This is a genomic window from Streptomyces sp. NPDC047869, from assembly GCF_040704065.1.
Classification (GTDB): domain Bacteria; phylum Actinomycetota; class Actinomycetes; order Streptomycetales; family Streptomycetaceae; genus Streptomyces.
This window is the reverse complement of the sequence record NZ_JBEYRK010000045.1, coordinates 1-52,061: the sequence shown is the minus strand read 5'-3', so window position 1 is coordinate 52,061 and position 52,061 is coordinate 1. Positions and strand designations below refer to the sequence as shown.

At 71.5% G+C, this 52,061-nt stretch carries 43 protein-coding genes, 1 tRNA gene, 1 rRNA gene and 1 pseudogene; 17 read left to right on the top strand and 29 right to left on the bottom strand.

Annotated features, from left to right (window positions below; all coding sequences use genetic code 11):
* Positions 1-91: 91 nt before the first annotated feature.
* Together AB0924_RS36170 and miaA are read right to left on the bottom strand one after the other, a co-directional pair.
* Positions 92-616, bottom strand: a complete 525-nt coding sequence (locus AB0924_RS36170; RefSeq protein WP_358936751.1) for a hypothetical protein — start codon at positions 614-616, stop codon at positions 92-94.
* Between the two features lie 108 nt (positions 617-724).
* The gene (miaA, locus tag AB0924_RS36165) at positions 725-1,663 is read right to left on the bottom strand and encodes a tRNA (adenosine(37)-N6)-dimethylallyltransferase MiaA (RefSeq protein WP_366913717.1); all 939 of its coding nucleotides are present in this window, start codon (positions 1,661-1,663) and stop codon (positions 725-727) included.
* 179 nt (positions 1,664-1,842) lie between these two features.
* On the opposite strand from miaA, the gene AB0924_RS36160 reads away from it, so the two are divergent.
* Together AB0924_RS36160 and AB0924_RS36155 are read left to right on the top strand one after the other, a co-directional pair.
* On the top strand, positions 1,843-2,151 hold the full coding sequence (locus AB0924_RS36160) for a hypothetical protein (RefSeq protein WP_358936732.1): 309 nt from the start codon (positions 1,843-1,845) through the stop codon (positions 2,149-2,151).
* A gap of 25 nt (positions 2,152-2,176) precedes the next feature.
* Positions 2,177-2,449 carry an antitoxin gene (locus AB0924_RS36155; RefSeq protein WP_358936734.1) on the top strand — a complete coding sequence of 91 codons (273 nt, stop codon included), beginning with the start codon at positions 2,177-2,179 and terminating at the stop codon, positions 2,447-2,449.
* 79 nt (positions 2,450-2,528) lie between these two features.
* Here the strand turns inward: AB0924_RS36155 and AB0924_RS36150 are convergent, their stop codons facing one another.
* Entirely contained in the window at positions 2,529-3,242 is a 714-nt protein-coding gene (locus AB0924_RS36150; protein WP_358936736.1) for a class III extradiol dioxygenase subunit B-like domain-containing protein, read from the bottom strand.
* Between the two features lie 123 nt (positions 3,243-3,365).
* The gene (miaB, locus tag AB0924_RS36145; RefSeq protein ID WP_358936738.1) at positions 3,366-4,892 is read right to left on the bottom strand and encodes a tRNA (N6-isopentenyl adenosine(37)-C2)-methylthiotransferase MiaB; all 1,527 of its coding nucleotides are present in this window, start codon (positions 4,890-4,892) and stop codon (positions 3,366-3,368) included.
* Between the two features lie 1,160 nt (positions 4,893-6,052).
* Between miaB and AB0924_RS36140 the strand changes: the two are divergent.
* Positions 6,053-6,124: pseudogene (locus AB0924_RS36140) on the top strand (hypothetical protein); the annotation flags it as partial.
* Positions 6,125-6,151: 27 nt separating this feature from the next.
* Positions 6,152-6,283: a WD40 repeat domain-containing protein gene (locus AB0924_RS36135; RefSeq protein ID WP_366913718.1), complete on the top strand. Its 132-nt coding sequence runs from the start codon at positions 6,152-6,154 to the stop codon at positions 6,281-6,283.
* A gap of 97 nt (positions 6,284-6,380) precedes the next feature.
* Here the strand turns inward: AB0924_RS36135 and AB0924_RS36130 are convergent, their stop codons facing one another.
* Complete coding sequence (locus AB0924_RS36130; RefSeq protein WP_366913715.1) at positions 6,381-7,130, bottom strand: PP2C family serine/threonine-protein phosphatase; 750 nt, start codon at positions 7,128-7,130, stop codon at positions 6,381-6,383.
* Positions 7,131-7,322: 192 nt separating this feature from the next.
* Complete coding sequence (locus tag AB0924_RS36125; RefSeq protein WP_366913714.1) at positions 7,323-7,730, bottom strand: MazG nucleotide pyrophosphohydrolase domain-containing protein; 408 nt, start codon at positions 7,728-7,730, stop codon at positions 7,323-7,325.
* 108 nt (positions 7,731-7,838) lie between these two features.
* On the opposite strand from AB0924_RS36125, the gene AB0924_RS36120 reads away from it, so the two are divergent.
* The gene (locus AB0924_RS36120) at positions 7,839-8,837 is read left to right on the top strand and encodes a TAXI family TRAP transporter solute-binding subunit (RefSeq protein ID WP_366913713.1); all 999 of its coding nucleotides are present in this window, start codon (positions 7,839-7,841) and stop codon (positions 8,835-8,837) included.
* 46 nt (positions 8,838-8,883) lie between these two features.
* Here AB0924_RS36120 and AB0924_RS36115 read toward each other — a convergent pair whose 3' ends face one another.
* Entirely contained in the window at positions 8,884-10,290 is a 1,407-nt protein-coding gene (locus AB0924_RS36115; protein WP_358939141.1) for a HAMP domain-containing sensor histidine kinase, read from the bottom strand.
* A 9-nt stretch (positions 10,291-10,299) separates the two neighbouring features.
* On the bottom strand, positions 10,300-10,986 hold the full coding sequence (locus tag AB0924_RS36110) for a response regulator transcription factor (RefSeq protein ID WP_366913712.1): 687 nt from the start codon (positions 10,984-10,986) through the stop codon (positions 10,300-10,302).
* 296 nt (positions 10,987-11,282) lie between these two features.
* Here AB0924_RS36110 and AB0924_RS36105 point away from each other — a divergent pair, with 296 nt between their 5' ends.
* The 8 genes from AB0924_RS36105 (at position 11,283) to AB0924_RS36070 (ending at position 17,667) form a co-directional block, all read left to right on the top strand.
* Positions 11,283-12,059, top strand: coding sequence for an amino acid ABC transporter ATP-binding protein (locus AB0924_RS36105; protein ID WP_358939145.1), 777 nt, complete (start codon positions 11,283-11,285; stop codon positions 12,057-12,059).
* 85 nt (positions 12,060-12,144) lie between these two features.
* Positions 12,145-12,981, top strand: coding sequence for a glutamate ABC transporter substrate-binding protein (locus AB0924_RS36100; protein ID WP_358939147.1), 837 nt, complete (start codon positions 12,145-12,147; stop codon positions 12,979-12,981).
* A gap of 75 nt (positions 12,982-13,056) precedes the next feature.
* Positions 13,057-13,722, top strand: coding sequence for an amino acid ABC transporter permease (locus tag AB0924_RS36095; protein WP_358939149.1), 666 nt, complete (start codon positions 13,057-13,059; stop codon positions 13,720-13,722).
* Complete coding sequence (locus tag AB0924_RS36090; RefSeq protein ID WP_358939151.1) at positions 13,719-14,642, top strand: amino acid ABC transporter permease; 924 nt, start codon at positions 13,719-13,721, stop codon at positions 14,640-14,642. The genes AB0924_RS36095 and AB0924_RS36090 overlap by 4 nt, the downstream gene beginning before the upstream one ends.
* 178 nt (positions 14,643-14,820) lie before the next feature.
* Positions 14,821-16,425, top strand: a complete 1,605-nt coding sequence (locus AB0924_RS36085; RefSeq protein ID WP_366913710.1) for an FAD-dependent monooxygenase — start codon at positions 14,821-14,823, stop codon at positions 16,423-16,425.
* Between the two features lie 116 nt (positions 16,426-16,541).
* Positions 16,542-16,589: a hypothetical protein gene (locus AB0924_RS36080; protein ID WP_309506048.1), complete on the top strand. Its 48-nt coding sequence runs from the start codon at positions 16,542-16,544 to the stop codon at positions 16,587-16,589.
* Positions 16,590-16,660: 71 nt separating this feature from the next.
* Entirely contained in the window at positions 16,661-17,257 is a 597-nt protein-coding gene (locus AB0924_RS36075) for a cysteine dioxygenase (RefSeq protein ID WP_366913709.1), read from the top strand.
* Positions 17,254-17,667, top strand: a complete 414-nt coding sequence (locus AB0924_RS36070; protein ID WP_358939156.1) for a rhodanese-like domain-containing protein — start codon at positions 17,254-17,256, stop codon at positions 17,665-17,667. The genes AB0924_RS36075 and AB0924_RS36070 overlap by 4 nt, the downstream gene beginning before the upstream one ends.
* 80 nt (positions 17,668-17,747) lie before the next feature.
* On the opposite strand, the gene AB0924_RS36065 is transcribed toward AB0924_RS36070, so the two are convergent.
* The 5 genes from AB0924_RS36065 to AB0924_RS36045 form a co-directional block, all read right to left on the bottom strand.
* Positions 17,748-20,108: an FtsX-like permease family protein gene (locus AB0924_RS36065; protein WP_366913708.1), complete on the bottom strand. Its 2,361-nt coding sequence runs from the start codon at positions 20,106-20,108 to the stop codon at positions 17,748-17,750.
* A gap of 70 nt (positions 20,109-20,178) precedes the next feature.
* Positions 20,179-21,024: a recombination regulator RecX gene (recX, locus tag AB0924_RS36060; RefSeq protein WP_366913707.1), complete on the bottom strand. Its 846-nt coding sequence runs from the start codon at positions 21,022-21,024 to the stop codon at positions 20,179-20,181.
* 3 nt (positions 21,025-21,027) lie between these two features.
* Complete coding sequence (gene recA, locus AB0924_RS36055; RefSeq protein WP_358939165.1) at positions 21,028-22,149, bottom strand: recombinase RecA; 1,122 nt, start codon at positions 22,147-22,149, stop codon at positions 21,028-21,030.
* 233 nt (positions 22,150-22,382) lie between these two features.
* Entirely contained in the window at positions 22,383-23,636 is a 1,254-nt protein-coding gene (locus AB0924_RS36050) for an AI-2E family transporter (protein WP_366913706.1), read from the bottom strand.
* A gap of 59 nt (positions 23,637-23,695) precedes the next feature.
* On the bottom strand, positions 23,696-23,890 hold the full coding sequence (locus AB0924_RS36045; protein ID WP_351669671.1) for a DUF3046 domain-containing protein: 195 nt from the start codon (positions 23,888-23,890) through the stop codon (positions 23,696-23,698).
* Positions 23,891-23,970: 80 nt separating this feature from the next.
* Here AB0924_RS36045 and AB0924_RS36040 point away from each other — a divergent pair, with 80 nt between their 5' ends.
* Complete coding sequence (locus tag AB0924_RS36040; RefSeq protein ID WP_366913705.1) at positions 23,971-24,915, top strand: hypothetical protein; 945 nt, start codon at positions 23,971-23,973, stop codon at positions 24,913-24,915.
* A 7-nt stretch (positions 24,916-24,922) separates the two neighbouring features.
* Here AB0924_RS36040 and AB0924_RS36035 read toward each other — a convergent pair whose 3' ends face one another.
* From AB0924_RS36035 to AB0924_RS36025, 3 genes are read right to left on the bottom strand one after another with little or no spacing between them, the layout of a single operon-like run.
* Positions 24,923-25,231, bottom strand: coding sequence for an AzlD domain-containing protein (locus AB0924_RS36035; RefSeq protein WP_358939172.1), 309 nt, complete (start codon positions 25,229-25,231; stop codon positions 24,923-24,925).
* On the bottom strand, positions 25,228-25,956 hold the full coding sequence (locus tag AB0924_RS36030) for an AzlC family ABC transporter permease (protein WP_358939206.1): 729 nt from the start codon (positions 25,954-25,956) through the stop codon (positions 25,228-25,230). The genes AB0924_RS36035 and AB0924_RS36030 overlap by 4 nt, the downstream gene beginning before the upstream one ends.
* Before the next feature lie 50 nt (positions 25,957-26,006).
* Positions 26,007-26,846 (bottom strand): AraC family transcriptional regulator, encoded by an 840-nt coding sequence (locus tag AB0924_RS36025; RefSeq protein ID WP_366913704.1) that lies wholly within the window; start codon positions 26,844-26,846, stop codon positions 26,007-26,009.
* 114 nt (positions 26,847-26,960) lie between these two features.
* Between AB0924_RS36025 and AB0924_RS36020 the strand changes: the two genes are divergently transcribed.
* Together AB0924_RS36020 and AB0924_RS36015 are read left to right on the top strand one after the other, a co-directional pair.
* On the top strand, positions 26,961-31,979 hold the full coding sequence (locus AB0924_RS36020; protein WP_366913703.1) for an ATP-dependent helicase: 5,019 nt from the start codon (positions 26,961-26,963) through the stop codon (positions 31,977-31,979).
* A gap of 64 nt (positions 31,980-32,043) precedes the next feature.
* Positions 32,044-32,895 (top strand): DNA-formamidopyrimidine glycosylase family protein, encoded by an 852-nt coding sequence (locus tag AB0924_RS36015; RefSeq protein ID WP_358939179.1) that lies wholly within the window; start codon positions 32,044-32,046, stop codon positions 32,893-32,895.
* A gap of 32 nt (positions 32,896-32,927) precedes the next feature.
* Here the strand turns inward: AB0924_RS36015 and AB0924_RS36010 are convergent, their stop codons facing one another.
* The 10 genes from AB0924_RS36010 to AB0924_RS35965 form a co-directional block, all read right to left on the bottom strand.
* A complete protein-coding gene (locus AB0924_RS36010) occupies positions 32,928-33,260 on the bottom strand; it encodes a hypothetical protein (protein WP_358939181.1) in 333 nt (110 codons plus the stop codon).
* Between the two features lie 122 nt (positions 33,261-33,382).
* Positions 33,383-33,853 (bottom strand): DNA starvation/stationary phase protection protein, encoded by a 471-nt coding sequence (locus AB0924_RS36005; RefSeq protein ID WP_358939183.1) that lies wholly within the window; start codon positions 33,851-33,853, stop codon positions 33,383-33,385.
* Between the two features lie 194 nt (positions 33,854-34,047).
* A complete protein-coding gene (locus tag AB0924_RS36000) occupies positions 34,048-34,422 on the bottom strand; it encodes a helix-turn-helix transcriptional regulator (RefSeq protein WP_358939185.1) in 375 nt (124 codons plus the stop codon).
* A 109-nt stretch (positions 34,423-34,531) separates the two neighbouring features.
* A complete protein-coding gene (locus AB0924_RS35995; protein ID WP_366913702.1) occupies positions 34,532-35,077 on the bottom strand; it encodes a CinA family protein in 546 nt (181 codons plus the stop codon).
* The gene (pgsA, locus tag AB0924_RS35990) at positions 35,074-35,853 is read right to left on the bottom strand and encodes a CDP-diacylglycerol--glycerol-3-phosphate 3-phosphatidyltransferase (RefSeq protein ID WP_358939189.1); all 780 of its coding nucleotides are present in this window, start codon (positions 35,851-35,853) and stop codon (positions 35,074-35,076) included. The genes AB0924_RS35995 and pgsA overlap by 4 nt, the downstream gene beginning before the upstream one ends.
* Positions 35,850-37,322, bottom strand: a complete 1,473-nt coding sequence (gene rimO / locus AB0924_RS35985; RefSeq protein WP_358939191.1) for a 30S ribosomal protein S12 methylthiotransferase RimO — start codon at positions 37,320-37,322, stop codon at positions 35,850-35,852. Before rimO ends, pgsA begins: the two co-directional genes overlap by 4 nt.
* Positions 37,323-37,413: 91 nt before the next feature.
* Positions 37,414-38,256 (bottom strand): RodZ domain-containing protein, encoded by an 843-nt coding sequence (locus AB0924_RS35980; protein ID WP_358939193.1) that lies wholly within the window; start codon positions 38,254-38,256, stop codon positions 37,414-37,416.
* A gap of 279 nt (positions 38,257-38,535) precedes the next feature.
* The gene (locus AB0924_RS35975; protein ID WP_366913701.1) at positions 38,536-41,274 is read right to left on the bottom strand and encodes a DNA translocase FtsK; all 2,739 of its coding nucleotides are present in this window, start codon (positions 41,272-41,274) and stop codon (positions 38,536-38,538) included.
* 124 nt (positions 41,275-41,398) lie between these two features.
* Entirely contained in the window at positions 41,399-42,079 is a 681-nt protein-coding gene (locus AB0924_RS35970; protein WP_358939197.1) for a response regulator, read from the bottom strand.
* A gap of 285 nt (positions 42,080-42,364) precedes the next feature.
* On the bottom strand, positions 42,365-47,824 hold the full coding sequence (locus AB0924_RS35965) for a HAMP domain-containing protein (RefSeq protein ID WP_366913700.1): 5,460 nt from the start codon (positions 47,822-47,824) through the stop codon (positions 42,365-42,367).
* Between the two features lie 412 nt (positions 47,825-48,236).
* On the opposite strand from AB0924_RS35965, the gene AB0924_RS35960 reads away from it, so the two are divergent.
* Positions 48,237-50,996: a SpoIIE family protein phosphatase gene (locus tag AB0924_RS35960; protein WP_366913699.1), complete on the top strand. Its 2,760-nt coding sequence runs from the start codon at positions 48,237-48,239 to the stop codon at positions 50,994-50,996.
* 38 nt (positions 50,997-51,034) lie between these two features.
* Here AB0924_RS35960 and AB0924_RS35955 read toward each other — a convergent pair.
* The 3 genes from AB0924_RS35955 to rrf all read right to left on the bottom strand — a co-directional run.
* Positions 51,035-51,107: transfer RNA gene (locus AB0924_RS35955), tRNA-Thr, on the bottom strand.
* 84 nt (positions 51,108-51,191) lie between these two features.
* Entirely contained in the window at positions 51,192-51,854 is a 663-nt protein-coding gene (locus tag AB0924_RS35950; RefSeq protein ID WP_358939208.1) for a DegT/DnrJ/EryC1/StrS family aminotransferase, read from the bottom strand.
* Positions 51,855-51,968: 114 nt separating this feature from the next.
* Positions 51,969-52,061: ribosomal RNA gene (rrf, locus tag AB0924_RS35945) — 5S ribosomal RNA — on the bottom strand; the annotation flags it as partial.

Sequence of the window (52,061 nt, the reverse complement as noted above, 5' to 3'; positions counted from 1 at the left end):
CACCGCCCCCAGCCACCTCGCAACTGGCAAACGCCCGAATCTGAAACGGAAGGCGACTCACGAGGCGAGACCAGAACTCAAGACCGGGACACTAGCGCAGCCGGGCCACGCGCCAGACGGCGAGGACGGCCACGAGGGCCACCAGGAGCACGTAGGCGAGGACGACCCGCCAGTCGGGGCGGCGTCCGGAGCCCCGTGCCGGCAGGCCCGGCCAGGTGTAGCCCACCCGGCGGGCGGCCATCATGCCCCAGCCCGCGGCGCAGGAGCAGATCAGCAGGCCCAGCATGGCGATGACCGCGCCGCTGTCGCCGAAGTCGAAGGCGAGCGGGAAGGCGAACATCAGGGAGCCGCCCGCGGCCAGGGCCACGATCGGCGCGAGCTGCCAGATGCGCAGCCGCCGCTGCGGACGCAGCTCGACCTCGACCTCCGGACCGCTCGCGTACATCTCCTCGGGCGCCGGGCCGTCGGCGGTGACGCCGCCCTCGGTGTCGTCGGGGCCGTCGTCCGTGAGTCGCTCCGCGTCGTCGGTCAGACGATCCTCGCCCTGTTCCGGTTCACCGGGGTCGGTCGTGATCTGCTCGGCACTTCGTGCGGTGTCGCGAGGGCCGGCCTCCATCGCCACGCGCCCTCCCAACTAGGACTCCACTTGGTCGATCGAAGCTCGATGATGGCACGGCGTCACAGGCCGCGTTGACCGGCGGCGCATCCCGATGCCATCACGTGATCAGGCTGTAACCGGTCGTTCGACCACAGCCAGGGCCAGCCGCGGGAGTTCCCCGCGGTCCGCCGCCGCACCGCTCAGCCAGTGCACCCGCGGATCGCGCCGGAACCAGGAGTCCTGGCGGCGCGCGAAGCGTTTGGTGGCGCGTACGGTCTCGGCCCGCGCCTCCGCTTCGGTGCATTCCCCGGCGAGCGCGGCGAGCACCTGCTGGTAGCCGAGCGCGCGCGAGGCCGTACGGCCCTCGCGCAGCCCCCGCGCCTCCAGCGCGCGCACCTCGTCCACCAGCCCCGCCTCCCACATCCGGTCGACCCGGGCCGCGATGCGCTCGTCGAGCTCGGGACGGGCGACGTCCACGCCGATCTGCACGGTGTCGTAGACGGAGTCGTGGCCGGGAAGGTTCGCGGTGAAGGGCTGCCCGGTGAGCTCGATCACCTCCAGGGCGCGGACGATGCGGCGGCCGTTGCCGGGCAGGATGGCGCGGGCCGCGGCGGGGTCGGCGGCGGCCAGGCGGGCGTGCAGCGCGCCGGAGCCGCGCAGCGCCAGCTCCTCCTCCAGGCGGGCCCGGATCACGGGGTCGGTGCCGGGGAACTCGAGGTTGTCGACCGCCCCGCGTACATACAACCCGGAGCCGCCGACCAGGATCGGCCAGCGGCCCTCGGCGAGCAGCGCGTCGATCCGCGCGCGGGCGAGTTTCTGGTACTCGGCGACCGAGGCGGCGGCTGTCACGTCCCAGATGTCCAGCAGATGGTGCGGGACACCGGCCCGTTCCTCGGGCGTCAGTTTGGCGGTGCCGATGTCCATCCCTCGGTACAGCTGCATGGAGTCGGCGTTGACGACCTCGCCGCCGAGTCGCTGGGCCAGGAACACGCCGAGATCGGACTTTCCGGCCGCTGTGGGGCCGACGACGGCGATGACGCGGGGGGCGGGGGCTGCGCTGCTCACCGCACCAGTCTCGCAAACCTCACGGCCGCGCCTCGAACGAGTTACGTGACGGCGCGCATGCCGGTTCGTTGCACCGGGATACCGCCCGCTCGGTCTTTGGAGGCGGTGAGCCGGGTGGCGCAAACGGACGCACCGCTTGACGCGGGATTTCGCCCGCACGAGTAACGTATGGAGTGGTTATGGGCGTTTTTGCACGGCTTCTCGGCAGGTCGAAGGCGAAGCGGGAGGCGTCGGCCGCCGAGGTCCCGGGTGACGACGCGCCGGAGAACGCCTCGGCGCCGGAGGCGGTCGAGGGCGCGGCGCCGGCGGAGGCGCCGGGCTCGTCCGAGGACGGGCACGAGGGCGTGGCGGCCGGGGCGGACGGCTCGGGAACCCGCGCCTCCGACGGCGCCGAGGGTGCCGAGGGTGCCGAAAGCGCGGAGATCCCCAAGCAGCAGTCCGCGGACGAGGCCGCCGACAGCGAGGCCGGGGAGGGCGCCCGCAGGTGACCGTCCCCGTCAGGGAAGGTGGAGCATGGGTCTTTTGGAGAACATGAAGGCCAGGCTGGGTCCGGCCAAGGACAAGGTGTCGGATCTGGCGAGCCGGCACGGGGACCGGGTGCAGCACGGCATCGACAAGGCCGCGCGTGCCGTGGACGAGCGGACCAAGGGCAAGTACTCCGACCGGATCCACGCCGGCACGGGCAGGGCGAAGGAGGCGATGGACCGCCTCGCGCACAAGGAGGAGCCGCACGTCAGCGGTGCGAAGCCCCCGGCCCGGCCGGAGGGCCCGCCGCCCACCTCCTGAACGGCACACGACTCGCCGGACGGCCGCGGAGCACCATGCCTCCCGGCCGTCCGCCGTTTCGCGCGGCCCGCTCGGGGGTCTACGACCAGGTGGCGACCAGGTATCCCACTCCGTAGGGCGCGTCCTCGTACAGCAGCGTGCCCTCCAGGCCCGCGCCCTCCGCCGCGCCCGCGAGAACCTGCCAGGGCGCGCGTCCGGAGGCCTTCAGTTCGTACGCCAGTCCGGGGTCCAGCGCCTGGAGCGCCGCCACGTCCGCCGCGCCCAGAGCGCGTGCCACCGCCGCGTCGAAGGGGGCCGCCCGCTCGTCGAGGTAGCCCGGCGCCTTGAGGGTGCGGCAGGCGCTCGCGTCTCCCATCACCAGCATCGCGACCCGCCCGGCCCGGGCACCCAGCTCCCTGCCGGTCTCCACGCACCGCCCGGGTTCGAGCGGTTCCCCGACGCCGAGCCCCTCGATCGGGGCGTCCGCCCAGCCGGTGCGCTCCAGCAGCCAGGCCGCGACGGCCAGCGACGGCGGCAGCTCACGCTCGCCGGCGGCGTCCGTGGCGGGGCCGAGCCGTACGGCGACGTCGACACCGAAGCCGCGGAAGGATCCGCGGGCACCCTGCGGGTGCCGTCCGCGCCCGCTGCGCTCGGCGGGCCCGACGACCACGAGCGTGTCGGGGCGGGCGGCGGCCAGCACGCCGAGCGCGTCGGCGCACGCCACGCGCGCGGGGTCCAGTTCCGGTGCGGCACCCGCGGCCACCTCGGGCACGAGCAGCGGTGGGCAGGGGCAGACAGCAGCGGCGACAAGCATGAGCGGCAGGGTAACGCCGTACGCAGACGGAGCGTTACCTCACGCCGAGCTCCGCGCCGAGGCGCGGACCGGCCCCGGGCCGGGACCCGGGTCGAACCGCCCGCCGGCCGGCGCCCCGGCCGCTCAGTCGCAGCCGCAGCCGCTCGCGACGGCGGGCAGCGGCGCCGGAACGCCGATCTTCGGCAGGCCGAGCAGCACGCCCGCCGGCTTGGCGGCCTCGGCGGCGTTGCGCTTCTCCCAGGCGTCGCCCGCGCGCGTGCGGCGCACGCCGAGGACGGGGCCCTCGGCGAGGAGGTGGTGCGGGGCGGCGTAGGTCACCTCGACCGTGACCACGTCACCGGGGCGCACCTCCTGCTCCGGCTTGGTGAAGTGGACCAGGCGGTTGTCGGGGGCGCGGCCGGAGAGCCGGTGGGTGGCGCCGTCCTTGCGACCCTCGCCCTCGGCCACCATCAGCTCGAGCGTGCGGCCGACCTGCTTCTTGTTCTCCTCCCAGGAGATCTCCTCCTGGAGGGCGACCAGCCGCTCGTAGCGGGCCTGGACGACCTCCTTGGGGATCTGGTCCTCCATGGTCGCGGCCGGGGTGCCGGGCCGCTTGGAGTACTGGAAGGTGAAGGCCTGCGCGAACCGCGCCTCGCGGACGACGTGCAGGGTCTGCTCGAAGTCCTCCTCGGTCTCGCCGGGGAAGCCCACGATGATGTCGGTGGTGATCGCCGCGTGCGGGATGGCGGCGCGGACCTTCTCGATGATCCCGAGGTAGCGCTCCTGCCTGTACGAGCGGCGCATCGCCTTCAGCACGGTGTCCGAGCCGGACTGCAGCGGCATGTGGAGCTGCGGCATGGCGTTCGGCGTCTCGGCCATGGCGGCGATGACGTCGTCGGTGAAGTCGCGCGGGTGCGGGGACGTGAACCGCACCCGCTCCAGGCCCTCGATGCTCCCGCAGGCGCGCAGCAGCTTGCTGAAGGCCTCGCGGTCGCCGATGTCGGAGCCGTAGGCGTTGACGTTCTGGCCCAGCAGGGTGATCTCGGAGACGCCCTCGCCGACCAGAGCCTCGATCTCGGCGAGGATGTCGCCGGTGCGGCGGTCCTTCTCCTTGCCGCGCAGCGCCGGGACGATGCAGAAGGTGCAGGTGTTGTTGCAGCCGACGGAGATCGACACCCAGGCCGCGTACGCGCTCTCGCGCCGGGTCGGCAGCGTGGAGGGGAAGGCCTCCAGCGACTCGGCGATCTCGACCTGCGCCTCTTCCTGGACGCGGGCGCGCTCCAGCAGGACGGGCAGCTTGCCGATGTTGTGCGTACCGAAGACGACGTCCACCCAGGGCGCCTTCTTCACGATGGTGTCGCGGTCCTTCTGTGCCAGGCAGCCGCCGACCGCGATCTGCATGCCGGGCCGGGACGCCTTGCGCGGCGCGAGCCGGCCGAGGTTGCCGTACAGCCGGTTGTCGGCGTTCTCACGCACCGCGCACGTGTTGAACACGACGACGTCGGCGTCCCCGTCGGATCCCTCGGGGGCGCGTACGTACCCGGCGTCCTCCAGCAGCCCGGCCAGTCGCTCCGAGTCATGGACGTTCATCTGGCATCCGTACGTGCGGATCTCGTAACTCTTGGGTGCGGGCACGTCCACTGCGGGGCTCCGGTCGCTGCTGCTGGTCATGGGTCAAGGGTAGGCGGTTCCTGGGAGCTCATTTCCCTCGCTTTCCAGAGTGGGTGCGCCGCACTGGCACTCCCGGGATACTCGGCCGCCTGGCTGATGGTGCGGTGATCCGCCCGTGAACTCCGTGGACGGGGCCTCTAGGGTCTCGCGCAGGCTCTGACAGCCGCCGGGACCACGGACGAGCGGCTGCTCGAGGCCATGCGCACGACGCCCGGGGGCGGGATTCTTCCCGGCCAATTTGGTCCGCGACGCGAACGCCCAGCACGCTGCTGTCGTGTCACCGTCACCCCCTTTCGCAAGGGCATGCGGCCATGTGATTCCCCAGGTGACCTGAGCCGTGGTCCACCGCTTGTGACGGCCTTCCGCCGACGGCTTGATCGAGTCGGCACGCTGCGGCGTGACTCACCTTGACCACTCCCTCCGCCAGCCCTCTCCCTAGCGAGGAATCAATGTTCGACTGCTTGCGCGCTGTTCACATTGCCCTGTCTGAACTGCTATTGGCTGGGCGGGGGTTGCACGGGAATGGGTTACGCGCTGCCGGGTTGGCTGGACCAGGTCCTGGACTACATCGCATCCAATTCCCGAAGGCAGACGAGAACGACTACCGTCACATGGCTGACGCCATGCGGGAGTTCGCCGACAACTTCGAGAGAGACGGCGCGGACGCGCACAAGGCGGCGGAGGAGATCCTCGCCTCGCCCAGGGGCTGGGCCGTCCATTCAGGCAGACCCACTGGAACCAGGTCAAGGCCGGCCACCTGGATAAGATCCCGGAGCTGGCCCGCCTGTTCGCCGACACCTGTGACGTCGTCGCGGCCGTCACCTTCGGCATGATGACGAAGGCGAGGCCAAACTGATCGTCAAAGCGAGCCGGTGAGCCTCTCGCTCGGCGCGGCCTTCATTACCGGAGGCCTGTCCGCCGTCCTGGGCGCGGCAGGATCACTGCCATGCGCCGGCCTGTGAACGTTTCATCGACGAGGCCGCCGACCAGGATCGTGAACCGGCCGCGAACCTGACGAGGTTCGCCGAGCGCGGCGGCACGTTCACCCCACTCCCAACGGGACTGTGAACGAGAACTCGCACCGAGTGAGGTCGCCGTCGTAAGGGAATCTCGCGCCGGCCGAACGGAGCGCGTCTCAGGCCGGCGCTCTCGTCGCGCACCGCAGCGGTATGAGGGCGGTGGCGTTCAGTGCCGACAGTGAGCTGTTCGCCACCGGCGCCGGGGACGGCACCGTATGCGTATGGCGGGCCGACACAGGAGTGCCCCTGCTGACGGTCAAGCACGACCGCCCGGTGAACGCCGTGGCGTTCTATCCGGACGGCCGGTACCTCGCGAGTGCAGGCGAGGACAAGGTGGTGCGCAGCACCTGGCTCAGCCCGGCCGATCGTTGAAGACGCGCGGACAGTGAGCCGCCGGCAGGTCCTCAACACGGGCTACGGAGGACACTCCGACGAGCGGGATCGGCTGCCACAATGAGGTGGGTCCCCTTCACTCGTCCGCCACACGCACGACGGCCAGCGTGATGTTGTCCGGGCCGCCCGCCGTGATGGCGGCCTTCCACAGTTCGAAGGCCGCCCGGCCGTCGTCATGCTCGCGCATCACCTCGTCGAGCACGTCGTCCGGCAGCGGATCGGTCAGGCCGTCGGTGCACATCAGGCAGCGGTCGCCAGGCGAGAGAGGCCGCGCGGTCACATGGGCGCGGACGCGACGGTACGCGGGGCTGCCGCCCAGGCACTGGGTGACGAGGTGGGTACCGCCCCACGCGGAATCCGGCGGGGGCCGGTCGTCGACGCTCAGCAGCCGCAGTCCCTCGTGGTCAGCCGCGTAGACCCGGCTGTCGCCCACGTTGAACACCAGCAGTGAGCCGGGCCGCAGGACGACGCCGGCCACGGTCGTGCCCATGGTCGCGAGCCCGCTTCCCGCGTCGCCGCCGGCGGCCGCGTGGATGGCGCGGTTGCAGTCGTCCACGGCGTCGCGGACGGCGTCCTCGCAGTCCAGTGCCGCACCTGCGGATGCGATCCGGCGGGCCACCAGGGCGCTGGCCACATGGCCGCCGGGATGTCCGCCGAGTCCGTCGGCCACGGCGACGACGAGAGGTGTGCCGAGCGGAAAGAACAGGGTCTGCGGGTTCTCGGTGACCGTGGCGCACAGCGTCCACGGACCGGCGACGAGGCTGTCCTCGTTTCGGTCGCGGACCAGTCCGGGATGGCTCAGCGCGCTCACCACCGCGTACGGCATGGCACGTCACCGCCTTCACACAGGAGACGGGCCCCCGATCTCCCGGCCGGCGAGAGCGGCCGAGACCGGATGCGGGCGAAATCCTCGGTCCTCAGCCTAGGCGTTTCTCCCGGCCTCGCTCAGCGTCGTCGCCCACCATCCGTCCCGGCGGGCTCGGCACGGCCTGACGCCTGGCCCGCCTGGCCGCGGGTGTCAGGCCGCGCCGTCCGCCGTCCAGCCCTGGCGGCGCAGCACGGCCGACACGTCGGGCGCCCGGTAGTGCTCCCCCTTGAGGACCTTGCCGTCGGCACGCCGGGCGACCTGGCCGTCGGGGCCCAGCTTGCTCATGTTGGAGCGGTGGATCTCGGCGATCACCTCGTCGAGGTCGACACCGTGGACCAGCGCGGTGCCGTACGCCACGTACACCACGTCGGCCAGCTCGTGCGCGAGCCGGTCCAGCGGACCCTCGACCGACACCTCGGCGACCTCCGCGGCCTCCTCGGCGAGCAGTTCCCCGCGGTGCGCTGCCAGCTCGGGAGCCACTTCGGTGGGTGTGCTGTGGGCGTCGAGGCCGAAGGCGAGGTGGAATTCGCGGACGAGCCGGGCGGGGGAAGTGCTCATGCCGCGACTCTAACGGCCGCCACCGACAGCCCGGGCCCGCGCCGCCGCCGCACCCCGCGGTGGCCCCGGCCCTGGTCAGCCCGGCGGTCGGCTGGCAGGATCGCCCGCATGTCCAAGGTGTTCCCCCGTGTCAGCAGGCGCCGGGCGCTGCAGAGCGCGGCCGCCGGTGCCGTGGTCCTCGGGCTGCTGCTGTGGTGGCTGCTTCCCCTGGGCGAGAAGCCGCCGAGCGGGACGATCGTCTTCAGTACGGGCACGTCCCGCGGGGTCTACCAGGAGTACGGCGAGCGGCTGCGCACCGAGATGGCCAAGGACATGCCAGGCCTGGAGGTGAAGCTGCTGAACAGCGCCGGCTCGCAGCAGAACGTGCAGCGGGTGGTCGACGGGCATGCCGATTTCACGATCGCGGCGGCCGACGCGGTGGGGACGTACGAGCGGCGGCACCCCGGCTCGTCCGGCCGGCTGCGTGGAGTGGCCCGGCTGTACGACGACTACGTGCAGCTCATCGTGCCGCGTGACTCGGACGTCGACAGCGTCGCGGACCTGCGGCACAAGCGGGTGGCCACCGGCCTGCCCGACTCCGGGGTGCGGCTGATCGCCGACCGGGTGCTCAGGGCCGCCGGCATCGACCCGCACAAGGACGTCACGCCGGTGTCGGACGGCATAGACGTCGGGCCCTCGCGCCTCGCACAGGGCAAGATCGACGCCTTCTTCTGGTCGGGCGGGCTGCCCACGAAGGGGCTGGCGGGGCTGGCCAGGAAGGCCGCCTTCAAGTTCGTGCCGATCGACGGCGACCTCGTCGCCAAGCTGCACGCGGCCGGCGAGGCCGGGCGCTACTACCGGGCCACCAACATCCCCGAGTCGGCGTACCCGCGCGTGCAGCACGGCTCGACGGTGGCGACGATCGCGGTGTCCAACGTGCTGATGACCCGCGCGGACATGGATCCCCGGCTGACCGAGTGGGTGACCCGCACGGTGATCAAGAGCCGGGACGACATCGGCGCCCATGTCCACTCCGCGCAGCTGGTCGACCTGCGCACCGCCATCTACACCGACCCGCTGCCCCTGCAGGAGGGCGCCCGGCGCTACTACCAGTCGGTCAAGCCGTAGCGGGCTTCGCCCGGGGCACGCGCGCCCGGCCGGTCCCGGAGGGTGTCTAGCGCGGCTCGGCGTGCCGCGGCACCGTCACCGTGACCGTCAGCCCCCGCGGCTCGTGGTGCGCGCAGCCGATCGAGCCGCCGCCCGCGGCGAGCAGGGCGCGGGTGATGGACAGGCCGAGCCCGGAACCCTTGACGTTCTGGTGACGGCCGCTGCGCCAGAAACGGTCGCCCACGCGTGTGAGTTCCTCGTCGGTCAGCCCGGGCCCGGTGTCGCTGACCCGGACGGTCGTGCTGTCGCCGTTGGAGGCCACGGTGACCTCGACCGTGCCGTCCTCGGGCGTGAACTTCACGGCGTTGTCGATCACCGCGTCCAGCGCGCTGGACAGGGTGATCGGGTCGGCCCAGCCGGTCGTCGGAGGGCAGTCACCGGTGAGCCGGACGCCCTTGGCGTCGGCGGTCGGTGCCCAGGCCGCCACCCGCTCCTCGGCCAGCGCGCCGATGTCGGTCAGCCGGAGGTCGGCCTCGGCGTGCTCGGCCAGCGCCAGGTCGAGCAGGTCGTCCAGGACCTGTGCCAGGCGCTTGCCCTCGGTGCGCACCGAGGCGATCTCCGCGTTGTTCTCCGGTAGCTCCAGGGCGAGCAGTTCGATGCGCAGCAGCAGCGCCGACAGCGGATTTCGCAACTGGTGCGAGGCGTCCGCGACGAAGGCGCGCTGCTGCTCCAGGACGTCCTCGACGTTGTCCGCCATCTCGTTGAACGATCGGGCCAGCCGCCTGAGTTCCGGCGGTCCGCCGCCGACCGCGACCCGGGACTTCAGGCGCCCGGTGGCGATGTCGTGCGTGGTGGCGTCCAGGATGCGTACCGGTCTGAGCACCCAGCCGGTCAGCCGCAGCGCGGCACCGACGGCGAGCAGCATCGCGGCGGCCTCCCCGGCCCCGATGACCAGCCAGCCGCGCAGGATGCGCGAGCGCAGCTGTCCGGTGGGCGAGTCGGTGACCACGACCGCCACCACGTCCCCGTCCCGGATCACCGGTGAGGCGACGACCAGCCGGCCGCGCTGCCAGGGCCACACCTGACGCGGGTCGTGGCTGCGGCGGCTGAGCAGCGCCTCGTCGAAGGCCTCCCGCACCTCCCCCGTCCGCGGGAGGAGCCAGTCGCCGGGCGCGTTGGCCATGGCCGCGTCATTGCTGTAGAAGACGCCCGCGCGGATGCCGTAGACGCCGTGGTAGCTGTCGAGTTCGCGGCGCAGGGTCTGCCGGCGCTCGTCGGTGGTGGACGGGCGGGACGCGGTGGGGACGTCGGTGACGAACTGGGCGAGCGCGGCGAAGCGCGCGGTGTCGTCGATCCGGTCGACGACGACGTTCTGCTGCTGGGCGGCGGCCAGGCTGACGGCGAGCGGCACGCCCAGGGCGAGGAGCACGGCCGCCATCAGGACGATGAGCAGCGGCAGCAGCCGGGTGCGCACCCGTCCCCGCTACGCGGCCGGGGCGACGAGCCGGTAGCCGACGCCTCGTACGGTCTCGATCAGCGCGGGCATGCGCAGTTTGGAACGCAGGGAGGCGACGTGCACCTCCAGGGTGCGTCCGGTCCCCTCCCAGCTGGTGCGCCACACCTCGCTGATGATCTGCTCCCGCCGGAAGACCACCCCGGGCCGCTGGGCGAGCAGTGCGAGCAGGTCGAACTCCTTGCGCGTCAGCTGGATCACCGAACCGTCCACGCTGACCTGGCGGGTGGGCAGCTCGATGTGCACGGACCCGAGCCGCAGCGCGCTCCCGGCGTCCGGCGCGGGGTCCTCGTGCACGCTGCGCCGGCTGACGGCGTGGATCCGGGCGAGCAGTTCTCCGGTGTCGTACGGCTTCACCACGTAGTCGTCGGCGCCCAGGTTGAGCCCGTGGATGCGGGAGCGGACGTCGGCCCGGGCGGTGACCATGATCACCGGGGTGCTGGTGCGCTTGCGGATCTTGCCGCAGACCTCGTAGCCGTCCTGGTCGGGCAGGCCCAGGTCGAGCAGGACCACTCCGAATCCCGCGCCCTCGGGGACGAGCGCCTGGAGGGCCTCCTCGCCGCTGCGCGCGTGGGTGACATCGAAGCCGTGCCGCGCGAGGACCGCGGACAGGGCCGCGGCGACGTGGTTGTCGTCCTCGACGAGCAGCAGTCTCATCGCCGCCCCCTCCGGTTCAGTGGTCGTACGGTCGTGGTTCTCGTTCGGCTTGTATCTCACGAGCACGCGCGCGTGCACGATGGAAGTCACGCCGATGGACAAGGACGGCGTCAAGAGGGTTCCGGTTGCCTGCCGCTTCCGTTATGCGCCCGATACGTGGCACAGAACGCAAGTGCTACGACACGTGTCCGATTGCTATCGGATCGTGATGCTCAGATTCCCCTCAGATGTGATGACGCAGGTCACGGCGTCTCACTACTGTCCACCGAAACCGAGGAGGACGGAGCCCGAGAGCGATGACCGAAGTATCGGTGGCCAAGGAAGACGTGGCCGCGACCGACGAACTGGTCGTCCTGAAGAGCGTCAACAAGCACTTCGGCGCGTTGCATGTGCTCCAGGACATCGACCTGACGATCGCCCGCGGCGAGGTCGTCGTGGTCATCGGGCCCTCCGGGTCCGGGAAGTCGACCTTGTGCCGCACCATCAACCGGCTGGAGACCATCGACGCCGGCACCATCACGATCGACGGGAAGCCGCTGCCCCATGAGGGCAAGGAGCTGGCCCGGCTGCGCGCCGACGTCGGCATGGTCTTCCAGTCCTTCAACCTCTTCGCGCACAAGACCGTGCTCGAGAACGTGATGCTGGGCCAGATCAAGGTCCGCAGGACGGACAAGAAGCAGGCCGAGGAAAAGGCCCGCGCCCTGCTCGACCGGGTCGGCGTGGGCACCCAGGCCGACAAGTACCCCGCGCAGCTCTCCGGTGGCCAGCAGCAGCGCGTCGCCATCGCCCGGGCGCTGGCGATGGGCCCGAAGGTCATGCTCTTCGACGAGCCGACCTCGGCCCTCGACCCCGAGATGATCAACGAGGTCCTCGAGGTCATGCAGCAGCTCGCCCGCGAGGGCATGACGATGATCGTGGTCACCCACGAGATGGGCTTCGCGCGTTCGGCCGCGAACCGGGTCGTCTTCATGGCGGACGGCCGCATCGTCGAGCAGGCCGCCCCCGACCAGTTCTTCAGCGCGCCGCGCAGCGACAGGGCCAAGGACTTCCTGTCGAAGATCCTGCACCACTGACGGCGCGGAGCCCGCGCGCCCTGACGTTCCGGGGTCGCCCGTCCCTCACCGGCCTCGTTCTCTCACCACGCAAAGGATGTTCACCATGAAGCTCCGCAAGGTCACCGCCGCCTCGGCCGCCGTACTCGCCCTCGCTGTGGGCGCCACCGCTTGTGGCGGCGGCAAGAAGGACGACAACAGCTCTTCCGGTGGCGGCAAGAAGATCGCGATCGGCATCAAGTTCGACCAGCCCGGCATCGGCCAGAAGACCCCGCAGGGCTACTCGGGCTTCGATGTCGACGTAGCGACCTATGTCGCGAAGAAGCTTGGCTACGGAGCGGACCAGATCGAGTGGAAGGAGTCGAAGAGCGCCGACCGCGAGACCATGCTGCAGCGTGGCGACGTCGACTTCATCGCCGCCTCCTACTCGATCACCCCGGAGCGTCAGCAGAAGGTGGACTTCGCCGGCCCGTACCTGCTGGCCCACCAGGACGTGCTGATCCGCGCGGACGACAACACCATCAAGTCGCCGGCGGACCTCAACAAGAAGAAGCTGTGCTCGGTGACCGGCTCGACGTCGGCGCAGAACGTCAAGGACAAGCTGGCCCCCAAGGCCCAGCTCCAGCAGTACCCGACGTACTCGGCCTGCCTGACCGGTCTGCAGAGCAAGGCGATCGACGCCCTTACCACGGACGACTCGATCCTCGCCGGCTACGCCTCTCAGTCCCAGTTCAAGGGCAAGTTCAAGCTGGGCGGCTTCAAGATGACCAACGAGAACTACGGCATCGGCGTCAAGAAGGGCAGCGACCTCAAGGCCAAGATCAACAAGGCCCTGGAGGAGATGGTCTCCGACGGTTCGTGGCAGAAGGCCGTGGACAAGAACTTCGGCCCGGCCGACTACAAGAACGAGCAGGCTCCGAAGATCGGCGAGATCAAGAGCTGAGGCAACGCCCGCAGGGTGCGCCGCTCCTGACCGCGGCGCACCCGGGCATCCCTACACGCGGAAGCGCGGGAGATCGTGTTCGACTTTCTTGACAAGTACGACGTGCTGGGCGCCTTCTGGACGACGGTGCAGCTCACACTGCTGTCCGCCGTGGGCTCCCTGATCTGGGGCACGCTGCTGGCCGGCATGCGGGTGGGGCCGGTGCCGCTGATGCGCGGCTTCGCCACCGGCTACGTGAACATCGTGCGGAACATCCCGCTCACGGTGATCATCCTGTTCGCCTCCCTCGGCCTGAGGGACACGCTGGGCATCACGCTGGGCTCGGACGTGGTCGACACGAGCAACTTCCGGCTGGCTGTGCTCGGCCTGATCGTCTATACGTCCTGCTTCGTCTGCGAGGCGATCCGCGCCGGCATCAACACGGTTCCCGTCGGCCAGGCGGAGGCGGCCCGGGCCATCGGCCTGAGCTTCACGCAGGTGCTCGGCCTGATCGTGCTGCCCCAGGCTTTCCGCGCGGCCGTCGGCCCGCTGGCCAACGTGCTGATCGCATTGACGAAGAACACGACGCTGGCAGCCGCGATCGGCGTGGCGGAGGCGGCGCTCCTGATGAAGGAGATGGTGGAGAACGAGGCACAGCTGCTGCTGATCTCCGCTGTCATCGCCTTCGGGTTCTGCTGCCTGACGCTGCCGACCGGTCTGATCCTCGGCTGGGTGGGCAAGAAGGTGGCGGTGAAGCGATGAGTTCGGTCCTGTACGACGCCCAGGGACCCCGCGCCAAGCGGCGCAACGTCCTGTACACGGCGGGTTTCCTGGTCGCCCTCGCGGCCGTCGTGTGGTGGGTTTACAAGGCCCTGGACAACAAGGGTCAGCTGGACTGGGTGCTGTGGAAGCCGTTCTTCACCGGCTCGGAAGCGTACTCGACATACATCTGGCCGGGTCTGCAGAACACACTGGAGGCGGCGGCGCTCGCGATGGTCATCGCGCTGCCACTGGGTGCCGTACTGGGCATCGCCCGTCTCTCGGACCACGCTTGGATACGTGTCCCTGCGGCGGCCGTCGTCGAGTTCTTCCGCGCGATCCCGGTACTGGTCCTGATGATCTTCGGGCTGGCTCTGTTCGCCCAGTACACCAACATCAGTTCGAACGACCGGCCGTTCTACGCGGTCGTGACCGGTCTCGTCCTCTACAACGCGTCGGTGCTCGCGGAGATCGTCCGGGCCGGCATCCTCGCCCTGCCCAAGGGCCAGTCCGAGGCGGCCTTCGCGATCGGTCTGCGCAAGAACCAGGTGATGCGGCTCATCCTGCTGCCCCAGTCGGTCACCGCAATGCTGCCTGCGATCGTCAGCCAGCTGGTCGTGATCGTGAAGGACACCGCGATCGGTGGCGCGGTCCTCACCTTCCCCGAACTGCTCTCCTCGGCGAACACGATGAGTGGTTACTACGGTGCCAACATCATCGCCTCTCTCACCGTGGTGGCCGCGATCTACATCGCCATCAACTTCTCGCTGACCTCCTTCGCGAGCTGGCTCGAGGGCCGGCTGCGGCGACGCAAGAAGTCGACCGGTGCGGTCCTCGGAGCCCAGGACGTCACTGACACGCCGGGTACGACGGCGGGCGGGGACGGTGTCGGCGCCGGCGCCGGCCCCGGTGGCATCGTCTGACAGAGCATCACGTCACCCGTACGGCCCCCGGAGGCAGTGGCGTGATCGCCACTGCCTCCGGTCGCTTGACGCAAACTCTGCCAATGGGTTGCATACATTCTGTGATCGTGCACCCTGCTCCAACCTTCTGTTCACACACATCCCCGAGGGCACCGCTGCGGGCAGGGGGCGCCGCGCCGTGGACCCGGTGATCATCGTCGGAGCGGGGCCCGTCGGGCTCACGCTCGCCCTGGCGCTGGCCCGTCAGGACGTCCCCTCCGTCGTCCTGGACGAGGGCCCGGGCAAGGACGAACCGCGCCCTGCGCGCACCGTCGTACTGCGCGAGGACACGGCCGCCCTGGTGGAGCGGCTGACCGGGACCCCGCTCGGTGACCAGGGGATGAGATGGACCGGATTCCGGTCGGTGCGGCGCAGGCAGGTGATGGGTGAGATCACCTTCGACGCGGCGGATCCCGCCCCGCTGCACATCGCCCAGCACTCCCTCACCGGTGCTCTGCGCGCGGCCATCACGGACGAGCCGCTGGTCAAGGTCGCCGCGGACAGCCGGCTCGACTCGCTGGAGCAGGAACGCTCCGGCGTCACCGCCCACACCCGAGGCCCCAGCGGCACCTGGTGGCGCGGCAGTTACCTGGTCGGCTGCGACGGCCCCCGCTCGACAGTGCGCAAACTGCAGGACATCCGCTTCCCGGGCCGTACGGCGGTGGAGCGGCACGCGGTCGCCGCACTGCGCACGGAACTTCCGTGGGAGGGCCAGGCGTTGCTCCACCGGATGCCGCCGTGGCGGCAGTCCGGGCCCTCGGCCGGGGAGGTGACCGCCCGTCCCCTCCCGCACGGCGTGTGGCGCCTGGACTGGCTGCTGCCGCCGGGCAAGGACCTGGTCACGCCCGAACTGCTGGTGGCCCGGATCCGCGAGACCCTCGCGGGCTGGACGGACGGCTCCACTCCGCCGCCGTACGACCTGCTCGACACCGGTGTCCACACGGTGCATCACCGGCTGGCCCGGCGCTGGCGGGCAGGCAGGGTCTTCCTGGCCGGGGACGCAGCCCACCTGCTCGGCACGCTCGGCACCCAGGGGCTCGACGAGGGACTCCGGGACGCCGACAACCTCGCCTGGAAGCTGGCCCCGGCCTGGCACCACGGGCATCACGAGGCCCTGCTCGACAGCTACCAGACCGAGCGCCGCGCGGTGGTCGCCGCCCGGCTGCGCGCAGCCGACCAGGTGCTGCCGGTGCTGCGCGGCGGTGGCGGGCTGCGCCACATCGTCCCCGGCGCGGCCCGCGGCCACGACGCACTGCTCACGGACGGTCATCTGGGTCGCGGCCCGCTCGGTGCGCCGGGGGCGTACGCCGACTCGCCGCTCGCGCCGGGGCGTCTGGAGGGCGAGACCCCGGTCGGGACCGCGCCGGGCGCACCGGTCACGGATGTGCGCGTCACGGCGGAGGATGGTTCCTTCGTACGGCTGCGCGACCGGCTGGGCCACGGCGCGCTGCTCGTGGTGCTCATCGCGCCCGGTACGGGCGTGTGGGACCGCAAGCACTGGGTGTCCGCCGGGGTCATGCCCCGGCTCGCCGCCGCGGTGACAGCGCTTCCGCATCCGGCGGAACTGTTGGTCGCCGAGGAATACCCGGGTGCGCCGGCGCACAGCGTGCTGCTCGTACGCCCCGACGGCCACCTCGTCACCGCGCTGAGCGGGGTACGCCCGGCCGACCTGTACGCGGCAGCGGAGGCGGCCGTGGGCGGCTCGGTCGAACAGGAGGCGAAAACCGGCTCCGGCGTGCGCTGACCAAGGCATCCGTCACCCGCTGTCCGCATGGTGACGGTGAGTTGACCGGGGTCCGGCAGCGTGCTGTACTCCGGATCGTGACCGACACCTGTGTGCGCCTGTGGCGGAGGGTCCATATGGACCTCGTCCGCTATGCGGGCTGCGTGTGTCGCCCGTCCTGCTGAATCTCGCTCCCCTTTTTCTCCCGGGCGCCGTCGTGCGCCCGTTTCGGCGAACCTTCCTCAGGACGGTGTACGTGTCTGTCTCCCCCACTGCCTCCGCATCCCTCTCCACAGCCGGCTCACACTCCGGCTCCGCCGCCCCCTCCGTACGCCCTGCCACGGCCGGTGCCGCCGGTCAGGTGCCGACCCAGGCGGAACTCCTCGACTTCGCGCGGCGTACGGCCGCAGACGGTGAGCTGATCGCCTCGCTCCCGCTCGACCCCGAGGGCCGCACCTGGGTGCGCCTCGAGGGCCCCGGCGGCAGCGAGGCCTGGCTGATCGGCTGGCCGCCCGGCAGTGGCACCGGCTGGCACGACCACGCCGACTCGGTCGGCGCCTTCGTCACCGCTTCGGGCGAACTCACGGAGTACTCGCTGGCGGCCCGGCTCCCCACCGACGGCTGGAAGACCCTGGAGCTCACCGAGGACGTGGACCGCGAGCGCCGGCTGCCCGCCGGGCAGGGCCGCGCCTTCGGCCACCACCATGTGCACGAGGTGCTCAACGAGTCCTTGGACCGGCACGCGATCTCGGTGCACGCCTACTATCCGCCGCTGCCGCGGATCCGCCGCTACAGTCGCACGGGCCAGGTGCTGCGCCTGGAGCAGATCGAACGCCCGGAGGACTGGCAGTGAGCGGCGACCCGACGGTGCGGCCGACCGGCATCGACGAGTTGCTGGAGCGGGTCCGTGCGGACTACCGGCGCATCGACGCGCGAGCGGCGCACGAGGCGGCGCGCGCCGGTGACGCCCTGCTGGTCGACATTCGGTACGCGGCCCTGCGCGAGCGGGACGGGCTGATCCCCGGCGCCCTGGTCATCGAGCGCAACGAGCTGGAGTGGCGCCTCGATCCCCGGGGCAGCCACCGGGTGCCCGCGGCCACCGGCCACGATCTGCGGGTCGTCGTCATCTGCAACGAGGGCTACGCCTCCAGCCTGGCGGCCGCTTCCCTCCACCAACTGGGCCTGCACCGGGCGACGGACCTGGTGGGCGGCTTCCAGGCGTGGCGAGCCGAGGGACTGCCCGTGGAGCCGGCGGCGGGCTGAGCGGGCCTCCGCCGGGAGGCGACCCGCGGCTCTCGGCCGAGGCGGCCTCCGGCGGTGGCCCGCAGTCGTCGCCGCTCGCCCTACTCCTTCGCGGTGGCCACCGTCACCGCTCTGACGCGAAGCGCCGCACGCCCGGGGAGGGCACTGGCGGTGAGCGCCAGGAGCGCGGCCACCGCGACGACGGCCACATAGAGCAGGGGCATGACCGTGGGCGCTGCCCGGCCCGTCATGCCGAGGCTGAACGCGCTGAGCACGGCGAGCGAGATTCCGCTGCCGAGCGCGGTGGCGAGGAGCAGCACGGACAGCGCCTCGGTGCGGAGCATGCGCAGCACCTGGCGGCGGGTCGCTCCGGCGAGACGGAGCAGGGCGAACTCGCGCACACGTTCCGCGACCGACATGGCGAGGGTGTTGACGACCGCGATGGCGGTGAATGCCAGGACCAGCCCCATGGCCAGGTAGTTGACCTCGGCGTTCGCCTGCTGTCGTTCGGCCTGGAGTGAGTCGGCGGCGGTCGGCGAAAGAATTTCAAGACCCGGGAACTCACGGAGCGTAGTCGCGAGTTGTGTCTTTGTACGGTTCGTGCCGACGAGGACGGAGGAGGCGAGCGGGTTGTCCATGTGGCGGGCCAGCAGGTCGTGGGCGATGGTGAGGTCGCCGAAGCCGAGACCCCGGGCGTAGACGGCGGCGACGGTGAGCGTGGCGGGCGTCCCGTCGCCGAGCGTCAGCTTCACGCGGCTTCCGGGCTTCAAGTGGAGCTGATCCGCGGCCAGTCGGCTGACGGCCACGGTGCCGGGGCCGAGGTCCGCGAGGGAGCCGGCGGTCACCTCCGGGTCCCAGGTGCGGGTGAGACCGGCCGGAGTGACGCCCTGGGCGGGGTACTTGTCGAGGCCGACACGGACGGTGGTGCGCACCACCTCGGTGACGGTGTCGTGCCGGGCCCGCAGCAGCCGCGCGGCCTCGCCGGGGATGCCGGGTCCCTGGGCGGCTACGACCCAGTCGGCGGTGACACCCTCGCGTGCCTGGGTCCGGGCGGCGCCGCCGAGGGTCGACTGGACGAACAGGACGGTGCAGGTCATGCCGATGAGCAGGGTGAGGGGGGTGACGACGGAGGCCATCCGGGCGGCGTTGCCGCGCAGGTTGGCGGCGGCGAGCCGCCCGCCGTGTCCGGTGAGCCGCAGCGGTACGGCGAGCAGCAGCGCGGCCGCCTTGACCAGGAGGGGACCGAGCAGGGCGACGGAGGTGGACAGCACGACGACGGCGAGGAAGGTCACGGGGGTCGAGGCGGGCTCGGTGCGCAGGGCGGTGAGGACGGCGACGAGGACGATGCCACCGGCGAGGAGGAGCAGACCGGCGGCGATACGCCCCCAGGCGGGCCGATCGCGCTCGGTACTGGACTCGGCCAGGGCTTCCGCCGGACGGATCCGGGCGACCCTGCGAGAGGCGATCCGGGCGGCCGCCCAGGCGCCGAGCAGGGTTGCGGCCAGACCGGCGAAGGGCGGGTAGACGCTGGTGGTGTGCTGGAGCGTGGCGGGTACGGCGCCCAGGGCGACGAATCTGGAGTGCAGCAGACCGCCGAGCGGCAGTCCGAGGAGGGCCCCGGCGGTGCCCGCTGCCGCGCCGATGATCAGCGCCTCCCGGCCGAGCAGCTTGCGGACCTGACCGGGCGTGGCGGCGATGGCCCGCAGCAGGGCGAGTTCGCGGTGGCGCTGCTGGACGGTGAGTGCGAAGGTGCCGACGACCACGAGCACCGCCACCAGCAGTGAGGTGCCGCCCATCGCGCCGCCCATGCTGACCAGCCGGGTGCGGGCCGCGGCCGCGTCCAGGAACTCGACGGGACCGCGGGCGTCGCCGGTGCTGACCTGGGCAGTGGTGCCGTGCAGCGTCCGTGCCACGGCCTGCCGCACCGCTTCCGGGTCGGTGCCCCTGGCCGGAAGGACGCCGAACGCGCTGACCTGCCCGGGGTGCGCGGCCAGCCGGCGGGCCTCCGCGGTGGAGAAGAACAGGGAGGTCTGATGGCGTACGGACACGGCGGGAGTGGCGATACCGGTGATCCGGTAGTCGCGCGGCGACCCCGTGGACTGCACGGTGAGGCGGCCGCCGGGCCGGAGACGGGCGCGTGCGGCGAGGTCGCGGTCGGCGACGAGATCACCGGTGGCCCTGGGCGCGGTGCCTGCGGTGAGCCGGTACGGGGTCAGTGCGGCGGATTCCCAGGCGTGCCCGTAGGCGGTACGGCCGCCGGTGCCGGCCGGGGTCAACGGCTGTGCGATGAAGGTCAGTTCGGGCACGACGCGGGCGACGCCGGGGGTGCGGGCGAGGGTCGTTCCCAAGTCGGCGGACAGCCAAGCGCGTTCGGCGACGGGTTTCGCCTTGTGCTTGACCTTGGTCTTGCCCTTCTTGTGCTTCACGGTGGTGCGGTGGACGTACTGGTCGGCGGAGACCACAACGGGAGCGGCGGCATAGCGCTCGGTGCGGATCGTGGGCCGGCGGCGCTCGGTGGCCGGGCGCCCGCCGTCAGAAGCCCTCGCCCTCGAGGAACTCCGTCTCCTCGCCCTCTTCCTCGAGGGCCTGGCGGACGACGCGGAGGGCCATGCCCTCGGGGTAGCCCTTGCGGGCGAGCATGCCGGCCAGGCGCCGGAGCCGCTTGTCGCGGTCGAGGCCACGGGTGGCCCGCAGCTTGCGGGCGACGAGTTCCCGGGCGGTCTCCTCCTCCTGCTCGGAGTCGAGCTGGGCGACGGCCTCGTCGATCAGCGTGGAGTCGACGCCTTTGGTGCGCAGTTCTCGGGCGAGTGCGCGGCGGGCGAGTCCCCGGCCGTGGTGCCGGGACTCCACCCAGGCTTCCGCGAACGCGCCGTCGTCGATGAGCCCGACCTCCTCGAACCGCGAGAGCACCTCCTCGGCCGCCTCCTCGGGGATGTCCCGCTTGCGCAGGGCGTCCGCGAGCTGCTTGCGGGTGCGCGGGGTCCCGGTGAGCAGGCGCAGACAGATCGCCCGCGCCCGCTCGACCGGGTCCCCCGAAGACTCCCCCCGCTCGGCCCTCGACGAGGCAGGGGTGCCTTCGTCCTCACCGGGCGGCTCCCCGAAGCCGACCCGCCGGCGGCCACGGCCGCGCCCACGGCCACCCCGTGCTCCGGCGGGCCTCCCCTGGCCGCCGGTCCCGTTCGTGCCGTCCCCGTAGGGCTCGCCGCCCGGGCGCGTGCCGCCGCCCTCGTACTCGCCGAGCCCCTCGTTCCTTCTTCCGTCGCCCCCGTACCCGTCGTCGCCGGCCGTGGCGGAGCCCATGCCATCCCCGGTGCCCCTTCCCCGCGGGGCACCGGGGGTGGCGTACTCGTACTCGGCCCAGTCGGTTCGTCGTGTCACGGGTCAGCTCTTGGCTGCGGCGGCCTTGGGCTTGGTGGCCTTGGCGGCCGCGGGCGCCGTCTTGGCGGCGTCGTCGGCAGGGGCGGCGACCGCCGCGTCCGCGCCCGGCTCGGCGGAGGTCTTCTCCGGCCGGACACCCACGCCCAGCTTCTCCTTGATCTTCTTCTCGATCTCGTTGGCCAGGTCGGGGTTGTCCTTCAGGAAGTTGCGCGCGTTCTCCTTGCCCTGGCCGAGCTGGTCGCCCTCGTACGTGTACCAGGCGCCGGCCTTGCGGACGAAGCCGTGCTCCACGCCCATGTCGATCAGGCCGCCCTCACGGCTGATGCCCTGGCCGTAGAGGATGTCGAACTCGGCCTGCTTGAAGGGCGGCGCGACCTTGTTCTTGACGACCTTGCAGCGGGTGCGGTTGCCGACCGCCTCCGTGCCGTCCTTCAGGGTCTCGATGCGGCGGATGTCGATGCGCACCGAGGCGTAGAACTTCAGCGCCCGGCCACCGGTCGTGGTCTCCGGGGAGCCGAACATCACACCGATCTTCTCGCGGAGCTGGTTGATGAAGATCGCGGTGGTCTTGGACTGATTGAGCGCGCTGGTGATCTTCCGCAGCGCCTGGCTCATCAGACGGGCCTGCAGACCGACGTGACTGTCGCCCATCTCGCCCTCGATCTCCGCACGCGGGACGAGCGCGGCCACGGAGTCGATGACGATGAGGTCGAGGGCGCCGGAGCGGACCAGCATGTCCACGATCTCCAGGGCCTGCTCGCCGTTGTCGGGCTGGGAGAGGATCAGGTTGTCGATGTCGACGCCGAGCTTCTTCGCGTACTCGGGGTCGAGGGCGTGCTCCGCGTCCACGAACGCGACCTGGCCGCCGGCCTTCTGCGCGTTGGCCACGGCGTGCAGGGTCAGCGTGGTCTTACCGGAGGACTCCGGTCCGTAGATCTCCACGACACGGCCGCGCGGCAGGCCACCGACGCCGAGGGCGACGTCGAGCGCGGTCGACCCGGTCGGGATGACCTCGATGGGCTCCATCGACCGCTCGCCCATGCGCATGACAGCGCCCTTGCCGAATTGTCGTTCAATCTGTGCGAGCGCGGCGTCGAGCGCCTTCTCGCGGTCGGTTCCTGCCATGGGTTCCACCCGGTTTGCTTGAGTCGATCGCTTCACGTCAAAGACGCTAACGCCTGCCACTGACAATGCGCCCCGACGCAGGCCCGGCCTGTGGATAACCTGGGCACATACCCCATCCAAAGGGGACAAAATCCCCGTCCGGAACCTCGCCTGAGTCTCCATAAGAATGGATGTTCGATTTTGGTGTCAAGCGCACCACCCGGGCCGCGGAGGGCGGCCGGCGGCGTGGTCCGCTACGAGGACTCCTGCGAACCGGGCCGCCGTCCCCACAGCAGCCGCACGCGCGTGAAAGCGCCGGGACGGCCCGGATCCCGCCGGCGGTGCCCGTGCACCCGCGGATCGTCCGTGACGGTGTACCGCTTCACGTACGCCCCCAGGAAGGCCTGCAGCGTGGCGACCGCGGGGATGGCGATCAGCGCGCCGACCGCGCCGAGCAGCGCGGTGCCCGCGATCACCGAGCCGAAGGCGACGGCCGGATGGATGTCGACGGTCTTGGAGGTCAGCTTGGGCTGCAGCATGTAGTTCTCGAACTGCTGGTACACCACGACGAAGATCAGCACCCACACCGCGTACCAGGGGTTCACGGTGAACGCGATCAGCATCGGCAGCGCGCCCGCGAGATAGGTGCCGATGGTCGGGATGAACTGCGAGACCAGCCCCACCCAGACACCGAGCACGGGCGCGTACGGCACGCTTAGCGCCTCGAGCAGGATGTAGTGCGCGACCCCGGAGATGAGCGCCATGAGGCCGCGGGAGTAGAGATAGCCGCCCGTCTTGTCGACGGCGATCTCCCAGGCGCGCAGCACCTCGGCCTGGCGCGCGGGCGGCAGGACGGAGCAGAGGGCCCGGCGCAGCCGGGGGCCGTCGGCGGCGAAGTAGAACGAGAACAACCCGACCGTCAGCAGCTGGAAGAGGCCGCCGAGCACCTGGGCGGACACGTCGAGCACGCCGGCCGCGCTGTTCTGGGCGTACTTGCGCAGCCAGTCGGAGTGCAGCAGGCCCTCCTGGACGTCCACCCGTCTGAGCTCCATGTGGAACGTCTCGTTGATCCAGTTGATCACCGAGTCGAGATAGCCGGGGAAGCCCTCGACCATCTTGATGATCTGTCCCGCCAGCATCGACCCGAGCAGCGTGACGAAGCCCGCCGCGACGATCGTCAGGCCGAGGAAGACCAGGAAGGTGGCGAGGCCCCGGCGCATGCCGTGGGCGGCCATCCAGCTCACCGCGGGCTCTATGGCGAGCGCGAGGAAGAACGCGATCAGGATGTTGATCAGCAGTCCGGTCAGCTGGTGGAAGGCCCAGCTGCCCAGCTGGAACGAGGCGATGAGTGCGAGGGCGAGCACCATGGCGCGCGGGAGCCAGCGCGGCATGCGGCGCCCGGGCCGCTCGGCGGAGCCGTCGTCGGCCGGGCGCCGGGCGTGCGGCGGCGAAGCGGTCGGGGAGGCTGTGTGCCGGACGGCCGGCTCATTGTCGTCAGTGGGTGCCACGCACCCAGTCTCGCCCACGCCGCCGGCGGCCACGGCCCGCCCGGAGTCCTCGTGTCGGCTCAGTGCCTCTCCCCGGGCACGTTCATGACCGAGCAGACCACGCGCCACACGTCCTTGGCGTCCCAGCCGGCGTCCAGTGCCTCGTGCACCGTGCGCCCGCCCAGCTCCGTCATCACATGATCGCGCGCGAAGGTGTCGGCGTACCCCGGACCGAAGTGCTCCGCCATCCGCTGCCAGAAGACCGTCAACCGCATGACTCCAGTATCCCGCCCCTGAGGGTGGGGCCCGCCGGGAGGCGCCTGCCGGGACCGCTTTCCGTCCTACGGTCTGTCGCATGGCCGAATCAGGAGCTTCCCCACTCCCCCCAAAGCCCCCGGCGCGCTCCCCGCTCTTCCGCGCCGAACAGTTCGTCTGGCTCACCGCGCGCGTGCTGGAGCAGCGGCTCTTCGCGTACCACTTCCTGAACGGCGCCGCCGAGCCGGTGGAGGCCGCGCTGAACGCCTACCGCAACGAGGACGGCGGCTACGGTCACGCGCTGGATCCCGATCTGCGCGGACCCGTGAGCCAGCCCCTGCACACCGCTCGCGCGCTGGGCGTCCTGGACGCCATCGGACGCTGCGGCGGGCAGCGGGTGGAGCGGGTGTGCCGTCATCTGACCGCCGTCTCGACCGCGGACGGCGCGCTGCCGGCGGCCGGTCCCGGCCAGCGCGGCTACCCGGTGGCACCGTTCGTCCCGGTCGTGGACGACCCGCCGAGCGAGCTGCTCGCCACCGGTCCCGTGGTGGGGCTGCTGCACCGCAACGAGGTGTGGCACGCCTGGCTGTTCCGTGCCACCGACTTCTGCTGGCAGGCGGTGGAGTCCCTGCGGAAGTCACACCCCTACGAGGTGCGGGCCGCGGTGGCCTTCCTGGACTCCGTCCCGGACCGCCCGCGCGCGGAGGCGGCGGCCGACCGGCTCGGCCGCCTGGTGCGCGAACAGCGGCTGGCGGTACTGGACCCGGACCGGCTCGACGCGTGCCCGGTCCCGCCCGGGTACGCCCCCGGCGAGCACCACTTCCCGCACGACTTCGCGAGGAGCCCGCGGTCACTCGCGCGCGCGTGGTTCACGGACGAGGAGATGACACGCTCCCTGGACCACCTCACGCGATCGCAGCAGGAGGACGGCGGCTGGCCCGTCCGCCGGCGCCGGTGGGCACCGGCCCCGGTCCTGGAGGCGCGGCCCATGGTGACGATCGAGGCGCTGCACACCCTCAGGGCGTACGGCCGCTTCGTGGGCTGAGCCGTGCTCAGCCGCCGATCGCCCGCACCCCCGCGGTCACCACCACCGCGGCGGCGACGACCAGCAGGAAGGGTGCGCGCAGCACCAGCGCCACGGCCGCCGCGCCGAGCCCCGCCGCCCTGGCGTCCAGCACGAGGGCGTGCCCGTCGGCGAACGTCTGCTGGGCCGTGAGCGCGGCCAGCAGGGCGACGGGCAGCAGGGCGGCGAGCCGCCGGACGAGCGGCCGCTCCATGGCGCCCGCGGGCACGAGCAGTCCGGCGAGCTTGACGGCGTAGCAGCCGAGGACGGTCAGGCCGATCGCTGTCCAGGTGTTCACCGGTCCTCCTCCGTTCCGCCCGGCGTGGTCCTCCGGACGCGTCCCATGCGCCGGCCCTCGACGAAGAGCGCGGCCGGCGCGGCCAGCGCCGCCACCAGAACCGGTACGCCGGCCGGCAGGGCGGGCAGCAGACCGAGGCCCAGGAGAACCGCGAGGCCCGCGACCGCCCGCTCGGTGCGTGTCTTCAGCATGGGGGCGAGCAGGGCCAGGAAGACGGCGGGCCCGGCCGCGTCCAGCCCCCAGGCGTCGGTGTCCCCGATGGCCTTCGCGCCCAGCGCGCCGAGCAGCGTGGTCAGGTTCCACAGCAGGTACAGGCTGAGCCCGGTCACGGTGAAACCGATACGCGCGGCACGCCGGGTCGGCTGGGCCAGGGTCACGGCCGTGGTCTCGTCGATCACCCACTGGGCGGCGAACGGCCGCAGCGCGCGCGGTAGTGCCAGCATCTGCGACAGGCGCAGCCCGTAGAAGGCGTTGCGCACGCCCAGGAAGAAGGCGCCGGCGGCGGCCGTGAACGGGCTGCCGCCCGCGGCGAGCGCGCCCACCAGGGCGAACTGCGAGGCGCCGGTGAAGACCAGGAGGCTGAGCGCGCAGGTCTGGAGGAGTCCGAGTCCGCTGCCGGCCGAGGTCACCCCGAAGGCGAAGCCGGAAAGCCCCACCGCGACGCCGACGCCGAGAGCGTCCCGTACGACGGCGGAATCGGGCTTGGCGGTGCCATCGGAGGACATGTCCGCGAGTGCTGTCTGTTGTGCCACGCCCCGGACGGTACGTCCGGCCCTCAGTCCGGGTCTTGTACGTTCTTGCGCTCGCGCTGGTAGGCGCCCGGGGGCACGCCGACGATGCGGGCGAAGTGCCGGTTGAGGTGAGGCTGGTCGGTGAAGCCGACGGCGACGGCAGTCTCGGCGAGCGCGGTCCCCGCGTCGAGCAGCAGCCGCGCGCGGCGCACGCGCGCGTCCGTCAGCCAGGTGTGCGGCGGCATCCCGTAGGCGTCGCGGAACGCCCGCAGCAGGGCGAACGGGCCGGTCCCGAGGTCGGCCGCCAGGCGCTCCAGGGTCGGCGGCGCGGCCATCTCCTCCTCCAGCACGGCACGCGCGCGTGCCGCGATCCGGGCGCCGGCCGTCCGGCGCGGCCGCTGCGGCAGCGGGCCACCGTTGAGCCGCAGCAGCCGGGTCACGGCCACCCGCAGCAGGGTGTCGGCGGCCAGCGCGTTGCCCTCGTCGGCGGCGCGCAGCACCTGGTGGACCAGGCGGACGGTGTACGGATCGTCGAGGACCGGGCCGGCGAAGCCGGGGGTACCGCGGATCGTGGTGGTCTCGGCCGCTATCCCGGCCACCACCTCGGGCGACGGATAGACCGCGCCGTAGCGCCAGCCCTCGGGGACCCCGGCCCGGCCCGTGTGCGGGGTGTCCGGGTTGACCAGGGCGAGGGCGCCCGCGCCCGCCGACACGTCGGAGCCCCGGTGGTGGAAGACCTCGACGCCGTCGGCGATGGCCGCGATCACGAAGTTCTCGTGGGTGTGCCGGACGAAGCTCTTGCGGATGTACCGGGCACGCAGCAGGTCGACACCGGGCAGCTGCTCGTAGCGCCAGTGCCGTGCCCGCTCCGCCGAACCCGCCATAGGTCCATTCTCCGTCAGGCCGGCGGAGACCGGGCGGCGGGCGGCTCACGCCCGGCCCCGCCCCTTTTGCCCAGGTCAGCGCGATTGTCAGTGGCTGGGTGCAGGATGGAGGGCATGGTCAGCTCCGCACTCCGAGCCCTCGACGGTTTCTCGCCCGCGACCCGCGGCTGGTTCACCGGGGCGTTCTCCGCGCCCACCGCGGCCCAGGCGGGCGCCTGGCAGGCCATCGGCGCGGGCTCGGACGTGCTGGTGGTGGCACCCACCGGCTCGGGGAAGACGCTGGCCGCGTTCCTCGCCGCGCTGGACCAGCTGGCCTCGACGCCTCCGCCGGCCGACCCGAAGAAGCGCTGCCGGGTGCTGTACGTGTCCCCGCTGAAGGCCCTCGCGGTCGACGTCGAGCGGAACCTGCGCAGCCCGCTGACCGGCATCCGCCAGGAGTCCGTGCGCCTCGGCCTGCCCGAGCCCGAGGTGAAGGTCGGCATCCGTTCCGGGGACACCCCGGCCGCCGAGCGCCGCGCGCTGTCCACGCGCCCGCCGGACATCCTGATCACGACCCCCGAGTCGCTGTTCCTGATGCTGACGTCGGCCACGCGCGACGCGCTGACGGGCATCGAGACGGTGATCCTGGACGAGGTCCACGCGGTCGCGGGCACCAAGCGCGGCGCGCACCTCGCGCTGTCCCTGGAGCGGCTGGACGAGCTGCTGCCGAGGCCCGCCCGCCGTATCGGGCTGTCGGCGACGGTGCGTCCGGTGGACGAGGTGGCCCGCTATCTCTCGCCCCGCCGCAAGGTGGAGATCGTCCAGCCGGAGTCCGGCAAGGAGTTCGACCTGTCCGTGGTCGTCCCGGTGGAGGACATGGGCGAGCTGGGCGGTTCTCCGGCGGCCGACAGCGGCGACGGGGCGGAGCGGCCCTCGATCTGGCCGCACGTCGAGGAGCGGATCACCGACCTGGTCCAGGCACACCGCTCCACGATCGTGTTCGCGAACTCACGGCGCCTGGCCGAGCGGCTGTGCAACCGGCTCAACGAGATCGCCTACGAGCGGGCGACCGGCGAGTCCCTGGACGAGCACCATTCGCCGGCCGAGCTGATGGGCGGCTCGGGGGCGGCCCACGGAGCGCCCCCGGTGATCGCCCGCGCGCACCACGGCTCGGTCTCCAAGGAGCAGCGCGCCCTCGTCGAGGAGGACCTGAAGGCGGGCCGGCTGCCCGCCGTGGTCGCCACCTCCAGTCTGGAGCTGGGCATCGACATGGGCGCGGTCGACCTCGTCGTCCAGGTGGAGTCCCCGCCCTCGGTGGCCTCCGGGCTACAGCGCGTCGGCCGCGCCGGCCACCAGGTGGGCGCCGTCTCCACCGGCGTGGTCTTCCCCAAGTACCGAGGCGACCTGGTCCAGTCCGCAGTGGTCACCGAGCGGATGCGCTCCGGCGCCATCGAGTCCCTGCGGGTCCCCGCCAACCCGCTGGACGTGCTCGCCCAGCAACTCGTCGCCATGACGGCGCTGGACACCTGGCAGTTCGACGACCTGCTCACCGTGATCCGCCGCGCGGCTCCCTTCGCCTCGCTCCCCGAGTCGGCGTTCACCGCGACGCTGGACATGCTCGCGGGCCGCTATCCGTCCGACGCGTTCGCGGAACTGCGCCCGCGCGTGGTGTGGGACCGCGTGGCCGGCACGATCACCGGCCGCCCGGGCGCCCAGCGTCTCGCGGTCACCTCCGGCGGCACGATCCCCGACCGGGGCCTCTTCGGGGTCTTCCTCGCCGGTTCCGACCCCAAGAAGGGCGGCGGCCGGGTCGGTGAGCTCGACGAGGAGATGGTGTACGAGTCCCGGGTGGGGGACGTCTTCACCCTGGGCACCAGTTCGTGGCGCATCGAGGACATCACGCGCGACCGTGTCCTGGTCTCCCCCGCACCGGGCGTGCCGGGCCGGCTGCCCTTCTGGAAGGGCGACCAGCTGGGCCGTCCGCTCGAACTGGGCCGTGCGGTGGGCGCGTTCCTGCGCGAGGTGGGCTCCCTGCCGAAGGACGACGCCCGGCGGCGCCTGCTCAGCGCGGGCCTGGACGCCTGGGCGGTGGACAACGTCCTGTCCTATCTGAGCGAACAGCGCGAGGCCTGCGGGCATGTCCCGGACGATCGCACGATCGTGGTCGAGCGCTTCCGGGACGAGCTGGGCGACTGGCGGGTCGTCGTCCACTCCCCCTTCGGCGCCCAGGTCCACGCCCCCTGGGCCCTCGCCCTGGGCGCCCGTCTGTCCGAGCGGTACGGCATGGACGCGCAGGTCATGCACGCCGACGACGGCATCGTGCTGCGCCTGCCGGACACCGATCTGATGGGGCTGGACCTGCTCGACCAGGAACCGTCGAGGGGCGGCGCCGAGTGCGACAGCGAGCAGGCCCCGATCGGCGCCGGGGACGTCGCCTTCGACAAGGGCGAGGTCGACCAGATCGTCACCGACCAGGTCGGCAGCTCCGCCCTGTTCGCCTCCCGGTTCCGCGAATGCGCCGCCCGCGCGCTGCTGCTGCCGCGCCGCAACCCGGGCAAGCGCACCCCGCTGTGGCAACAGCGCCAGCGGGCCGCCCAGCTGCTCCAGGTGGCGAGCGAGTTCGGCTCGTTCCCGATCGTCCTGGAGGCGATCCGCGAATGCCTCCAGGACGTCTTCGACGTCCCCGGACTCGTCGAGCTGATGGGCGACATCGAGTCCCGCAAGGTCCGCCTGGTCGAGGTCACCACCCCCGAGCCGTCCCCCTTCGCCCGCTCCCTCCTCTTCGGCTACGTCGCCCAGTTCCTCTACGAGGGCGACTCGCCGCTCGCCGAGCGCCGCGCGGCCGCGCTCTCCCTGGACTCCCGGCTGCTGGCCGAGCTGCTGGGGCAGGCGGAACTGCGCGAACTGCTCGACGCCGACGTGCTGACCGAGCTGGAGCGCGAGCTGCAGTGGCTGACGGAGGACCGCCGGGTCAAGGACGTGGAGGGGGTCGCCGACCTCCTGCGGCTGCTCGGCCCGCTGACGGACGCCGAGCTGGCCGAGCGGGGCGCCGAGCCGCAGTGGGCTCGCGACCTGGCCGCCGCCCGCCGGGCCATCCGGGTGCGCATCGCGGGCACCGACCACTGGGCGGCCGTGGAGGACGCGGGCCGCCTGCGGGACGCTCTCGGCACGGCGCTGCCCGTGGGCGTCCCCGAGGCCTTCACCGAACCGGTCAAGGACCCGCTCGGCGACCTCCTGGCGCGGTACGCCCGCACCCACGGTCCCTTCACGTCGGCCACGGCGGCGGCCCGCTTCGGTCTGGGCGTGGCGGTCACCGAGGGCGCCCTGCAGCGGCTGGCCGCGGCCGGCCGTGTCGTCCAGGGAGAGTTCCACCCGGCGGGCATCGGCCAGGAGTGGTGCGACGCGGCCGTCCTGCGCCGACTGCGCCGCCGTTCCCTGGCGGCCCTGCGCCATGAGCTCGAGCCCGTGCCGCCCGCCGCGCTCGCCCAGTTCCTGCCGCAGTGGCAGCACATCGGCAAGGGCCACGAGTTGCGCGGCATCGACGGACTGGTGCGGGCCGTCGAACAGCTGCAGGGCGCCTCCGTGCCCGCCTCCGCGCTGGAGAAGCTGGTCCTGCCCTCACGCGTCGCCGGCTACACGCCCTCGATGCTCGACGAACTCACGGCGGCCGGCGAGGTCGTGTGGGCCGGGGCGGGCGCCCTGCCCGGCAAGGACGGCTGGGTCTCCCTGTACATGGCGGACACGGCCCCGCTGCTGCTGCCCCAGGCACACCCGCTGGAGCTGACGGCACTTCACCAGTCGGTGCTGGACACCCTTTCCGGCGGCTACGGCCTGTTCTTCCGCCAGATCGCCGACCAGGTGCGCGCCACCACGCATCCCGAGGCCGGCGATCCCCAACTGGCCGACGCCCTGTGGGATCTGGCCTGGTCGGGACGGCTCACCAACGACACCCTCACCCCGATGCGCGCCCTGCTCGGCTCCGGCCGTACCGCGGGCTCGACGGCCCACCGCGCCAAGCGCACCGTCCCGCGCGGCCGTTACGGCTCCCTGACCGCCGCGGCCCGCGCCGCCTCCCGCACCGGCCCGCCGACGGTGGCCGGCCGCTGGTCCCTCCTCCCCGCGCCGGAACCGGACGCCACGGTGCGCGCGCACGCGCTGGCCCGCACCCTGCTCGACCGGCACGGCGTGGTGACCCGGGGAGCGGTGGCCGCCGAGGGCGTCGAGGGCGGTTTCTCCGCGGTGTACCGCGTGCTGTCCGCCTTCGAGGACAGCGGGCAGGCCAGGCGGGGTTATGTGGTCGAGGGGCTGGGCGCCGCCCAGTTCGCGATGGACGGCGCTGTCGACCGCCTCCGCGCGGTCTCCAACGCCCGCGAGCGCGGCCAGGGCCTGCCCAACGGTTTCGGGGGCGACCACGGCACCTCGCCCTTCCCCGCCGACGGCGGCACGGTTCCCGACCGGGGCGCCGCCGGTCACACCACTCCCGGCGGCTTCGCCGAGACCGACGGCGGACTGGCCCACCCGGGCCTCGACGGCGACTTCACCTGGCCGCCGGACGAAGCGGCACGGCCGGGCGGCGGTGACTTCACCTGGCCGCCCGGGAACCACAGCCCCGCCCCGGACGAGTACGTCTCCCCGCGCGACCGCGCCCCGGCGGACCCCTTCGCCACTCCCGGCTACGGCGGCCCCAGAGGCGGCGGTCCCGCTCACGGCCCGTACGGGAACCGTGAATTCGGCGACCGCCGCGGCCGGTCCTCCTCCCCCGACCCGCGTGCCGCGGTCCTCGCCGCGGCCGACCCCGGCAACGCCTACGGCGCGGCCCTTCCGTGGCCCGAGCCGCCGGCCGGAGCGGGACACAAGCCGGGCCGCAAGGCCGGTTCGCTCGTGGTGCTGGTGGAGGGCGAGCTGACGCTGTACATGGAACGTGGCGGCAAGACCCTGCTGGCCTGGCCCGCCGACCCGGACGCGGCCGCCGGCGACGATCCACGCCTGCGCACCGCCGCCCAGGCTCTGGCCTCGGCCGCCCGCGCGGGCTCCCTCGGCACGGTCACGGTCGAGCGGATCAACGGCGCGCAGGCCCTGACCTCTCCCCTGGGCGCCCTGCTGGAAGGAGCCGGCTTCATCGCGACCCCGCGCGGTCTGCGCCTGCGCGCCTGAACACGGCGACCACCACGGCCCGGCGGCGCCACCGCGGATCACCCGTCCGTGGCACCCTTGACGCATGCCCGAAGGTGACACGGTCTGGCAGGCCGCGAAACGGCTGCACGAGGCCCTCACGGGCAAGGTGCTGATCCGCAGCGACTTCCGGGTACCGCAGTACGCGACGGTCGATCTCGGCGGTCGCACGGTACTGAGCACGATCGCGCGCGGCAAGCACCTGCTCACCCGCTTCGAGGGTGGGCTGACCCTGCACACGCATCTGCGCATGGAGGGCGCCTGGAAGGTGTACGGCACCGGCGAGCGCTGGCGCGGCGGCCCGGCCCACCAGATCCGGGTGATCCTGGGCACCGCCGACCGCGCGGCCGTCGGATACCGCCTCCCGGTGCTGGAGCTCCTGCGCACCGGCGAGGAGGAGCAGGCTGTCGGCCACCTCGGCCCTGACCTGCTCGGCCCGGACTGGAACCCCGAGCTCGCCCTCACCAACCTGCTCGCCGACCCCGGCCGTCCTCTCGGCGAGGCCCTGCTCGACCAGCGCAATCTCGCCGGCATCGGCAACATCTACAAGTGCGAGCTCTGCTTTCTGGTCGGCGCGACGCCGTGGCTGCCGGTCGGCGCCCTGCCGGCGGACCGTGCCACCCGGCTGATCGGACTCGCCAAGAAGCTGCTGGAGAGCAATCTCGACCGCCCGGTCCGGCAGACCACGGGCCTGCACCGGCAGGATCTCTTCGTCTACGGCCGCGCCCCGCGTCCGTGCCTGCGCTGCCGCACTTCGATCCGGGTCGCCGACCAGGGCGACGGCTATCAGGAACGCCCCACCTACTGGTGCCCGCACTGCCAGACGGGCCCGGCTCCGGCACCGGGCACGACCCAGGCCTGGCGCGAGCGCTATCCGCGCAGGTCGCCGTCCAACTGATCGACGCTCCGTCAGGGGCGGTCCACGCTCCGTCAGAGACGCCCGTCACCGAGGTCGGCCGGTGCGGTGTCCGAGTCGATGCCGTCGCGCCGGACCGATTCCACATCCCCGGAACAGGGGCCCGGCGCCGCTGTGATGACGCTGCCCGCCCGCCAGGCGGCATTCCACCGTCCCGCCGCCACGGCGCCCGTCGCCCGTCCCCTGGGCACGCAGTGAACCGGCAGAACGCTGAGCCCCCAGCCACCGATGGCGACGGCTCCTTCGAGCACACCCGCGCCCTGTCCGAGGGCGATCCGGAGCACGGCCCACCACCACACGGCGCCCAGCCCGAGAGCGGTTCCCCAGCGCAGCACCCGTCTCACCATGGCCGCCACCTCCAGCCGGACGCCGGAACACCGCCCGACCCGCACGGGAGGCGCACCGAGGGCTCACTGCCGCAAGGGCACCGGACAGGCGGTCCGCGGAGCGACCGGCGCAGGGCGGCTCCTCACGCGTTCTCCGCCTGGAACATCCAGTGGTGCTTCTCCAGGTCGGCGGTGATCCCGATGAAGATGTCCTGGGAGACCGGGTCGGGCTCGCCGGTCGCCGCCACCCGCTCCCGCATCCGCGTGATCACCGCGCCGAGCGCGTCGACCATCGCCCGGACCGCGTCGGCGTCCTTGATCCAGCCGGCCGGAGTGGTTCCGATGCCGCTGCTGGCGGCGACGGTGGACGCGCGGCCGTCCGGTGGGACGCCGAGGGCCGAGGCCCGCTCGGCCACCGTGTCGGAGTGGGTGCGCGCGGAGGCGACGACCTCGTCGAGCTGCAGGTGGATGGACCTGAAGCGGGGTCCGACGACGTTCCAGTGGATCTGCTTGGCGACCAGCGAGAGGTCGACCAGGTCCACCAGGGCGCCCTGCAAGGCCTCGGCCACGGTCTTCAGTGCCTCGTCGGGCAGCGGGCTCTTCACGACGTACATCCGCTTCCTCCGGTGGGTTCGGCGCCGGTCACGTCACCTCCACGATGACCGCCGTGCCGGGTACCGGCAAACGGGCGCAGCCACGGGCCCGGGTCACGTGGACAGAAGAAAAGCCCCGGCCGGGCCACCCAGGTTGCTGGGTGGCCCGGCCGGGGCTTCACGTGTATCGGGTGGTCAGGCCGTACTCGCGGACGTCACGCGGCGACCACGTCCACCGCCTCGGCGGGCGCCTTGATGGTCACCCGTTCCGGTGGCACACCGGTCACCGACACGGAACCCAGCATCGGACGGACCGGCGCGGGTACGGGCTCGGTGGCCGTGGCGGACCGGGCCAGTTCGGCGAGCGCCAGCTCGTCGCTCACTTCCCGCATCAGTTCCGACATCCGTACGTCCAGCGCGTCGCAGATGGCGGAGAGCAGCTCGGAGGAAGCCTCCTTCTGCCCCCGCTCCACCTCGGAGAGATAGCCGAGTGAGACTCGGGCGGACGAGGAGACTTCGCGCAGAGTACGGCCCTGGCGTTGGCGCTGCCGACGCAGCACGTCACCCAGCAGGCGACGGAGCAGAATCATCGGTGGCTCCCTCCTCGGACCGCGTAGCCGCATCCTTCTCGCCCCACCGTACCGCCTTGCGCCGCGGCCGTGCGGGGAGCGATGTCGTGTTCACTCAGGGCTGCAAACATCAAAACCCCCCGTTCCGTTCCGTATCCTGTGCCCGCTCATTCCCGGTCTGTTCGCCCGCAAGCTCCTTCAGAAGCAGTGCGAGTACGCTCCGTACACTCTCCATACGAATTTCCGCACGGTCGCCGTTCAACCGCAGCGCCTCCACTTTTCCGCCACCGGCAGAACCAGGAAGCGCGGAAAACGGCCCGTCTACGGCGACGAACACCGTCCCGACGGCCTGGCCGTCCTGCGGGTCGGGCCCGGCGACTCCGGTCGTCGCGAGACCCCAGTCGGCACCCAGAGCCTTGCGCACCCCGGCGGCCATCTCTGCCGCGACCTGCGGATCCACCGCGCCGCGCTCCGCCAGCAGGGTGGCGTCGACTCCGAGCAGTTCCCGCTTCAGCTCGGTGGCGTAGGCGGTGACCGAACCGCGGAAGACCTTGGACGCCCCGGGGACCGCGGTGACCTCCGCCGCCACCAGACCACCGGTCAGCGACTCCGCGACGGCGAGGCTCTCGCCCCTCACGGTCAGTAGTCGCACCAGTTCGGTGGCCGGGGAACTCACGCTTCCTTCTCCTCCAACGCCGCCGCGCGTTCGGCGATTCCCCGCCGGCGCAGCACAATGGCCTGTCTCACGTAGTCGAGGCCGGTGACGACGGTGAGCACGACCGCCACGGCCATCACCCAGAACCTCATGGTGGCCAGCCACCCCGTCAGTGCCAGGACGTACATCCCGACGGCGACGCCCTGGGTGAGCGTCTTCAGCTTGCCGCCCCGGCTCGCGGGGATCACGCCGTAGCGAATGACGAGAAAACGCAGCAGCGTGATGCCGAGTTCCCGGCCGAGGATCACAATGGTGACCCACCACGGCAGATCGCCCAGGGCCGACAGACAGATGAGCGCCGCACCCATGATCGCCTTGTCGGCGATGGGGTCGGCGATCTTCCCGAAGTCGGTGACCAGGTTGTAGGTGCGCGCCAGATGCCCGTCGAACAGGTCGGTGATCATGGCGACGGCGAAGGCCGCCCAGGCGAGCGAGCGCCAGGCTGGGTCGTAGCCGCCGTCGGCCAGCATCAGCGCCACGAAGCCGGGCACGAGGAGCAGCCGGAGCATCGTCAGCAGATTGGCGACGTTCCACACGCTGGCCTGGTTGACGGCCGCCGCCGTCAGTTTCCCGCCGCGCGCGGGACGCGCACCGCCCTCCGGGCCGGGGGCCGGAGCGGCAGAGCGGGCAACGGAGCCGGAGACCTCGGAAGCAGCGCCGTCGGCAGCAGCGGCCGAACCCCGGGTGCCCTGCGCACCGGTGGAGCCGCCCGCGGCGGATGCCGGGACTCCGGTCATCTGCCCGCCTCCTCACTGCACGACGGCGAGCCCGCCAGCGGCTCGGCGACCAGGTCGACACCTTCCGTGCCGACCACCTTCGCCTCGACCATACGTCCCACACTCAGGCCCTCGCCGCTCGTGAGCAGCACCTGGCCGTCGGTCTCCGGTGCCTGGTGCGCGGCCCGGCCGTACACGCCGTCCTCCCCGCCGACGGATTCCACGAGGACGTGCACGGTCTCCCCGAGGCGCTCCTCGGCGCGCTGGGAGACGAGTTCCTCGGCGAGCCGGGAGACGCGGGCGAGGCGCTCGGCGACGACGTCCTCGTCCAGCTTGTCGTCGTACGTGGCCGCCTCCGTGCCCTCCTCGTCGGAGTAGCCGAAGACACCGATGGCGTCCAGCCGGGCGCCGTTCAGGAAGCGCTCCAGTTCGGCCAGGTCGGCCTCGCTCTCGCCGGGGAAGCCGACGATGAAGTTGGAGCGCACGCCGGCCTGCGGTGCCTTGCCGCGGATGGTGTCCAGCAGCTCCAGGAAGCGGTCGGTGTCGCCGAAGCGGCGCATGGCGCGCAGGACGCCGGGCGCGGAGTGCTGGAAGGACAGGTCGAAGTAGGGGACGACCTTCGGGGTGGAGGTCAGGACGTCGATCAGGCCCGGGCGCATCTCGGCCGGCTGCAGGTAGCTCACGCGCACCCGCTCGAGGCCGTCGACCTCCGCCAGCTCGGGCAGGAGGGACTCCAGCAGGCGGATGTCGCCCAGGTCCTTGCCGTAGGAGGTGTTGTTCTCGGAGACCAGCATGATCTCCTTCACCCCCTGCTCGGCCAGCCACCGGGTCTCGTTCAGCACGTCGCTGGGACGGCGGGAGATGAAGGAGCCGCGGAAGGAGGGGATGGCGCAGAAGGAGCAGCGCCGGTCGCAGCCGGAGGCCAGCTTGACCGAGGCGACCGGCGAGCCGTCCAGGCGGCGGCGCAGCGGCGCCCGCGGGCCGGATGCGGGCGAGACGCCCTCCGGGAGGTCGGCCGGGCCGTGGCCGGGCAGCGCCACGGCGGCGGCGGAGTCCTGCCGCTCGGCGGGGCTGATCGGCAGCAGCTTGCGGCGGTCGCGCGGGGTGTGCGCGGCGTGGATGCCGCCGGAGAGGATGGTCTGCAGGCGGTCGGAGATGTCGGCGTAGTCGTCGAAGCCGAGCACGCCGTCGGCCTCGGGGAGCGCCGCGGCCAGTTCGTTGCCGTACCGCTCGGCCATGCAGCCCACCGCCACCACGGCCTGGGTTCTGCCATGGTCCTTGAGGTCGTTGGCCTCCAGAAGGGCATCCACGGAGTCCTTCTTGGCAGCCTCGACGAAGCCACAGGTGTTGACCACGGCGACATCGGCGTCCGCGGCGTCCTCGACGAGCTGCCAGCCGTCCGCCTCCAAACGGCCTGCGAGCTCCTCCGAGTCCACCTCGTTACGGGCGCAGCCAAGAGTGACAAGTGCGACGGTACGGCGTTCAGGCATGGGCTCAAGACTACTTTGTCTGGCTGACACCCCACGTCGACGGGGTTGGCCGATCTTGGCCAACCCCGTCACATCCGCGCCCCGTCTGCGTTTATCCGGCCTCGGGGTCGCCCTTCGTGTACGTGAGACGCTCCACGGCGCCCGGCCGGAAGTTGTCCTCGATCTTCTTGCCGTTGACGTACAGCTCGATCGCGCCGGCGTCACCGAGGATCAGGTTGATCTTGGAGCTGTCCTGGAAGGTCTTGGACTCGCCCTTCTTCAGCAGCCCGTCGAAGAGCATCCGGCCGTTGTGGTCCTTGGCGGAGATCCAGCTGCGCCCGTTCGGCGCGCTGACCTGGACGGTGACCTTGTCCTGCGGTGCGGCGGCGATGGCACTGTCGGACGGCTCGGACGACGGCGCGGCGGGCTTGTCCTTCTTGGGCGTGGGCGAGGACGACTTGCCGGGCTCGGGCGAGGCTCCCTCGGCCACCTGCGACTTGGCGTCGTTGCCGCTGTCGCCGCCCTTGAACGCGGTGAACCCGACGAAACCGACGACGGCGACGATCGCGGCGACCATGGCCGCCGTCCAGTTGGGTCCCCGGCGCTCGGGGCGGATGCGTTCCGCCTCGAACATCGGCGCGGCCGGGGTGGGCGCGGGCCGCCCGCCGTGCTCGGCGTCGTACTGGGCGATCAACGGGGCGGGATCGAGACGCACGGCCCTGGCCAGCGTGCGGATGTGCCCGCGCGCGTACACGTCACCGCCGCAGGGGGCGAAGTCGTCCGCCTCGATGGCGTGCACGATGGCGATACGGACACGAGTGGCACTGCTGACGTCGTCGACCGTGAGCCCGGCCGCGATGCGGGCCTGCCGCAGGGCGCGGCCGACGGAGGGACGGGCTTCCTCGGACACGTCGTGGAACGGACGCTCGTCTTCAGGGGAGTTGCCGATGGACACGGGGGCGCCTTTCGAGCGTGTGAGCCACCTGTGCTGGAGGTTCAGTCTAGGCGGGTACGAAAGGGTGGAGCGACCGGGCGGGGGGTGCTTGTACGCCATCGGTATGGCCCGACAACCCGATGGTGGGACAGACACATACCCCAGGACGGGATCCGTACCGGTCCTTTCGCTCAACTTGACGTACAGCGAGGGGAAACGGTTGCTCGCCGCTCCCTAACGGGTGGATCACGGCGCTGCCGCCACCCGGCGTAACCCCGACACGCCGGGCGGCCCGCTGCCCTATCCGTCCGTCTCCCCACGGATCAGCGCGAGTACGCCGTCCAGCTCGTCGGGTTTCACGAGAACGTCACGCGCCTTCGAACCCTCGCTCGGTCCCACGATGTTGCGGGACTCCATCAGGTCCATGAGCCGTCCCGCCTTGGCGAAGCCGACCCTGAGCTTGCGCTGCAGCATGGACGTCGACCCGAACTGGGTGGAGACGACCAGCTCGGCCGCCTGGCACAGCAGGTCGAGGTCGTCGCCGATGTCCTCGTCGATCTCCTTCTTCTGCTTGGTGCCCACGGTGACGTCGTCGCGGAAGACGGGCGCCATCTGGTCCTTGCAGTGCTGCACGACGAGCGCGACCTCGGCCTCGGTCACGAAAGCGCCCTGCATACGCGTGGGCTTGTTCGCACCCATCGGCAGGAAGAGGCCGTCGCCCTTGCCGATCAGCTTCTCGGCGCCCGGCTGGTCGAGGATGACCCGGGAGTCGGCGAGCGAGGAGGTGGCGAACGCCAGCCGGGAGGGCACGTTCGCCTTGATCAGGCCGGTGACCACGTCGACCGACGGGCGCTGGGTGGCGAGCACCAGGTGGATGCCGGCCGCGCGCGCGAGCTGCGTGATGCGCACGATGGCGTCCTCGACGTCCCGCGGGGCGACCATCATCAGGTCGGCCAGCTCGTCCACGATCACCAGCAGATACGGGTACGGCTGGAGCTCGCGCTCGCTGCCCTCCGGCGGCTTGACCTTGCCCTCGCGGACGGCGCGGTTGAAGTCGTCGATGTGCCGGTAGCCGTAGGCGGCGAGGTCGTCGTAGCGCAGGTCCATCTCGCGCACCACCCACTGCAGGGCCTCGGCGGCCCGCTTGGGGTTGGTGATGATCGGCGTGATCAGGTGCGGGATGCCCTCGTAGGCGGTCAGTTCCACGCGCTTGGGGTCGACGAGGATCATCCGGACGTCCTCCGGGGTCGCCCGCATCATGATCGAGGTGATCAGGCAGTTGATGCAGGACGACTTGCCGGAGCCGGTGGCGCCCGCGACCAGCATGTGCGGCATCTTCGCCAGCGAGTGCATCACGTACCCGCCCTCGACGTCCTTGCCGAAGGCGACCAGCATCGGGTCGTCGTCCTCGGCGGACTCGGCGAGGCGCAGCACGTCACCGAGGTTGACCATCTCCCGGTCGGTGTTGGGGATCTCGATGCCGACCGCCGACTTGCCGGGGATGGGGCTGATGATCCGCACGTCGGGGCTGGCGACGGCGTACGCGATGTTCTTCGTCAGCGCGGTGATCCGCTCGACCTTCACGGCGGGGCCGAGCTCGACCTCGTAGCGGGTGACCGTCGGACCGCGGGTGAAGCCGGTGACGGCCGCGTCGACCTTGAACTCGGTGAAGACCTGGGTGAGCGAGGCGACGACCGCGTCGTTGGCCGCGCTCCGGGCCTTGCCGGGGCCGCCCCGGGTGAGCAGGTCCAGCGACGGCAGCGCGTAGGTGATGTCACCGGAGAGCTGGAGCTGCTCCGCGCGCGCGGGCAGGTCGCGGGGCTCGTCGGGGGCCTTCTTGGTCAGGTCGGGAACGCCGCCGGTGGACAGCCTCTCCTGCCTGGGGCGGGCGGCCGGGACCGGCGTCGGGGCCGGCGCCGGATCCGGCGTGGGCACCGGGGTGGTGTCCTCGCGCTCGCCCACGCTCACGCCCTGGGTCAGGTCGGCGACGACCGGGGACGGCGGCATACCGTGCAGGACGGCGCCGTCGAGCGCGGCCGCGGCGGCCGACGCGACGTCCACCGCGTCCATCCGGCGCCGCGGATCGGGTTGCGGCACCGCGGAGCGCCTCGGGCGGCCGCGGCGCTGCGAGAGCGCGTCCTCCTCGGCTCCCTCGGGGGCGTACGCCTGGGGGGCGCTCCGGCGCCCGCGGGGGCGTGCGGGCAGCGCCTCGCGCCACTGTTCGTCGTACCGCTCGTCGTCCCCGGTGGCCTCGAACTCCTGCGGGTCGGACAGCAGGCCGAGGCGCACGCCGAGCGCGCGCAGGCGCTGCGGGATGGCGTTGACCGGCGTGGCGGTCACCACGAGCAGCCCGAAGACCGTCAGCAGCACCAGCAGCGGTACGGCGAGCACCTCGCTCATGGTGTACGTCAACGGGGTCGCCGCCGCCCAGCCGATGAGTCCGCCGGCATCCCTTATGGCCTGCATGCCGGAGCTGCGGGCGGGCGCGCCGCAGGCGATGTGCACCTGCCCGAGGACGCCGATGACGAGGGCGGACAGGCCGATCACGATCCGGCCGTTGGCCTCCGGCTGCTCCGGGTGCCGCATGAAGCGGACCGCGATCACCGCGAGCAGGATCGGCACCAGCAGATCGAGCCGCCCGAAGGCGCCGGTGACCAGGATCTCCACCAGGTCGCCGACCGGACCGCGCAGGTCGGCCCAGGTGCCGGCGGCGACGATCAGCGCGAGGCCGAAGAGCAGCAGCGCGACGCCGTCCTTGCGGTGGGCAGGGTCGAGGTTCTTCGCGCCCTGCCCTATGCCGCGGAAGACGGCGCCGACGGCGTGCGCGAGGCCGAGCCAGAGGGCGCGTACGAGCCGGTACACGCCCCCCGTGGGGCTCGGAGCCGGCCTGGGCGGCGCGGCCTTCTTCGCCGGAGCCCGCTTGGCGGGCGCCTTCTTCGCCGGGACCTTCTTCGCGGCGGCCTTCCTCGCCGCAGCCTTCGCGGGAGCGGCCGCCTTCTTGGCGGGCGGCTTCTTGGCTGCGGAGGGACGTGAGGCCATAGGTGTGAGATTACCGGGGGAGACGACAGCGGACACGTGTGCCCACTGCTTCACCCGTTCGTGTCGCCCCTGCCAAGGCGCGGAAGTGACGCACACTCATGGGCAACTGCCTTCCCGGCGGACGTCAGTTCTGCGTCGGCACCGACTGGCTGCCGGCGCCCGTACCCGGCTCCAGGGCATCGAGCGCCCGCCGCAGGCCCGTCAGTTTCCGCTCCAGATGAGCGGCCGTGGCCACCGCGGCGGCGTCCGCGGACTCGTCGTCCAACTGCTTCGACAGCGCCTCGGCCTGCTCCTCGACGGCCGCCAGACGCGCGGACAGTTCGGCGAGCAGCCCCGCGGACTCCTTCGCGCCGACCGCGCCCTTGCCACCGCCCTCCAACTGCAGCCGCAGCAGCGCCGCCTGCTCCCGGAGCTGGCAGTTCTTCATGTACAGCTCGACGAACACGGAGACCTTCGCCCGCAGCACCCACGGGTCGAACGGCTTGGAGATGTAGTCCACCGCGCCGGCCGCGTAACCCCGGAAGGTGTGATGCGGGCCGTGGTTGATCGCGGTGAGGAAGATGATCGGGATGTCCCGGGTCCGCTCCCGCCGCTTGATGTGCGCGGCCGTCTCGAACCCATCCATGCCCGGCATCTGGACGTCCAGCAGAATGACCGCGAAATCGTCCGTGAGCAGTGCCTTGAGCGCTTCCTCCCCGGACGATGCCCGCACCAGCGTCTGATCGAGCGCAGAGAGGATCGCCTCCAGCGCCAGCAGATTCTCCGGCCGGTCATCGACCAGGAGGATCTTGGCCTTCTGCACCATGGCCCGCCCTCCTCGCCCCGGCGGTACACCGGGCGCCGCCCCAGGGGACGACTCCCTTTCGCCGCCCGTCCTTGTGCCGGTCATCGTAGCCGCACCCTGCCCGTCGCCACACCCTGTCACCGCGATGTCACTGTGCACATAAGCGAAATGCCGTGAGTGACCCGAAGGTTCCCGGAATTCAGGATTCCCACACGTCCCGGCGCACGGCCCGGCACCCCGCACTCCGACAACTCCGCGTGCGCGCCGAAGGTTCCCGCCGCGTTCACATCCGCTCCCACGGGCCCGTCACCGCTCGCCCATCCACTGCCGCATGACCGCCAGCAGGTGGTCCGGATCGACCGGCTTGGTCACGTAATCGGAGGCACCCGACTCGATCGCCTTCTCCCGGTCGCCCTTCATCGCCTTCGCGGTCAGCGCGATGATCGGCAGCCCGGCGAACTGCGGCATCCTGCGGATCGCCGTGGTCGTCGCGTACCCGTCCATCTCCGGCATCATGATGTCCATCAGCACCACCGCCACGTCGTCGTGCTGCTCCAGCACCTCGATGCCCTCACGGCCGTTCTCCGCGTACAGCACCGACAGCCCGTGCTGCTCCAGCACGCTGGTGAGCGCGAACACGTTGCGGATGTCGTCGTCGACGATCAGCACCTTCTCGCCGCCGAACCGCACCGCGAGGGCGGGCCGCGGCGCGCTCTCCTGCTCGGCTACCGTGCTCCACTGCTCCGGCCGGTGCTCGGGCGGCGGCAGACTCCGGCGGCGGCGCCTGAAGAGCGCGGCGGCCCCGTTCTGCGTCTCCCGGTACGACTTCACCTCCGCCGGCGTCTCGATCTCCGCCGCCGACAGATCCGCGTCCGGTCGGCCCTCGGAGGCGAGCAGCTCACCGGCCTCCAGCGCCTGCACGGACTGCTGGTAGCCCTGCGGCGGCAACTCGCTCGGATGCACCGGCAGATACAGCGTGAACGTCGAGCCGCGGCCCGGTTCGCTCTGTGCGTAGATCTCACCGCCGAGCAGCTGTGCGATCTCCCGCGAGATCGACAGACCGAGACCGGTGCCGCCGTACTTGCGGCTGGTCGTACCGTCCGCCTGCTTGAACGCCTCGAAGATCACCCGCATCTTGCTGGCCGCGATGCCGATCCCCGTGTCGGTCACCGAGAACGCGATCAGGCCGGCGTCCGGGGCGGTCAGCGAACCGGACTCCAGCATCTGCTCCCGGATGATCTGGGGCACATCGGTGCCGGCGGGCCGGATCACCAGTTCCACCGAACCGGAGTCGGTGAACTTCACCGCGTTGGACAGCAGGTTGCGCAGCACCTGCAGCAGCCGCTGCTCGTCGGTGTGCAGGGTGGCCGGCAGCTCCGGGGAGACCCGCACCGACAGGTCCAGGCCCTTCTCCGCGGTCAGCGGCCGGAAGGTCGCCTCCACGTAGTCCACGAGCTGGACGAGCGCGATGCGCGTCGGGGAGACGTCCATCTTGCCCGCCTCGACCTTCGACAGGTCCAGGATGTCGTTGATCAGCTGAAGCAGATCGGAACCGGCGCCGTGGATCGTCTCGGCGAACTCGACCTGCTTGGGGGAAAGGTTGCCCTCGGCGTTGTCGGCGAGCAACTTGGCCAGGATCAGCAGAGAGTTGAGCGGCGTACGCAGCTCGTGCGACATGTTGGCCAGGAACTCGCTCTTGTAGCGCATGGACACCGCGAGCTGCTCGGCACGCTCCTCCAGGACCTGCCGGGCCTCCTCGATCTCGGTGTTCTTCACCTCGATGTCCCGGTTCTGCCGCGCCAGCAGCTCGGCCTTCTCCTCCAGTTCGGCGTTGGACGCCTGCAGCGCCTTCTGCCGGTTCTCCAACTCGGCCGACCGCTCCCGCAGTTGCTCGGTCAGCTCCTGCGACTGCTTCAGCAGCAGCTCGGTCTTGGTGTTCACCGAGATGGTGTTGACGCTGGTCGCGATCATCTCGGCGATCTGGTTGAGGAAGTCCTTCTGGATCTGCGTGAACGGCGTGAACGACGCGAGCTCGATCACGCCGAGCACCTTGCCCTCGAAGAGCACCGGCAGCACGATCACCTGCGCCGGCGGGGCCTCGCCGAGCCCCGAGGAGATCTTCAGATAGCCGCTGGGCGCGTTCTCCACCAGGATCGTGCGCTTCTCCTCGGCGGCCGTGCCGATCAGCCCCTCACCCGGCCGGAACGACGCCGGCATGGAGCCCGTCAGGTAGCCGTACGAGCCGAGCATCCGCAGCTCGTAGTGGTCCTCGGCGTCGGCGCCGAGGTCCTGGCCCTCCATGAGCGGCATCGTCACGAAGAACGCGCCGTGCTGCGCGGAGACCACCGGCGTCAGCTCGCTCATGATCAGGGAGGCCACGTCCGCCAGGTCACGGCGCCCCTGCATCAGCGCGGAGATACGGGCCAGGTTGCCCTTCAGCCAGTCCTGCTCCTTGTTGGCGATCGTGGTGTCGCGCAGGTTGGCGATCATCTTGTTGATGTAGTCCTGCAGTTCCTGGATCTCGCCGGAGGCGTCGACGTCGATCTTCAGGTTCAGGTCGCCACGGGTCACCGCGGTCGCCACGCGCGCGATGGCACGCACCTGCCGGGTCAGGTTCCCGGCCATCTCGTTCACCGACTCCGTCAGGTCACGCCAGGTGCCGTCGACGTCACGCACGCGTGCCTGACCGCCGAGCTGCCCCTCGGTACCCACCTCGCGGGCGACCCGGGTGACCTCCTCGGCGAAGCTGGACAGCTGGTCCACCATCGTGTTGATCGTCGTCTTCAGCTCGAGGATCTCGCCACGGGCGTCGATGTCGATCTTCTTGGTCAGGTCACCCTTGGCGATGGCCGTGGTGACCATGGCGATGTTGCGCACCTGACCGGTCAGGTTGGACGCCATCTGGTTCACGGACTCGGTGAGGTCCTTCCAGGTGCCGGCCACACCCGGCACGTGCGCCTGGCCGCCCAGGATGCCGTCCGTACCCACCTCACGGGCCACCTTGGTGACCTGGTCGGCGAACGAACTCAGCGTCCGCACCATGGTGTTGAAGGTGTCCGCGAGCTGCGCGACCTCACCGCTCGCCTCGATGGTCACCTGCCGCGTCAGGTCACCGTTGGCGACCGCGGCGGCCACCTGGGAGATGTTCCGCACCTGCATGGTCAGGTTGTTGGCCATCAGGTTGACGTTGTTGCTCAGGTCCTTCCAGATGCCCGTGACACCCGGTACGTGCGCCTGACCGCCCAGGATGCCCTCGGTGCCCACCTCACGGGCGACCCGGGTCACCTGCTCGGCAAAGCTCGAGAGCTGGTCCACCATCGTGTTGACCGTCGTGACGAGCTCGAGGATCTCGCCCTTCGCGTCGACGGTGATCTTCTTCGACAGATCGCCCTTGGCGACGGCGGTCGTGACCTCGGCGATGTTGCGCACCTGGATGGTCAGGTTGTTCGCCATGAAGTTCACGGACTGCGTGAGGTCCTTCCAGGTGCCCGAGACACCCTGGACCTCCGCCTGCCCGCCCAGCATGCCCTCGGTGCCCACCTCACGGGCCACGCGCGTGACCTCCTGGGCGAACGACGACAGCTGGTCCACCATCGTGTTCAGCGTGTTCTTCAGCTCCAGGATCTCCCCGCGCGCGTCCACGGTGATCTTCTGGGAGAGGTCACCGCGGGCCACCGCCGTGGCCACCTGGGCGATGTTGCGCACCTGGGCGGTGAGGTTGCCGGCCATGCCGTTCACGGAATCCGTCAGGTCCCGCCACACCCCGGCCACGCCCGGCACCTGCGCCTGGCCGCCGAGACGGCCCTCGGTGCCCACGTCCCGGGCGACCCGGGTCACCTGGTCGGCGAAGGCGGAGAGCTGGTCGACCATCGTGTTGATCGTGTTCTTCAGCTCGAGGATCTCACCGCGCGCGTCCACGTCGATCTTCTGCGAGAGGTCACCCCGCGCGACGGCCGTCGTGACCTGCGCGATGTTGCGCACCTGACCGGTCAGGTTGGACGCCATCGAGTTGACGGAGTCGGTGAGCTCCTTCCAGGTGCCCGACACCCCGTCCACCCGGGCCTGACCGCCGAGCCGGCCCTCGGTCCCCACGTCTCGGGCCATCCGCGTCACCTGGTCGGCGAAGCTCGACAGCTGGTCCACCATCGTGTTCACGGTGTTCTTCAGCTGGAGCATCTCACCGGAGACGTCCACGGTGACCTTCTGGGAGAGGTCGCCGTTGGCCACCGCCGTGGTCACCTGGGCGATGTTGCGCACCTGGCCGGTCAGGTTCCGGAACGCCGTGTTGACGGAGTCCGTCAGATCCTTCCAGGTACCGGCAGCGCCCGGCACCTGCGCCTGACCGCCCAGCTCACCCTCGACACCGACCTCCCGCGCGACCCGCGTCACCTCGGCGCCGAACGCGGAGAGCTGGTCCACCATCGTGTTGACGGTGTTCTTCAGCTCCAGCATCTCGCCGGCCACGTCCACCGTGACCTTCTGCGACAGGTCACCGCTGGCCACGGCGGTTGTCACCGCGGCGATGTCACGCACCTGCGTCGTCAGGTTCCGGAACACCGTGTTGACGGAGTCCGTCAGGTCCTTCCAGGTGCCGGCGACGCCCGGCACCGTCGCCTGACCGCCCAGCCGGCCCTCGGCGCCGACCTCGTTGGCCACGCGCGTGACCTCGTCCGCGAAGATGCGCAGCGTCTCGGTCATCTGGTTGATCGTCTCGGCGAGCTGAGCGACCTCGCCCCGCGCCGGAACCGTCACCTTCTGCGACAGATCACCGTTGGCGACCGCCGTGGTCACCTGGGCGATCCCCCGCACCTGGGCCGTCAGGTTGCCGGCCATCAGGTTCACCGAATCGGTGAGCTCCTTCCACGTGCCGTCCACACCCGGCACGTGCGCCTGACCACCGAGGATGCCGTCGGTGCCGACCTCCCGCGCGACCCTCGTCACCTCCGAGGAGAACGCGGAGAGCTGGTCGACCATCGTGTTGACGGTGTTCTTCAGCTCCAGCATCTCGCCGGCCACGTGAACGGTGACCTTCCGCGACAGATCACCCTTGGCGACCGCGGTGGTCACCAGGGCGATGTCCCGCACCTGCGCCGTCAGCCGGGACGCCATCGTGTTGACGGAGTCCGTCAGGTCCTTCCACGAACCGGAGAGCCCGCGCACCCGGGCCTGGCCGCCGAGCTTGCCCTCGGTGCCGACCTCACTGGCCACGCGCGTGACCTCGTCGGTGAACGTCGAAAGCTGGTCGACCAGGTTGTTGACCGTACGGCCGACCTTCAGGAACTCACCCCGCAGAGGATGCCCGGTGCCGTCCGGCGCCTGCGTGCGCAGATCCATCCGCGGCGACAGATCACCCTCCGCGACCCCCGTGAGGACCCGGCTGACCTCCGAGACGGGCCACACCAGATCGTCGACCAGCGCGTTGGAGTTGTCGACGGCGGTCGCCCACGAGCCCTCGCAGGCCCCTGTCTCCAGCCGTTCCGTGAGCTTTCCCTCACGCCCCACCATGCGCCGCACGCGCGACAGCTCACCGGTCAGGTGCAGGTTGCGGTCGGCGACCTCGTTGAAGACCGCGGCGATCTCCGACATCACGCCGTCCCCGGACACCGTGAGCCTCTTGCGGAAGTTCCCGTCCCGCATGGCGACCAGGGCCGCCTGCAGCCGGTTCAGGGCGGCCGTGTCCACGACGGTGGTGCCGCCGCCCCTGCCCTGGGACTGTCCGCCCTTCGCGCGCGCCTTCGTGCCCCGCGTCGCTGCGCCAGACTCCACTGTGTCCCTCCCGAAGGGGTAGACCGTTACTGCCGTGCTCGGTCACATCGGCCCGGTGTGCCGCTCCCCGGCATACCGGTTGCTTCCGCGTACCCGTTACCGCTCGGTATTTCTGCCAGATGAGTTCCGGACACACCAGGGGCTGCTGCCCGCCGTGCACGGAACACACTCAAACTGACCGGACCTTCATCAGAAGCTTGCCCAGTGTTTCACCCCGGCCGAACCAGGCCATAACAGTTCGGCAGCTTCGCACATCGTCCGCACACACCCTGGGGGGTTAAACAACGGCGACCGGCATCCGCTCGGACGGCGAAGGTAAGTAACCTTGCATGCGGCTGTCCAGCCGCACCGGTCCGTCCGGCCTGGGCGGTGGCACCAGAACGAGCGGGCATCGGAGGGGCGGCCGCAGAACATGACCACCGGACTGATCCCCGGGGGACAACCCCCGGAGCCACGGCCGACGGGTGAGCTGATGCCGCAGCAGCGGCGCGAGCCGGCCGGCCCCGCAGCCCTGTCCGCCGACAACAGGCCGAGGAGTTTTGTGATCACCGCGCGCGCGGCCGCCAGCTTCGAGCCCGTGGGACGATCGGTGGCGACCGCCCGGTCCTTCGTCCGCGACACCCTCCAGGGCTGGGGTTTCGCCGACATCATCGACGACGCGGTGGTTCTCACCAGCGAACTCGTGACCAACGCGGTGGTGCACGCCGGTACGCACGCGGAGGTCCTGTGCCTGCGCACCGAGGACGGCGTCCGCGTCGAGGTCTCCGACCGCTACCCGGAGCGCGAGCTGCCCGTGCAGAGCGCCCACGCGGCGATGGGCAACCCCGACCGCGAGGGCGGCCGCGGCCTGCAGCTGTGCGCGGCCCTGGCGGCCCGCTGGGGTGTGGACTACACGCCCACCCACAAGAACGTCTGGTTCCAGCTCGACCTGCCCGAACGTCCGGTCGGCACGCGTGCCGCCGGCCCCTCGATCCCCGCCGACCTGCTCCCGCTGGCCGACGGCCGGATCCGCGTCGCGGTCCTCCAGGTCGACCGGAAGGGCTCCATCAGCGCCTGGAACGAGGACGCGGAGGAACTGTTCGGCCACCCGGCGAACGAGGTCGTCGGCAAGCCGCTCACCGACCTCGCGGCCTGGCCGCACACCCCGGGCACCGGCACCGGCATCGCCGAGGCCCTGCGGCTCTCCCGCTGGGAGGGCAGCTACGGCATCCGCCGCGCCGACGGCAGGGTCGCCCCGGTGTACGCCTCCCACCTGCGGGTCCGCGACACCGGCGGCGAGCCGTCCACCGTGTGCCTCCTGGTACGCGATCACGAGCGCGCCGTCCTGCAGACGCCGCTGCGCGGTCCCGCCACCGACCAGACGTCCACCTCCGACGGGCAGAGCACCGACCCGTTCGAGGTGTTCATCGGCTCCCCCGCCCCCGACGACCTGGACGGCCTGCTCCAGCGCACGGTGGAGCGGGCCCGCGACATGCTCGACGGCGACTCCGCGTTCCTGCTGCTCGCGACCGACGACGAGACCGAGCTCGAGGTGCGCGCCTCCACCGGCCTGCCCTCCGCCCGCCAGCGCTTCGCCCGCGTGCCCGTGGAAGCCGGCCCCGGCCGCTACGGCTCCGCACGCATGCCCGCCGTCCACGACGACCTCACCGCCGTCCCCGGAGCCGTGCCCCTGCTGTCCGGCACGGGCATGCGCTCGGTGGTCACGGTCCCGCTGAAGGTCGAGGGCCGTCTGACCGGCTCCCTCGGTGTCGCCGCCGAGGCACCCGGCCGGTACTCGAACGAGGAAGCACTGCGCCTGCAGTTCGCCGCCGACCGCATCGCGCTGGCCGTCGAGTCGGCCCGGCTGGGCGAGCTGGAGCGGCTGCGCCGCGGCTCGCTGAGCTTCCTGGTGGAGGCCTCCGACCTGCTGGCCGGCACCCTGGACCGCGACCAGACCCTGGCCCTGATGGCGCAGATGACGGTGCCGACCCTCGCGACCTGGTGCGCGGTCTACACGATCGCCGACCAGGCCTCGGAGCCCTATCTGTCGTACGTGCTGCACGAGGACGAGGACCTCATCGACGGCATCAAGTCGCTGCTGTCGAAGGTGCCCGCGCCCGACCCGGTGCCGACGCCCGGCGCCCGGATCTGGTCCGCGCCCGGCGAGGTCGCCCACCAGGCGGCCCTGCGCAGTTCCATGCGCAGCCTGGGACTGGCAGGCGGCCCCACCCACCAGGTCGCCTCGGCCATCGGCCCGACCCTCGCCACGGCCTCCGCGGTCGGCGGCGAGACGGTCGTCCTGCCCCTGGTCGCCCGCAACCGCGTCATCGGCATGCTGACCCTCGGCAAGCCGACCGACGAGCACTTCCGCCAGGAAATCCTGGAACTGGCCGAGGACTTGTCCCGCCGGGCCGCGCTCGCCCTGGACAACGCCCGTCTGTACTCGGAGCGCACGGCCATCAGCCAGTCCCTCCAGCGCAGCCTGCTCCCGCCCGGCCTGCCCCACATCGACGGCGTCGAGGTCGAGGTCATCTACCGCGCGGCCGGCGAGGGCAACGAGGTCGGCGGCGACTTCTACGACCTCTTCCCCATCGGCAACGGCGCCTACGGCTTCGCCATCGGCGACGTCTGCGGCACGGGCCCGAACGCGGCCGCGGTCACCGGCCTGGCCCGGCATGCGCTGCGTCTGCTGGCGCGCGAGGGCCTCTCCGGCCCGGCGGTGCTGGAACGGCTGAACTCGGCCATCCTCGACGAGGGTGACCGCAGCCGCTTCCTCACGCTGCTCTACGGCGAGATGCGGCCGCAGGCGGACGGCAGCGCCGAGTTGAAGGTGGTCTGCGCCGGCCACCCGCTCCCGCTGCGCCTGCGCCAGGACGGCACGGTGGTCCCGTCGGCCGAACCCCAGCCGCTGCTCGGTGTCATCGAGGACCTGGAGCTGTACGAGGAGACGGTCACCCTCGACCCCGGTGACGTCCTTCTCTGCGTCACGGACGGGGTCACCGAACGCCGGGAGGGCACCCGCATGCTGGGCGACGACGGCCTCGCCGACGTCCTCACGACGTGCACGGGCCTCACGGCGGGCGCGGTGGCCGCGCGCATCATGCGCGCGGTGGAACGCTTCGCCTCGGACGCCCCGTCCGACGACATGGCGATCCTCGCCATGCGAGTGCCGGAGCCCCATCAGGAAGCATGAAAAAGGCCCCGCCCGAATGGGCGGGGCCTTTCTGTCAGAGCCCCCAAACGGAATCGAACCGTTGACCTTCTCCTTACCATGGAGACGCTCTACCGACTGAGCTATAGGGGCCTGTCGCTTTCGAGGTTTCCCTCGCGGCAACAAGAAAACCATACCCTGAACAGGCCCGAGTTCCCAAACTCGTTCGGCGTACGTTCAGAAGGCGGGCTGAAGCAGTCCGCCGAGCGCGTTGCAAGCGGAGACGATCCGCTGCATCTCCCGCTTGGTGAGGGAGGCGTCCACCGGCAGGGCGAGCGTCTCGTCCGCGGCCCGCTCGGTCTCCGGCAGCGCGACACAGCGCCGGAACTCAGAGAGCCGGTGCACGGGGGTCTTCACGGGGACGCGGCAGTCGATTCCCTTGGCCCGCAGGGCGCGGGCGAAGGCGTCGCGGTCCGGCCGGCCGTTACCGGGCACCCGCACCACGTACTGCTGGTAGGTGTGCCCGGGGCTCCCGTCCGGTGTCCGCACGCCTTTCAACTTGGCGTCGAGGTAGGCGGCTCGCTCCCTGCGCTGCGCCATCTCGTCGTACGGCGCCTCGGACTCCCCCTGCTCCAGCACGAGCAGCCCGTGCCGCTGTCCGAGCTGGTGCATCCGGGCGATGTCCGCGCGCCGCCCGAAGCGGTGCACGACAACTATGCTCGCCGTGCGTGGAGTTGTCGCCGCTTCCACGGCTGACGCGTCGAGGCAGTAGCTGGCCGGATCTATGTCGGCGAACACCGGGAGCGCACCCGCCTGGGTGACGGCCTCGGCCACTTCGACGTTCCCGAAGGCCGGTACGACGACCTCGTCACCGGATCCGACGCCGGCCGCCCTGAGCATTGCAGCAGTACCCATGGCTCCGATGCTGCGGGTGGAACGTGAACTCGAAGTTACGCAAAACAAAAAAGGGTTGGACCCGGAACCGAAGTTCGGGGTCCAACCCTTTCAAAATTTGTTCGGCGGCGTCCTACTCTCCCACAGGGTCCCCCCTGCAGTACCATCGGCGCTGTGAGGCTTAGCTTCCGGGTTCGGAATGTAACCGGGCGT

Coding starts and splice junctions, on each gene's coding strand:
- AB0924_RS36170 (WP_358936751.1), bottom strand. CDS start 616: ATGGAGGCCGGCCCTCGCGACACCGCACGAAGTGCCGAGCAGATCACG.
- AB0924_RS36160 (WP_358936732.1), top strand. CDS start 1,843: ATGGGCGTTTTTGCACGGCTTCTCGGCAGGTCGAAGGCGAAGCGGGAG.
- AB0924_RS36155 (WP_358936734.1), top strand. CDS start 2,177: ATGGGTCTTTTGGAGAACATGAAGGCCAGGCTGGGTCCGGCCAAGGAC.
- AB0924_RS36150 (WP_358936736.1), bottom strand. CDS start 3,242: ATGCTTGTCGCCGCTGCTGTCTGCCCCTGCCCACCGCTGCTCGTGCCC.
- miaB (WP_358936738.1), bottom strand. CDS start 4,892: ATGACCAGCAGCAGCGACCGGAGCCCCGCAGTGGACGTGCCCGCACCC.
- AB0924_RS36130 (WP_366913715.1), bottom strand. CDS start 7,130: ATGCCGTACGCGGTGGTGAGCGCGCTGAGCCATCCCGGACTGGTCCGC.
- AB0924_RS36125 (WP_366913714.1), bottom strand. CDS start 7,730: ATGAGCACTTCCCCCGCCCGGCTCGTCCGCGAATTCCACCTCGCCTTC.
- AB0924_RS36120 (WP_366913713.1), top strand. CDS start 7,839: ATGTCCAAGGTGTTCCCCCGTGTCAGCAGGCGCCGGGCGCTGCAGAGC.
- AB0924_RS36110 (WP_366913712.1), bottom strand. CDS start 10,986: ATGAGACTGCTGCTCGTCGAGGACGACAACCACGTCGCCGCGGCCCTG.
- AB0924_RS36105 (WP_358939145.1), top strand. CDS start 11,283: ATGACCGAAGTATCGGTGGCCAAGGAAGACGTGGCCGCGACCGACGAA.
- AB0924_RS36100 (WP_358939147.1), top strand. CDS start 12,145: ATGAAGCTCCGCAAGGTCACCGCCGCCTCGGCCGCCGTACTCGCCCTC.
- AB0924_RS36090 (WP_358939151.1), top strand. CDS start 13,719: ATGAGTTCGGTCCTGTACGACGCCCAGGGACCCCGCGCCAAGCGGCGC.
- recA (WP_358939165.1), bottom strand. CDS start 22,149: ATGGCAGGAACCGACCGCGAGAAGGCGCTCGACGCCGCGCTCGCACAG.
- AB0924_RS36045 (WP_351669671.1), bottom strand. CDS start 23,890: ATGCGGTTGACGGTCTTCTGGCAGCGGATGGCGGAGCACTTCGGTCCG.
- AB0924_RS36040 (WP_366913705.1), top strand. CDS start 23,971: ATGGCCGAATCAGGAGCTTCCCCACTCCCCCCAAAGCCCCCGGCGCGC.
- AB0924_RS36030 (WP_358939206.1), bottom strand. CDS start 25,956: ATGTCCTCCGATGGCACCGCCAAGCCCGATTCCGCCGTCGTACGGGAC.
- AB0924_RS36025 (WP_366913704.1), bottom strand. CDS start 26,846: ATGGCGGGTTCGGCGGAGCGGGCACGGCACTGGCGCTACGAGCAGCTG.
- AB0924_RS36020 (WP_366913703.1), top strand. CDS start 26,961: ATGGTCAGCTCCGCACTCCGAGCCCTCGACGGTTTCTCGCCCGCGACC.
- AB0924_RS36015 (WP_358939179.1), top strand. CDS start 32,044: ATGCCCGAAGGTGACACGGTCTGGCAGGCCGCGAAACGGCTGCACGAG.
- AB0924_RS36010 (WP_358939181.1), bottom strand. CDS start 33,260: ATGGTGAGACGGGTGCTGCGCTGGGGAACCGCTCTCGGGCTGGGCGCC.
- AB0924_RS36005 (WP_358939183.1), bottom strand. CDS start 33,853: ATGTACGTCGTGAAGAGCCCGCTGCCCGACGAGGCACTGAAGACCGTG.
- AB0924_RS36000 (WP_358939185.1), bottom strand. CDS start 34,422: ATGATTCTGCTCCGTCGCCTGCTGGGTGACGTGCTGCGTCGGCAGCGC.
- pgsA (WP_358939189.1), bottom strand. CDS start 35,853: ATGACCGGAGTCCCGGCATCCGCCGCGGGCGGCTCCACCGGTGCGCAG.
- rimO (WP_358939191.1), bottom strand. CDS start 37,322: ATGCCTGAACGCCGTACCGTCGCACTTGTCACTCTTGGCTGCGCCCGT.
- AB0924_RS35975 (WP_366913701.1), bottom strand. CDS start 41,274: ATGGCCTCACGTCCCTCCGCAGCCAAGAAGCCGCCCGCCAAGAAGGCG.
- AB0924_RS35970 (WP_358939197.1), bottom strand. CDS start 42,079: ATGGTGCAGAAGGCCAAGATCCTCCTGGTCGATGACCGGCCGGAGAAT.
- AB0924_RS35960 (WP_366913699.1), top strand. CDS start 48,237: ATGACCACCGGACTGATCCCCGGGGGACAACCCCCGGAGCCACGGCCG.
- AB0924_RS35950 (WP_358939208.1), bottom strand. CDS start 51,854: ATGCTCAGGGCGGCCGGCGTCGGATCCGGTGACGAGGTCGTCGTACCG.